Genomic DNA, 44,093 nt, shown 5'->3' with positions numbered 1-44,093 from the left:
CTCGGGACCCACCGCCCGTAGTCCTTGGCGTACAGTCCGTCAGGTGACCACAGAGACCGTACCCCTGTTGGATCCCGCCGACGTGGCCCGCTGGCGGGCGGGCGGCGGCGAGCTCGTCGAGCTGCTCGCCCTGGCCCGGGCCGCCTGCGGGCCGGTGGCCGGGATCCCGCTCGGCGGACCGCAGCCGACCGTGCTGGTCACCGAACCGCGGGCCGTGCAGCACGTGCTGGGCCAGTACCCCGACCGCTACGTGAAGCGCTCGCACCGCGCCCGGCTGCTGGTCGGCGACGGGGTGCTGTCCGCCACCGGCGACGCCTGGAAGCGGCAACGGCGCCTGCTGCAGTCCCAGTTCACCGGCCCCGGGATGCGCCGCTACGAGCAGCGGATCACGGCGGCCGCCCGACACACCGCCGAGCGCTGGGCCGGCTGCGCCGCCAGCGGCGAACCGCTCGACATCGGCGAGGAGTTGCGCCGCTTCGCGCTGGACACCATCTGGCGGGCGCTCACCGGTCACCCGCTGGACGCCGGCACCGAGGCCGAGCTGGCCGCGATCCCCGCCGTGGTCGCGGTGCTGCCCGGCCTGCCGGCCGAAGCGGCCGACGCCCGGCAGGCGGTCGCCGGCGAACTGGCCCGGATCGACGCGGCCGCCCACCGTGCCATCGAGGCCGCCCGGCGCACGCCGGCCGGGCCGGACGGGCCCGGCCTGCTGCACGTGCTGCTGGACGCCGCCGTCGAACGCCCCGAGTACACCGACACCCTGATCCGGGACGAGCTGGTCACCCTGCTGATGGCCGGCCACGAGACCACCGCCACCACACTGACCTGGCTCTACCTGCTGCTGGACGCCAACCCGAAGGCGCGCGGGCAGGCCCTGGCCGCCGGTCCGGCCGGCTCCGCGGAGCGGCGCGAGGCGCTGCTGGCCCTGGTGCAGGAGACCCTGCGGCTCTACCCGTCGGCCTGGATCCTGCCCCGGCACGCGGCCGAGGACGACGTCCTGGCCGGCCACCCGATCGCCGCCGGCACCGACCTGCTGGTCTCGCCGTACCTCACCCACCGCGACCCCGACCTCTGGCCCGACCCCGAGCGGTTCGACCCCACCCGCTTCACCACCCCCGGCGCCCGCCCCACCCACCCGGGCGCCTACTACCCCTTCGGCCTCGGCGCCCGCGCCTGCCTGGGCCTGCAGTTCGCCCTGCGCGAGAGCGTGACCCTGCTGGAGCACCTGCTCCCGCTGCACACCGTCGAGTTCGCCTCGGTCCCCACCGGCGCCACCTACGGCATCACGGTCCGCCCGGACGGGCCGACCCCGGCGGTCCTGGGGTGGGCGCACCCCGCATGACCCCGGTCGGTCCGTGGCCGGGCGACGCGCGCGCCGGAGTGGCCGGCCGACCCCGGTCCGCAGCGGCGCCGCCGGCCCCGGCAGCAGGACCGGCGCCTCGACCTCGCGGACGGCGCCCTGGTCGTCAGCACGTCCGCGGATCGGCGGGTGTGACGGAGCGCCCGTTCGCATAGGGTCGATCCATGACCGCTCTGCTGACCGCCGAAGACTTCCTGCGCGCCTTCCACGACCGCACGCCCGGGCTGCAGTCCGCGGCCACCGAGGCCGGGCCCGCCGCGGACGGGACGACCAGTTACCAGGCGCTCGCCGCCCGGGTGGCCGGGGCGCGCAGGGTGCTGGACCTGGGGTGCGCGGACGGCGCGCTGCTCGACCTGCTGGCGGGGCAGGGGGCCGAGGTGCTGGCCGGGATCGACCTGTCGGCCGGGGAGCTGGCGCTCGCCCGGCGGCGGCCGGCCCTCGCGGGGGCCGAGCTGCACCAGGGGCGGGCGCAGGAACTGCCGTTCGCGGACGACAGCTTCGACGCCGTCGTCTCGCACATGGCGCTGATGCTGATGACCGACGTCGAGCAGGTCGTCCGGGAGGCGGCCCGGGTGCTGCGCCCGGGCGGCACGCTCGCCGTCGCGGTGGGCGGCGGCCCGGTGGCGGGCGAGGCGATCGAGCTCTTCCTCACCCTGGCCCGGCCGTCCTTCGCGTCGGTGCCCGCCGAGCGCCGGATGCCCCGGCTGGGCGACCGCCGCAGCCGCTCGCGCGAGGGCCTGGACGAGCTCCTGGTCCCGGCCGGCTTCACCCCGGTGACCTGGGAGTCGATCGCCATCGACCTCGGCGGTGACCCGGACCACTGCTGGCAGACCCTCACCAGGGCCTTCTACGACGTGACCACGCTGGACCAGGCCCAGACCGCCGCGCTGCACGACGCGTTCCTCACCGAGGTCCACCCCCGCCGGAACGCCGACGGCCACGTCCCGTGCGGCATGCTGATCAACCTCGCGACGGCCCGGCTGGGCTGACCGCGGCTCCCGGTCGGGCGGCCCCGCAGCGGGTGGGGGTCGGCGGACGGGATAGCCTCGGTGGTCGAACAGTCGGGCAAGTACGTGGGGGAACAGCATGCAGCACCCGGAGTGCGGCGACCAGCGGCTGACGGCGGAGGGCGAGGTGGCCGTCGCCCGGCTCGCGCTGCACGAGGGGGACCTGGCGCACGCGGCGAACCACGTCGCGGACGCCATGGTGGCCGATCCGCAGTTGCCCGAGGTGCACGAGGTGCTCGCCGAGCTGTGGGGGCGGGCCGGGGGGCCGGCGGCGGCCCGGGAGCTGTTCCCGCTGACGGAGCAGCAGTACCTGGGCACCGTGGTCTGCCGGGCCCAGGTGGAGGCGGCGGCCGGCGACGTCGACCAGGCCGTGCTGCTGCTCGCCTCGGCCGTCCGGTTCGCGCCCGAGGCGCCCTGGTGCGCCGTGGCCTGGCTCGGCGCGCCCGAACTGCCCGGGCGGCTGGACCCCGAGACGCTCGCCCAGGCCGTCACCCGGGTCAACGGCGGCCTGCCGGACCGGGTGCCCGAGCCGCAGCGCGCCGTGCTGCGCCCGTTCGAGCAGCTGGTCCGGGCGGCCACCGCGCTGCACCCCGAGCACACCCTGCTGACCTGCATGGCCTCCGCACTGGTCCGCCGCCTGGGCGACCCGGAGGAGGCGGTCCGGCTGGCCGAGCACGCGCAGCGGGTGGCCCCCGGGCACATGCCCGCCGTGATGCTGGGCAACGCGCTGCGCGCCGCCGGGCGGCCGGAGCAGGCGCTGGCGGTCTGGGAGACGCAGCTGGCCGAGCAGTTCGACGGCTACCTCGCGGTGGACGTGGCCGAGCTGTACGCCGCGCTCGGCCGCCCGGAGGCCGGCCTGCCCTGGCTCGAGCGCACCCTGGCCGCCGAGCCGGACCACCCCAAGGCCGGCCCGGCCCTGCACGGTCTGCGCCACCGGATCGACGGCGGCACCCGGCACCTGCTCGCGCTGAACGACCACTTCCGGGCGCACCCCGACCACGAGTACGCGCCCGCCCTGCTGGCCGAGCTGAGCCGGCGCGAGCCCTGGCTGGGCGTGGTGCACCCGGCCGTCGAGGCGACCGTCAACCTGATCCACCAGTTCCAGAAGTCGCCGAAGACCCACCGGGACGACGAGATCGCCTGCACCTCCTCCCAGTTGGAGCCGCCCAGCTCGCGGCTGGCGTTGGCGCTCGCCTTCCCGCGCGCCACCATCGAGTACCAGTCGGTGCCCGACCCCGACCCGCGGCTGACCCTGCGTGAGGTCTCCACCTGGATCTGGGAGTTCGACGGCACCACTGCCGTGCCCGCCGTCGCGCCGCCGTCCGCGGCGGGCGCGGAGCTGATCCGGTCCACCACCGAGATCGCCTGGCCCACCCTCTCCGCCGCCTACGACCACGCCGTCCGGCTGGCCGGCCTGCCGCTGGCCGATCTGCTCGGTGCGCTGGCCCACCCGCCGGCCCCGCGCGAGGACGAACTGGGCCGGGCCCTGCTGGGCGGTCAGCCGGAGCTGTGGGTCCGCGCCGTCCAGGCCTTCGCCTGCCTGGGCATCGCCCACCTGCGCACCGAGCAGCCCTGGCTGGAGTCGCAGCGCCGCGAGGTGCTGGTCGACCTGCTGCTCGGCTCCGAGGACTGGGTCGCCGAGGCGGCGGGCTTCGCCCTGGTGGCCGTCGCCTGGACCCACCCCGAGACCCGCGAGGACGTCGCGGCCCGGCTGCTGGACCGCCTGCTGGACGTGGCCGAGTGCTCGATGGAGCGCGAGGTGACGATCCTCCAGTCCGTCTGCGCCCTGATGCTCTGCTGCCCCTGGCTGGACGAGCGCGGCCTCGGCCTGGCCCGTGACCTCGCCGCCCGCGACCGAGCCCAGCGCGAGCAGGTCACCCCGCAGGACGAGCAGACCCGCCGTCAGGTCACCGAGCGCGCCGCCCAGCTCGGCGGCGCCGGACCGCAGCCGCCCGCCGCACCGCCGGCCGGGCAGTCGGCCGACCGGCCGGGGCGGCTGGGGAAGCTGTTCCGCCGCCGCTGAGCGGCGCCGTCACGCCGTGACGGGGGTGCGCGGCGCACCGTGGAAGACCTGGCCGACGTGCCACTCCCGGTGCCGCCGCGCCACCGGCGCGACCCCCCGCTGCGGGCCGATCACCGGACGCCCGGCGAGTTCCAGCACCTGCCGGCGGCTGGCCGGGTTGCGCCCGACGAAGCGCTGCGACACCAGGATGCGGTGGCCCTCCCCCACCCCCAGCACGCCCTTGTCGAACAGCTTGTGGTGCAGCGAGCAGAGGCAGAGCCCGTTGTCCACCTCGTCCGGCCCGTCGTGCGACCACCACCGCACGTGGGCCGCCTCCAGCCCCACCGTGCCGGCCCCGAGCGCTCCGTCGTACCCGCAGAAGGCGCACTGGAACTCGTACGCGGTCAGCACGAGTTCGCGCATCCGCCGGTCCCGCCCGCGGCGGGCCGCGGCGGCCGGGGCGGAGCCGGACCGGCCGGGGAGCTCGGCGAGCTCCAGGTCGAGGCCGACCGCCTCGCACAGGTCCACGTGCAGCGAGGGCGGGAAGTGGGTGTCCAGCAGCACCCGGGCCAGCCGCCCCAGCAGCGAGCCGTCCCGCGCCAGTTCGGCCCGCAGCTCGCGGGCGAGCCGGCCGGTCGCCCCGCTCTCGCGCAGCACGGTGATCCCGCTGCCGGGGCTGCCCGGGCCCCGGTCGGTGCTGACCTCCCACACCCCGTCGCTGACCAGGTGGTGGAACGGGTAGGCCGGCGTGGTCCGGTGCCCGGGCCCGTACTCGGCGAGCAGCCGCTGCAGCTCCTGTTCCACCGCGCTGTACCGCAGTGCGCCGTCCGCGTCCTGCTGGTAGCTGCCGAGCGCGTACAGCATCAGCAGCGGCTTGTGCGGCGCCCGCACGCCGTTGCCGCTCCACCGCCGCAGCTTCGCCACCTGATCGAGCCAGTCCATGCGCGTCAGGGTAGTTGCCACCGCCGACGCCGGTCGGCGCCCGGGACTTCAGTCCTCCGCGCGCTGGGTGACCGGGTCCTCGGAGCGGTCGCCGAGGAACTCGTACCAGCGGCGGCTCAGGCAGACGTAGCGGACGTCGGCCTCGACCAGGCCCAGGAAGCCGGACACGGTGTCGGAGAGCCGGGCCCGCAGGCCCTCGTCCGCCAGGTCCCCGTCCTCGGTGAACGCGTGGTGGGCGTTGGCCAGGCTGAACATGTCGGGGTAGACCCGGGTGCCCAGGTGCTCCAGCGGGACGCGCAGCGCCCACAGCCCCCGGTTGCCGCCGACCAGGGAGGGCGACGCGGAGACCAGCAGCGCGTGCTTGGTCTTGAAGGGCTGCGGCTGGACCCGGGAGACCCAGTCGATCGCGTTCTTCAACACGCCCGGGACCGAGGCGTTGTACTCCGGGGAGGAGATGATGAAGGCGTCGCACTGCTCCAGCCGCGCCCGCAGCGCCAGGGCGCCGGCGGGCAGGCCGGCGCCCTGCTCGACGTCGCCGTCGTAGAGCGGCATGTCGAACTCGTGCATGCCGGCCAGGTCGGCGGTGGCCCCGGCGTCGGTCACCAGCCGGGCCACCAGGGCGGCGAGGCGCGCGTTGACCGAGCCGGTCCGCAGTGCGGCGCCGAAGACGAGCACCCGCAGCGGGTCGGGGCGGTCGGCGTTCGTGGTCATGAGGCAGTCCTTGGGGTAGCGGGACGGGTCGGCATCCACTCTGCTCGGGCGCGGGTGGCAGGAGCCCCCGACATGCCGGAGCGGGGCCGAGTTCCGAGCCTTCGTGCCGCGGCACCGATCAACGCCGCGACTTTGACGCATACCTGACCATTCGTGGGGCAGGTATGCCGCCGTGCCTGATCAACGCAGTGAGTTCATCGCCCGCTCTGCCGAGCTGACCGGCTTCTCCGCGGACGAGTTGCTCGCCACCGGCGTGGTGGACGAGTACCTCGCCGTGGTCGTCCGCGAGCTCGGGATCGACCGGTACTGCCGACTGCTGCTGGACGATCCGGACCCGGCCGCTGCCAGGGCGGTCACCCGGCTCTGGTACACGGGCAGTTGGGACAGCGGCGGCGACACCTACGTGGTCTCGCCGCGGGCCTACGCCGCCGGTCTGGTCTGGCGCGCGATCGGGGTGCCGGCGCCCGGGACCGCGGGCGCCGGGTACGGCAGTTGGGCCACGGCGCCGTGACCGGGCCGTACGACGTCGTCGTGGTGGGCGCGGGCGTCGCCGGGTCGCTGGTGGCCAAGCGGCTGGGTGAGCGCGGGCTGCGGGTCCTGGTGCTGGAGGCGGGCGACCGGCACCCCGGCCACCGGGCGGCGCTGGACCACTACTCCACCGCCCCCGCCAAGGTCCCCGGCTCGCCGTACCACCCGCAGCCCGCCGCCCCCTGGCCCGAGGTCACCGACCTGACGGGGCTGCCCGACGGCGGCTTCCGGGCCACCGGCCACCTGCGCCAGCGCGGTGAACTGCCCTACGGCAGCGGGTACCTGCGCGTGAACGGCGGGACCGGCAACGTGTGGACCGGCCTCGCACCGCGGATGCTCCCCGAGGACTTCCGCACCGAGCAGTTCGGCTACGGCCGCGACTGGCCGTTGGGCTACCCCGACCTGGAGCCGTACTACCGCGCCGCCGAACGGGAGTTGGGCGTCTGCGCGGACGTGGCCGAGCAGCGCGCGGGCGTGGGCCTGCCGTTCCCGGACGCCTACGACTTCCCCATGCGCGCCCTGCCGCCGAGCCACCTGGACCAGGTGCTGGCCCGGCAGTTGGACGGGCGCCGGGTGGTGGACCCGGTCGCGGACGAGGCGGTGGAGCTGCGGGTGGTCGGCACGCCGCACGCGCGCAACGGCACGCCCAACCCGGGCTACACCCCGCTCGGCGCGGACGGACGCCCGGACCCCGCCAGCCGCTGCCGGGGCAGCGCCAGCTGCATCCCGCACTGCCCGACCCGGGCCAAGTACACGCCGCTGCGGACCCAGGCCCAGTGGGCCGGCTCGGTCACGCTGCGGGAGCGCGCCGTGGTCTGCCGGGTGCTGGTCGACCCGGCGGGCCGGGCCCGCGGGGTCGAGTACCGCGACCACGCGGGCCGCCCGCACACCGTCGCGGCGCCGACCGTCGTGCTGACGGCGCACGCGATCGAGAACGCCCGGCTGCTGCTCCTGTCCGGTCTGGCCAACCGCAGCGACCAGTTGGGCCGCAACCTGATGGACCATCCGGTGCTGCTCACCTGGGGCCTGCTGCCCGAACGGGTCGGCCCGTACCGCGGGCCCGGCTCGACCTCCGGCTTCGAGGGCTTCCGTGCGGGACCGGGCCGGCGCGCCCGGGCCCCGTTCCGGATCGAGATCGGCAACTGGGGCTGGGTCTGGGCCACCGGCCCGGTGGACGGCGAGGTGGACCGACTGCTCCGCGCGGGCCTCACCGGGCCGGCGCTGCGCGCGGCCCTGGCGGACCGGATCGGACGTCAGTTCACCCTCCAGTTCGAGCTGGAGCAGGCGCCGGACCCCGCCAACCGGGTCACCCTGCACCCGACCGAACGGGACGGCCTCGGCCTGCCCCGCCCACTCGTCGACTACCGGCTCTCGGAGCACGTCAAGGACGGCATGGCCGCGGCGCGGGCCGTCTCCGACCAGCTCTTCGCGCTGCTCGGCGCCGAGGACCACACCGACTACGCGCCGGCCGCCGCCTGGCCGGGCCGGTTCGAGCACCGCGGCCGCAGCTACGGCTACCGGGGCGCGGGGCACGGCGCGGGCACCCACATCATGGGCGGCTCGCCCGTCGACTCGGTGGTCGACCAGTGGCAGCAGTGCTGGGACCACCCCGGCCTGTACGCCGTCGGGTGCGGCAGCATGCCCTCCGTCGCCACCGCCAACCCCACCCTGACCATGGCCGCCCTGGCGCTGCGCAGCGCCGACCGGATCGCGGCGGCCCCGGCCGCCGCCGGCCGCCCCGTCCACCTGTCCCACGGAGGAGCCCTGTGACCGAGCGAGACGAACGCACCACCCCGGGGCGCGCGGGGGCACCCGCCCCCGCCGGGCGCAGCGAGGTGGGCGCATGAGCCCGCTGCCCCTGCCACCGATCGCCGAGCCCTACCACCTGCCGTTCCACTACGGGGCGCTGCACATGGTCGGGGTGGACTGGCTGGTCGACCCCGAGCCGGCCAGGGCGCTGCTGGCCAAGCAGCACCCGGCCCTGGCCGTCGCCGAGTTCGGCGGCCGGGCGCTGGTCTCGCTCAACTTCCAGCTGTACTTCGCGCAGTACGCCACCGGCGGCGGGATCACGCAGGAGGTCGAGTTCACCGTCCTCGCCCACCCGGCCGACGCCGCCGGCCGGGTGCCCGAGGTCGACTACCCGCAGTACGCGCAGGGGTGGGACCAGACCCGGCTGCTCGGGATCGCCCGGCTCCACGTGGTCTGCGACAACCCGATCGCCATCGACGCCGGCCGCCGGCTGTTCGCCGAGCCCAAGTACCCGGGCTGGTTCGAGTGCAGCATGCCCTCCCCCAACGGCCCGCCCTGCGACGCCTGGTCGGTGCGCTGCCGGGACGCCCACGCCGGGCCCGACGGCGCCCTGGTGCGGGAGCCGCACGAGCTGTTCGCCTTCTCGGTCGACCTCGCCGACCTGCCGTCGGTGCCGGTGAACAACAGCCCGGTGACCGGCTACGGCACCACCGCCGAGGGCCGCGCGCTCGCGGGCCCGATGGCGATCCACCAGCCCGGGCGCTGGTGGGGGTTCGACGACCGCACGGCCGAGCGGGCCCGGTTGACCGTCCTGGATCCCACCGGCGGGCTCGGCCGGGACCTGGCGGACCTGATCGGCGAGGCACCCGCCGCCGGCGCCTGGAGCTACCAGTCGGCGCCGGTCGCCGCGCACAACCGCCCGTACTACCTGCACTGAGCGGCCGGGCGGTCGCCCGGTCCGGTCCGCCCCCGGTCCGGCGGCCGCTCAGCCCTGCGCGGCCTCGGCCGCGATCCGCTCGAACTGGGCGCCCATCGCCTCGGCGAGCGCCTGGGCGGCGGAGAGCGGGCGGACCATGACGGTGAACTCGTCGATCAGCCCGTCCTCGTCGAAGTGCAGGAAGTCGCAGCCCTGGATCTCCTTGCCGGCCACGGTGGCGGTGAAGACCAGGGCGTGGTCGCGGCCGCCGGGGTCGGCGATCTCGCGCTGGTAGCTGAAGTCCTCGAAGACCCGCATCACCCCGCGCAGGATCGCGGCGGTGATCGGCTTGCCCGGGTAGGGCTTGAAGGCGACGGGGCTGGTGAACACGACGTCGTCGGCGAGCAGGGCCTCGATGGCTCCGGCGTCGCGGTCCTCGACGGCCTTGCGGAAGGGGTGCACGGGCGGGACTCCGATCCTCGGATACTCAACAAGTTGACTAGCTACGTCCGCGAGTATGGGTGGCGCACGGCGGCGTGTCCAGGCCCGACCGCCCGCTCCCGCCCGCGCCGCCCGGCCCGGCCGCCCCGGTGGGCGCCGGTGCTAGCGTGACCGCATGGCACTTCGCAACGCGGTGATGGCCGCCCTGCTGGAGGGCGAGGCCTCCGGCTACGACCTGGCCAAGGCCTTCGACGCGTCGGTGGCCAACTTCTGGACCGCCACGCCCCAGCAGCTCTACCGCGAGCTGGACCGGATGGCGGCCGAGGGACTGATCGCCGCCCGCGTGGTCGAGCAGGACAAGCGGCCCAACAAGCGCCTCTTCTCGCTCACCGAGGCCGGCTTCGCCGCCGTCCACGCCTACACCGCGGAGCAGTCGAGCAAGCCCAGCGCGATCCGCGACGAACTCCTGGTCAAGGTGCAGACGGTGGACGCCGGCGACGCGGCCGCCGTGCGCGCCGGGATCGCCGAGCGGGTGCTGTGGGCCCGGGCCAAGCTGGCCCGCTACGAGCGGCTGCAGGCCCGACTGCTGGACGGCCGCACCGAGCAGCAGCACCTGGCCGGGGCCGAGCGGATCGGGCCCTACCTGACCCTGCTGCGCGGCATGGCCTTCGAGCGCGAGAACGTCCGCTGGGGCGAGCTGGCGCTGCTCGTCCTGGACCGCCGGGCGGACCGCGCGCAGGGCTGACGGCCCGCCAGGGGCCCGCGCGAGCACCGGACCGCCGTCCGGTCCGGCAGCTCGTGAACCACCAGGACCGGGGAAAATCCGGTGGCCGGCGGTCCCGACCTGCGGGTACGGTCCAACTCCCCTGATCCCGAGACCGAGAGCACCTGCCATGACCAGCCAGTCCCCGACCACCACCCTCTGGCGGCCCACCGGCCCCACCGAGCTGGCCCTGGTCCGCGAGCTGGACTGGCGCGGCTGGCCGCCCCGCCTGCCCGAGCAGCCGATCTTCTACCCGGTGCTCAACGAGGACTACGCGATCCGGATCGCCCGCGACTGGAACGTCAAGCACAGCGGCGTCGGCTACGTGACCCGCTTCGAGGTCGACTCCGCGTTCCTGCGCCGCTACCCGGTCCAGCAGGTGGGCGGGCGGACCATCCTGGAGCTGTGGGTGCCGGCCGAGGAGCTGGACGAGTTCAACGCCCACATCGTCGGCCCGATCGAGGTCGTGCACGAGTTCCGCTGACGGCGGGTCGAGCGGCCCGGGCGAAGCGCCGGCGTCGCACCCGTGAACCCTTGGCGCGGCATGACGAATTCTGCGCTCTTCGGGCCGCGACAGCGCAGCACTGCGCTAGCTTTCCGATGCCGACCGGAGCGGCAGCGAGCGGGCACGAGCGTCCGGGCCACCCCGCTGCGGCCGGCTCCGGCGGGTGCGGCGGACCGGTCGGCACCGTACCGCCGGCGCGGCGGAGGCGGGATGATGGGCCGTCACCATGACATGCCCTCACCAGACCCGGGATTGTGATGAGAAGACTCGGCCTCCGCGCCCTGGCAGTAGCAGCGTCGTTCTCCGCCTTCGTCACCACGGCCTTCCTGACCTGCGCGGTCGCGCCCGCCGCGGCGACCGCGGCGACCACGGTGCAGGCCGGGGCACCCGTCCCGCTCACCGGCCCGCAGTTGGCCGCGTCCTGGACCGGTCCGCTCAGCACCCGCGGCCGCTACATCGTCGACGCGACCGGCAACCGGTTCAAGCTCAAGGCCGGCAACTGGTCCGGCGCCCAGGGCACCTGGGAGGGCAGCGGGGACGCGAACGACCCGGCGAACAACCAGGCCGGGCAGGTCTCGCACAACATCCCGCTCGGCCTGGACCGCGCGCCGCTCACCGAGATCCTGACGGGCTTCCACCAGTTGGGCCTGAACGCGATCCGGCTGCCGTTCGCCGACGCGCTGGTCCACGACACCAGCACCGTGCCCGACGCCGCGGTGGCGGCCAATCCGCAACTGCGCGGCCTGACCCCGCTCCAGGTCTACGACGCCGTGGTGGCCGCGCTCACCGGCGACGGCTTCGCGGTCGTCCTCAACAACCACACCACCGGCTACCGCTTCTGCTGCGGCCTGGACGGCAACGAGCGCTGGAACAGCGGCCAGACCACCCAGCAGTGGGAGGACGACTGGCTGTTCATGGTGAACCGCTACAAGGGCGACAAGCGCGTGGTCGGCGCCGACCTGCGCAACGAGGTCCGCCGCGACACCTGGGACGACCCCAACTGGGGCTGGTACGACGGGCACGACGAGTACGCCGCCTTCGAGGAGGCCGGCAACCGGATCCTGCAGGCCGACCCCGACCTGCTGGTCGTCATGGAGGGGATCAACTGGTACGGCATCCCGTCCGCCCTGTTCAGCCACGGCCGCCCGATGCTCACCCCGGTGGCCACCCTCTCCAACACGCTGATCCAGTCGAACAAGCTGGTCTACTCGGCGCACTTCTACGCCTACACCGGGCCCGCCAACACCGGTGCCGGCAGCGGCGCGGGCGCCACCGGCGACCCGCGCTACGAGGACTTCACCCCCGACCAGCTCGCCCAGGTGGTCGACCAGGAGGCCCTGTTCGTCACCCGGTCCGGCCAGCACTTCACCGCGCCGGTCTGGGTCAGCGAGTTCGGCGCGGCCGGGCGCGGGTCCACCGACGCCAAGGAGCAGGCCTGGTTCGACGCCTTCACCGACATCCTGGTGAAGAACGACACCGACTTCGCGGTCTGGCCGCTGGTCGGCTGGTCGGACGCCAACGGCACCCCCCAGGACAGCTGGGCGATGCTCTCCTACGGCAGCACCGGCAGGCAGCAGGGCGTCGAGGACGGCGGCGACTGGCGGGCCCCCGACTGGAACAAGCTGGTCGGCGCGCCCACGTACACCGGCCAGGTCGCACCGGTCACCCGCTGGAACATGCTCGACCTGGACCACGCCGACTACGACGTCTCCGCGCGCATGCTCGCCCGGTCCGACTGGTCCAGCGGCAACCGGAAGGGCGACTGCCCCGACGGCCAGCGGCTGGCGGGCCTGGGGCGCGGCGACAGCCGGGGCCTGTGCACCGACAGCGGCGAGCCGACCACGGGCGGCACCGCGTGGACCACCGTCACCGACGAGCGCTACGTCACCGAGGGTGACTGGGCGTCGGGCTACAACAAGCTCCAGTGCCCGGACAACACCTTCGCCGTCGGCTACAGCGTCAACGGCAACGCGATGGCCGCCCTGCTCTGCGCACCGGCGGGCCGGTCCCTGCCCACCGCCGGCCACGACACCTGGTTCGACCACGGCGACAACCGCCCCGCCGGCGCCGGATCCACCGGCAGCGACTGGGCGCCCGGCTCCTACAAGGGCCAGTGCGCCGACGGCGAGTACGTCGCCGGCGTCGCCTACACCTGGAAGTGGCTCCAGTACGGCGTCCCCGACGCCCTCCTCTGCCGTCCGCTGTCCTGACCCGCAGCACCCCCGAGCCGCCCGGCCGCACCACTACCCACGTAGGCCGCTTTGATTGCGTATACGCCCTTTGCGCTCCCCTCATTGCTCCCCGGTGCAACCGGGGCGCAGGGTCGGAAGCAGCCCGCCGAGGCGTCACCGAGGCGGGACGACCCAGGAGCACCCCATGGTCATCGTCGAGGACCGCCCCACCGCAGTCGCCCTCCCCGCCCCTGCCGCGAGCCCCGCGGCCACCGCCGGGACGGCCCTGTGCACCATGTCCGCCACGGAGGCCGCCGTGCCGGCCCTGCGGCGGTTCGCCCGCACCGCCGGGCACCACTGGTCCGTCCCCGCGGACACCCTGGACGCCCTGTCACTGGTGGTGACCGAGTTGGTCACCAACGCCGTCCTGCACAGCGGCAGCCCCGACGTCACCGTGCTGCTCGTCCGGCACGGCCCCGCGCTCACCGTGGAGGTCAAGGACTGCGGTCAGTGGCGGGTCCGCGCGGCCCGGCGCCGGGTGCCCGAGGACGCGGGCGCCGCCTGCGGGCGCGGCCTGGACCTGGTGAAACGCCTCACCACGGCCTGGCTGGCCCACCTCTCCCCGGCCGGCACCTGCGTGGTGGCCACCCTCTCGCTGGCGGACTGACCCGCCGCGCTGATTCCCAGGGGCCCAGGTCGCACCTGGGCCCCTGGGAAGGGGGCGGAACTCCCCGCAGCCGGGACGGCGTTCGGGTGGGGCCGGCGCCGGCACCGCCACCTGCGGAGTCCGCCTGGCGATGAAGCCTGCGCGACCTGACGGGCCAGCGTCAAGATATTTACATAATTAATGTCCACCGCTACCGTGCCTCCCATGACCGAGCAGAGCCCCGTCCGCCGAGGGTGCCCAGGTGGCCGCGGTGGACCCCGCGGACCGGCGTCGGCCGGGCGGGCGGCGTGGACGCCGGACCGGCACGGCCCCGTACCGGCGCCGCCCCGCTGGATACCCTGACTCCGACCGGCCGTCAGGACCCACCCGACAGCTCTCCGGAATCGAGGACCCGTGACCGACCCGCACCCCCTGGTCTGGGCACCCGCCGACCACCAGCTCGCCGAAGGCGCCCGCTGGGTGGACGGGCGCCTGGTGCACACCGACATCCTCACCGGGCGCCTCTTCGAGCTGCCGGCCGGCTCCCGCGACCGGCGCGAACTGCTCAGCCTGGACGTCCCGCTGGGCGCCGTCGCCCCGGTCGCCGGTCGGCCCGGGCACTGGATCGCGGCCGCCGGCACCGGCATCGCCCTGCTCGCCCCCGACGGCGGCGTCGAGTGGCTGGCCCGCCCCGAGCAGGACGCCGCCACGCCGGCCCGGATGAACGACGGCGTCTGCGACCCGCGCGGCCGGTTCTGGGCCGGCAGCCTGGCCTACGACACCACCCCCGGCGCCGGCTCGCTCTACCGCACCGACCCCGACGGCTCCGTGCACCGGGTGCTCAGCGGGCTCACCATCGTCAACGGCCCGGCCTTCGGCCCGGACGCCCGCGAGCTCTTCGTGGCCGACAGCGCCGCCGGACGGATCCTGCGGGTCGGCCTGGACGAGGCCGGCGACCCGCGGGAGACCGAGGTGTTCGCCCAGGTCACCGAGGGCGAGCCGGACGGCATGACCGTCGACACCGAGGGCCACCTCTGGGTGGCGGTCTGGGGCGGTGGCGTGATCCACCGCTACGCCCCCGACGGCACCCTGGTGGCCCGCCTCCCCGTCCCCGTCCCCCAGCCGACCTCGGTCTGCCTCCACCCCGACCAGGGCCTGCTCTTCGTCACCTCGGCCGCGATCGGCCTGGCCGACCCCGGGCTCTCCGGCTCGCTGCTGGCGCTGCCGGTCGACGCCCGCGGGCTGCCGGCCACCGCCTACGCCGCGGGCTGACGCCCCGTCACCGTCCGATCCCCTCCAGCTCCCGGACGGTGATCGGGACGTCCCGCGGGTTGAACCGCTCGTACACGTAGAACCAGGATCCGTCCGCGCACCGGATCAGGTACTCCTTGAACGCGCACACCGCCAGGGTGTCCGGGTCCCACACCGCCAGGCCGCTGCCGAGCAGTTCGCGGTACTGCGGGGTGGCGCGCCCGCGCAGCCGGTGGCCGAGCGGGGTGTCCTCACCACCCAACCAGCCCGCGCCGGAGCGCGGGTACAGCACCCGGTTCGCGCTGACCCGGTGCCCCTGGGCGGTGCGCAGCTCGGAGGTGCGCAGGACCAGCGGGACCGACTCGGCCACCGCCAGGGCGCGCCGGGCGGATGCGGGTAACTCACCCACCGTCGCGGGTATCTGGGTGAGCACCCGGACGATGAGCGGCTCCTCCAGCAGGGCCTCCAGCAGGAGCGTGGTGGAGCCGTCGGAACCGAGCAGGAGCCTGGTCACGCTGGGCAGCGAGGACGGGCCGGGCATGGGAGGGCCTCCGGGGAATTCCGGGGAACAGGGGCGCGGGATGCTTCCGCGCCCCTTCATCCTATGAGTTCGCCGGCGAAACCTTCCTGCCCGTCAGCTCCCGCCTACGGCCACGGAGTCGGCGCCGGCGGCGGGACCACGTCGGGCCGGTCCGCGCAGGTGATCGTGTTCGGCAGCTCCCAGGGCGCCAGCCAGGCGCCCGTGGTGCCGCCGCCGGTGTTGCCGCCCAGGTCGGTCAGGCCGAACTCGGAGCCGGCCGCGGTGAAGTGGAACGACCCGCAGTTGTTCACCCCGACCGCGCCGACGTTGCGCGCCACCACGTTCTGGAAGGTCGCCCCGCCCGCCGCCCGGGCGCTGACCACGTCCGTGCCGGTGCCGTCCACCTGGATGTCCTTGAAGTGCACGTTGCTGATCGTGTACTGGTCCTTCACCGGCCAGTCGGAGACCATCATGATCGCGGCGTAGGTGTTGTCCAGGAAGTGGTCCCCGGTCACCTCCACGTCGGCGTCCAGGCTGTGCTGCTGGGCCATCAGCCAGATCGCGCCCAGGCCGATCTTCCAGTTGAGCTCGAACGTGCCGGCCCGGACCGTGGTGTTGTCGGTCACCTTCTCGGTGCCGGCGAACGGGACGGCGTCGAACCGGGTGCCCAGGTGGATCGCGCTGCCCTCGCGGATCGGGTCCGCGACCAGGTTGCCGTTCACGGTCAGGTCGGTGCCGCCGTACAGCGCGATGCCGTTGGCCAGCACCGGGGTCTGCACGGTGTTGTGGTCGATCAGGTCGCGCTGGTCGGCGGCGGGCTGGGACCAGAGCGCGATGCCGTCGTCGCCGGTGTTGCGGACGAAGTTCTGGCTGACCGTCGAATCGGTCACGCCGCCGTGGAAGTTGATCCCGTCCGCGACGGTGTCGGCGATCTGGTTGCCGGTGATCCGCAGGTGCGACATCGGGCCGTCCAGCCAGACGCCCACCTTGGTGTGGTGGATGTACAGGCCCTCGATGCTGGAGTCGCTGAACGCGCCGCCGACGCCGTTGACCTGGTCGGTGTCGATCCGCTCCCGCACGTCGCCCTCGATGGCGAAGCCGGACAGGTGCACGTCGTGGCTGCCGCCGTCCGCCGCCGACTTGCCGTAGAAGCCGACCCCGGTGTGCACCGAGCCGTCGGGAGCCGGCTGGTCCAGCGTCACCTGGTGGCCCTTGATGACGGTGTACCAGCTGCCCGCGCCCTGGACGGTCACGTGGTCGACGACGATGTGCCGGTTCACCTGGAAGGTGCCCGGCGGCACGTAGACCGGCCGCCCGGTCAGCCGGGCCACCGCGATCGCGGCGTCGAAGGCGTCGGAGCTCTCCCGGCGGCCGCTCGGGTCGGCGCCGAAGTCGACCACGTTCAGCGCCCGGTCCGGGGCCCGCTCGGGCCGCTGGACCCGCTGGCTGTCCAGCACGTCGACGGTGGTGGCCACCGCCCCGGCGCCGGTCGGCACCTGCAGCCGCACCACGTCGCCGGCCTGGTAGGTGTGGTCGAGCAGCAGCCGCTGCTCGTCGTAGAAGTGGCTGGGCCGGAACGGCGTCGGGAAGGTCGGCGCCGGGGTCGTCTGGTTCGGCACGCAGCCGCACTCGGTGGTCCACCAGTCCGGGTGCAGCGGGCCGGCGGCGGGGTCGTTGCTGAACGGGTACTCGTTGTACAGCCAGGCGTACTGCGAGGTCAGCGTCATGCTCTGGCGGTGGTGGCCGTTGACCGTGACGTCCAGCGGGGCGGTCCGACCGCCGCCGCCGGGCGCGTCCGGGATGCTGTAGCGCACCGTGATCGCGTTGGTCGCGGCCGGCAGCGTGAACTCGACGTACTGGCCGGGGGCGAGGGTGACGGCGCTGCGGCCGGTGGCCTCGGAGGCCAGGGTGTACGGGGTGGTGTCGGACGCGAGCACGGTGCCGTCGGTGACGGCGTCGCCGGCGCGCTGCTCGGCGAAGTCGACGGCCGCGCCGCGCCCGGCGACCAGGGCCGGGTCGAGGCCGGCCCGGGTGACCGCCGGACCGGCGGCCGGGTGGCGGTTCCCGTCGGCGTGCGCGACGCCGATCGGGGCGGCGGCGAGCAGGCCGGCGGCCAGCGCTGCCGCGCCGAGTCTGCGGCTGGAGGGGGTGACCATCAGTTCTCTCCTAAGGGGACGTCAGACCTGGAGCCAGAGGGCGGTGTCCGGCGGCACCTCACCGGCGGCGCCGAGCGGACCGCTGGCGAGCAGCACGGTGCCGGGGACCGGCAGTTCGACCGCACGGTCCGAGAGGTTGACCACGCACGCGAACGACTCGCCGCGCCGGAAGGCCAGCACCCCGGCGGGCGCCTCCAGCCAGCTCAGCTCGCCGCCGCGCAGCTCGGCCAGGTCGCGCCGGGCGTGCAGCGCGGAGCGGTAGAGCGCCAGCATCGAGTCGGGGTCGTCCTGCTGCGCCGCCACGGTGTGCGCGTGCCACTGCGCGGGCTGCGGCAGCCACGGCTCGGCGGTGGCGTCCGCCGGGCTGAACCCGAACGGCGCGGCGGCGCCGGACCACGGCAGCGGCACCCGGCAGCCGTCCCGGCCGGGGTCGGCGGGGTTGCGCCCCTTGCGCTCCCACATCGGGTCCTGGCGCAGCTCGTCGGGGATCTCCTCGACCTCCCACAGGCCGAGCTCCTCGCCCTGGTAGAGGTAGACCGAGCCGGGCAGCGCCTGGGTGAGCAGCGCGGCGGCGCGGGCCCGGCGGGCGCCGAGCGCCAGGTCGACCGGACGGCCGTGGTGGCGGGCGTAGATGGCGAAGGAGGTGTCCTCCCGGCCGTACCGGGTGACCACCCGGTCCACGTCGTGGTTGGACAGCACCCAGGTGGCCGGCGCGTGCACCGCGCGGTGCAGCCGCAGCGTGTCGTCGATCACCGCGCGCAGCGCCTTGGCGTCCCAGGCGCACTCCAGGTAGGGGAAGTTGAAGATGGTGTGCAGCTCGCCCGGGCGCAGGTAGCGGGCCAGCCGCTCGGCGTCGGGCAGCCAGACCTCGCCGATCAGCACCCGGCCGCCGGAGTAGGAGTCGGCCACCCGGCGCCAGGAGCGGTAGACCTGGTGCACCTCCTCGCGGTCGGTGTAGGCGCGCTCCTCGGGGTCGTCCACCGGCAGCGCCGGGTCCTTGATCAGCAGGGCGGCCGAGTCGACCCGGAAGCCGTCGGCGCCGCGGTCGAACCAGAACCGCAGCACCCGCTCGAACTCGTCCCGCACCTCGGGGTGGTCCCAGTTGAAGTCGGGCTGCTCGGGGGCGAACAGGTGCAGGTACCACTCCCCCGGGGTGCCGTCCGGGTCGGTCGTGCGGGACCAGGCCGGGCCGCCGAAGAAGCCCTGCCAGTTGGTCGGCGGCAGCTCCCCGTCGGCGCCGCGGCCGGGGCGGAACCAGAACCGCTCGCGCTCCGGCGAGCCGGGTCCGGCGGCCAGCGCGGCCCGGAACCACGGGTTCTGGTCCGAGGTGTGGTTCGGGACCACGTCGACGACGACCCGGATGCCGAGGGCGTGGGCCTGTCGGATCAGCTCCTCCGCCTCGGCGAGGGTGCCGAACAGCGGGTCGATCTGCCGGTAGTCGGCCACGTCGTAGCCCGCGTCGGCCTGCGGTGAGGCGTACCAGGGGTTGAACCAGATGGCGTCGATGCCGAGTTCGGCGAGGTAGGGCAGGCGTGCCAGGACCCCGGCCAGATCGCCCACGCCGTTGCCGTCGGCGTCGGCGAAACTGCGGGGGTAGATCTGGTAGATCGCGGCGTGGCGCCACCAGTCGAGCGCCTGCGCTCCGGGGACGGGCACGGTGGACCTGCTTTCTGTAGTTCCGTCGGAGGGGGCCGCCGCCCCGGCCCGCACCGGTCAGGGCGGCTGGGACGGGGCGGCGGGGCACGAGTCAGCTGACAGCGAGTCAACTCGTGAGGGGGTGACTCAGCCCTTCAGGCTGCCGGCGGTGAGACCCGCCATGATGTTGCGCTGGAAGACCAGGAACAGCGCGATGGTCGGGATCGAGGCCAGGAAGAGGCCGGCGATCAGCGAGTTCTGCGGCATCGAGGTGGCGGCGGTGTTCACGCCCACGTTGAGCGTCTCGTGCGAGGGCACCGTGATCAGCGGCCAGAGGAAGTCCTTCCAGACCGCGACCAGGCCGAAGATCGAGACGACGCCGAGGATCGGCCGGGAGATCGGCAGCACCACCGACCACAGGGTGCGCAGCGGGCCCGCGCCGTCGATCGCGGCCGCGTCCAGCAGTTCGTCCGGGATCGAGTCGAAGAACCGCTTGAGCAGGAAGACGTTGAAGGCGTTGGCCACCGTGGGCAGCCAGATCACCCACGGGGTGTCCTGCAGGTTCCAGTGCACCAGCGGCAGGTCGAGCACGGTGAGGTACTGCGGGATGACCAGCGCGGCGGCCGGGATCATCATCGAGGCCAGCATCATGCCGAGGATCACGTTGCCCAGCACGGGGCGCAGCTTGGACAGCGAGTAGGCCGCCGCCACGCAGAAGATGAGCTGGAACAGCAGCGCGCCGCCGGCGTACACCGCGGTGTTCAGCAGCAGTTGCGCCATGCCGAGCCGGGACCAGGCCTCGGTGAACGCCTGGAAGCTCGGGTGCGACGGGAACAGCGTGGGCGGGGTGCGCACCAGCTCCTGGGAGGACTTGAATCCTCCGGTGGCCATCCAGTAGAGCGGTCCGAGGAAGCTCACCGTGGCGCCGGCCAGGACCAGGGCGAGCACGGCCCGGTAGGTCCGCCGCCCGCGCGGGCGGGCCAGCTGCACCGGGGAGATCAGGGTGCGGGTGGTGGAAGCCATCTCAGTCCTCCCGACCGCGGCGCTCGAGCCACAGGTAGAGCGCGGAGAAGCAGCCGAGGACCAGGAGCATGATCACGCCCAGGGCTGCCGCGGTGTTGAACTTGTCGTAGTTGAAGGCGTAGTCGTACAGGAGGTAGACCACGGTGGTGGTGGAGCCCTGCGGGCCGCCGCCGGTGAGCACGAAGGACTCGGTGAACATCTGCATGGTGGCGACCACCTGCAGCATCAGCATCAGCGAGAGGATCAGCCGGGTCTGCGGCACGGTGACGTGCCAGATCCGCTGCAGCAGGTTGGCGCCGTCGAGTTCGGCCGCCTCGTAGAGCTCGCCCGGGATGCCCTGCAGCGCGGCCAGGTAGACCAGGGTGGCGCTGCCCATGTTGCCCCAGGTGGAGACCAGCACCAGCGAGGGCATCGCGGTGCCCTTGGCGGCCAGCCAGCTGGAGGTCGGCAGGTGCAGCGCGTGCAGCACCTGGTTGAACAGGCCGTAGCCCGGGTCCATGAAGTACTTGAAGAGCAGGATCCCCGCGACCGGCGGCAGCATCACCGGCAGGTAGACCAGGATCCGCAGGTAGCTCTGGGCGTGCCGCAGTTCGTTGATCACGATCGCGGAGACGAACGGGACGACGAACCCGATCACCAGGGCGATCCCGGTGAACTCCAGGGTGTTGCCCCAGGCCGACCAGAACTCCGGGTCCGCGGTGATCTGGCGGTAGTTGGCCAGGCCCACCCAGGTGGTCTGGCCGTGGTGCACCCGTTGGAACGACATGGTGATCTCGCGGACCATCGGGTACCAGGTGAACAGCACGAAGCAGAGCAGTGCTCCGGCCAGGAACCCGTGTGCGCGCAGGTTCCGCGACACGGCGCGGCGCCAGGCGGCGGCGGGACGCGCTCGGCGCGGCCGGGCGGCGCGGGTCCGCTCGCGCGTCAGCGTGACAGCCATGGGTGTGACTCCTCGGGGATCGTGGTGGTGCGGGCCGCCCGGCCGGGCCGGGTGCTGTGCACGGCCCGGCCGGGGGCGGTCACTGGTTGGCCAGGATCTTGTTGGCCTGGGACTCGGCGGTGGACAGCAGGCTGTCGACGTTGGCGTTCGGGTCGGTCAGCGCACCGGACATCGCGGAGTCGAGCACCTTGTAGAGCTGCTGGGCGGCCGGCGGCTCGTTCACCGAGGTGGTCGGGTTCTTCACGTAGGGGTCGTAGTTGGACAGCGGCAGGTTGCCGTTGGTCTTCAGCGAGGTGGTGATGGCCTGGATCTGCGGCGAGTCGGCGGACCAGAAGTAGGGCTGCGGGACCGAGATGGCCACCGGGTCCTTGCTGGAGCCGGCCAGCGTCTTGGACCGGGCGAAGTTGAACTGGCCCTGGTCCGGGGTCAGGTACTCGAAGTCGATCCAGGCGATCTCCGCCTTGATCTGGTTGGGGGTCTGCCCCTTCTTGAAGTAGTAGAGGTCGCCACCGCCGAGGCTGGAGGCCGGGCCGCTGGCACCGGGCATCGCGCCGACGCCGAAGGCGTCCTTGTTCGCGCCGAGCACCTCGATCAGGCGCTTGACCACGTCGGGAGCGCCGATGAACATGCCGACCTTGCCGGTGGCCAGCGGCGGGAAGGCGTCGGCCCACTGGGTGATCGGCGCGGCGGCGATGCTCTGGTCGGTGAACCGCATGTCGTGCAGCCGCTGCAGGACCTGCTTGCCCTGCGGGGAGTTGAAGGCGGCCTTGGTGCCGTCGTCGTTCACCATCTTGCCGCCGAGGCTGTACAGCTCCGAGGTGAAGTGCCAACCGCCGGTGTTGCCGCCGCTGTAGTCCTCGTAGCCGGTGACGCCGTTGCCGAGCGCGGCGATCTTCTTGGCGTCGGCCTGCAGCTCGTCCCAGGTGGTCGGCGGCTTGTCCGGGTCCAGGCCGGCCTGCTTGAACAGGTCGCGGTTGTAGACCAGGCCGGTGCTGTAGTAGTTGATCGGCAGCGCGTACACCTTGTTGTCGGCGCTGATGTTCTGCTTGACGCTGGTCAGCATGCTGGAGTAGCCGGGGACCGTCTGGTCGTTGACGTAGCCGCTGATGTCCACCGCGTCGGCGGAGTTGAGCGTCTGCTCGCGGTCGGTGAAGTACGCGTGGAACGCGCCGGTCTCGTCGTGCGCCTTGTACTCGGCGGTCTGCTGGGCCGGGACCTCGCACTGGCCGACGTAGGGCTTCGCGTTGATCGTGACGTTGGGGTACTTGACCTTGAAGAGTGCGATGTCGTCGGCGTAGTTGGCCTTGCCGGCCGCCTGGTCCGCGCCGGGGGCGCAGTCGATCGAGATCGTGACGGTGGCGTTCGGGTCGAGCGGCTTGCCGTCCGCGACCCCGTCGGCGGCGTTGCCGGACGGCTTGCCGCTCGACGAGCTGCTGCCGCAGGCCGCCGTGCCCAGGAGCATCCCCGCCGCGAGGGCGACTGCGGCGAATCTTCGCGAAGCGTTCTGGTTCATGCGTGGGACCCCATGTCGTGGTGCGAGGTGGATGGCGCGGGAGCGGGCCGGGACGGACGGCGGGTGACGCGGTGCTTGCCACAACCGCGACGTCCTTCGGTAACGCGGCCGACATCCGGCGTGTGGAGAACGTAGGCCGGGAAACGAGAGATTGCAAGAGCTCGACACAAAGCCGCAAAGACACGACTTCATTACGGCGGTCACGGGCGAGGAGCCGCGCGACCGGTCCCGCCGCTTGCTGGGGCCTGCTCTACTCTTGCGCCATGAAGAGCAGACTCGCCGAGGTGGCGCAGAAGGTCGGGGTCAGCGAGGCCACGGTGAGCCGGGTCCTCAACGGGCGCCCCGGGGTGGCCGAGAGCACCCGCAACGCGGTGCTCACCGCGCTCGACGTGCTCGGCTACGAGCGCCCCACCCAGCTGCGCGGCGAGCGGGCCCGGCTGATCGGCCTGGTGCTGCCCGAGCTGCAGAACCCGATCTTCCCGGCGCTGGCCGAGGTGGTCGGCGGGGCGCTGGCCCAGCGCGGCTTCACCCCGGTGCTCTGCACCCGCACGGCCGGCGGCCTGTCCGAGGCGGACTACGTCACGATGCTGCTCGAACAGCAGGTCTCCGGCGTGGTCTTCGCGGGCGGCCACTTCGCCGAGGCGGACGCCCCGCACGAGCACTACGAGCAGTTGCGCGAGCGCGGCGTGCCGGTGGTGGTGCTCAACGCGGCCGTCGACCACCTGGGCTTCCCGCAGGTCGCCACGGACGACGCGGTCGCGGTGGAGCAGGCCTTCAGCCACCTGGCCGCGCTCGGGCACGAGCGGATCGGCATGATCGTCGGCCCGGCCGACCACATCCCCTCGCGCCGCAAGCTGGCGGCCTTCGCCCAGCAGTACCGGCGACTGGGCCGCGAGGTGGCGCCCGAGTGGATCGCGCACGCCCTGTTCGCCCTGGAGGGCGGGCGGGCCGCGGCCAGCCGGATGATCCAGGCCGGCGTCACCGGGATCATCTGCGGCAGCGACCCGCTGGCGCTGGGCGCGATCCGGGCCGCCCGGCGGGCCGACCTGTCCGTCCCCGGCGACGTCTCGGTGGTCGGCTTCGACGACTCGGCCTTCATGAACTGCACCGAACCGCCGCTGACCACGGTCCGCCAGCCGATCGAGGCGCTCGGCCGGGCCGCGGTCGCCCTGCTGATGCGTCAGGTCGAGGGCGCCGAGGTCAGCCCCGAGGAGCTGCTCTTCGAGCCGGAGCTGGTGGTGCGCGGCTCCACCGGTCCCGCGCGCGGCAGCATCTGACACGCCGTCGCCCGGACCACCCCAGTGCCCTGTCGCACACCTGCGACAGGGCACTGGCATGTGCGCGCACCCCATTGACTCCCTCGACAAGGCTCTGTAACTTCCTCGCAAAGCTGTGGAAATCCGCGTCAGACTTCGGTCTGTCTGGCGATGGACGACCGTCAGCTGTCCGCGAGGGAGCCCGGGTCAGGGGCGGCTCGCCTCGGCATCCGTGGGATAGGAACCGAGGGACATGAGTACAGTGCAGTCAACGCCGGCACCGCGGCAGCCGCGCAGATCAGCGCCGCCCGGCCCGGCCCGAACCAACCCCACCACCCGAACGCCCCGGCTCCGGGAGCTCGTCGCCGCACTGCTCGCAGTGCTGGCGCTGTGCGTCTCGGTCCTGGGCACCACCGCCGGGCCGGCCACCGCGGCCGCCACCAACCTGGCGCTGGGCAAGACCGCCACCACCTCCAGCAGCAACGGCCAGTACGTCGCCGGCAACCTCAACGACGGCTCGCAGAGCAGCTACTGGGAGAGCGCCAACGGCACCTTCCCGCAGTGGGCGCAGATCGACCTCGGCGCGACCGCCTCGGTCAACCAGGTCGTGCTGAAGCTGCCGACCTCCTGGAGCGCGCGCTCGCAGACCCTGTCGGTGCAGGGCAGCACCGACGGCAGCAACTTCGCCACCATCACCGCCTCCAGCAGCTACACCTTCGACCCGGCCTCCGCCAACACCGTGTCGATCAACTTCGGTGCCACCAGCACCCGGTACCTGCGGGTCAACATCACCGCCAACAGCGGCTGGAGCGCCGCCCAGCTCTCCGAGTTCGAGGTCTACGGGGCCACCGCCTCCACCACCAACCTCGCGCTCGGCAAGACCATGAGCGACTCCGGCCACAACCAGAACTACGTGGCCGCCAACGCCAACGACGGTGACGCGAACACCTACTGGGAGTCCGCCAACAACGCCTTCCCGCAGTGGCTCAAGGTGGACCTCGGCGCCTCCGTCGCGGTGAACCAGGTGGTGCTCAAGCTGCCGCCGAGCACCTCGTGGAACGCGCGCACCCAGACCCTGGCCGTGCAGGGCAGCACCGACGGCACCAGCTTCACCGACCTGGTTCCCTCGGCCGGCTACACCTTCGACCCGGCCACCGGAAACACCGTCACCATCAACTTCGGCCAGGCGACCACCCGTTACCTGCGGCTGAACGTCACCGCCAACACCGCCTGGCCCGCTGCCCAGCTCTCCGAGTTCGAGGTCTACGGCCCGAGCAACGCGGTGCAGCCGCCGAACGCACCCACCAACCTGGCCTACACCCAGAGCGCGGGCGGCGCGGTCACCCTGACCTGGACCGCCTCCACCAGCACGGGCGTGGCCGGCTACGACATCTACGCCAACAACGCGCTGCTCACCTCGGTCCCGGCCAGCGCGACCAGCTACACCGACAACCCGGCCAGCACCGCCACGGTGACCTACTTCGTCCGGGCCAAGGACGCGGCCGGCAACCAGTCCGGCAACAGCAACAGCGTGACCCGCACCGGCTCGCAGGCCACCGCGCCGACCGCGCCGAGCAACCTCGCCTACACCCAGCCGGCCTCCGGGCAGGTCAAGCTGACCTGGTCGGCCTCCTCCGACGCGGTCGGCGTGACCGGCTACAACGTCTACCGCAACAACACCAAGCTGGCCTCGGTCAGCGGCAGCACGCTCAGCTACACCGACGCGGTGGCCGACACCCAGACGGTCTCCTACTACGTGACGGCGACCAACGCCGCCGGCCTGGAGTCCGCGCAGTCCAACACCGTCACCCGCACCGGCTCGGGCGGGTCCTCGACCAACCTGGCCCTGCACAAGCCGGTCGACGGCACCGCCAACACCTACACCTTCGCCCCCGCCAACGCGAACGACGGGGACACCACCACCTACTTCGAGGGCGCCTCCTACCCCTCGCAGGTGACCGTCCACCTGGGCGCCGACGCGGACCTCAGCTCGGTCAAGGTCAAGCTCAACCCGGCCTCGGCCTGGGGGGCGCGCACCCAGACCATCGCGGTGCTCGGCCGTGGGCAGAGCTCCTCGACCTTCAGCACCCTGGTCGCCGCCCAGTTGTACTCCTTCGACCCGAGCGCCAACCAGAACACCGTCACCATCCCGGTCAGCGGCCGGATGGCCGACATCGAGCTCTCCATCACCGCCAACAGCGGTGCGCCCGGCGGCCAGGTCGCCGAGTTCGAGGTCTACGGCACCCCGGCCCCCAACCCGGACCTGAGCGTCGCCTCCAGCTCCTGGAGCCCGGCCTCCCCGGTCGAGACCGACTCGATCACCGCCTCCGCCGTGGTGAAGAACGGTGGCACCGCCCCCTCAGTTGCCACCGACGTCAACTTCTACCTCGGCAGCACCAAGGTCGGCTCCACCACGGTCGGCGCGCTGGCCCCCGGTGCCACCCAGACGGTCTCCGCCGTGATCGGCACCCAGACCGCCGGCAGCTACCAGCTCACCACCAAGGTCGACGAGTCGAAGAAGAACTTCAACCTGACCGCCGACCAGAACTACACCAACAGCACCGCCCTGGTGGTCGCCCCGGTGCAGTCCGCCGACCTGGTCGGCACGCTGAACTGGACCCCGAGCACCCCGGCGGCCGGCAACTCGGTCACCTTCACCGCCACGGTGAAGAACCAGGGCACCATCGCCACCACCTCGGGCAGCCACGGGATCACGCTGACCCTGCTGGACGCCAACGGCGCCACGGTCACCACGCTGACCGGCTCGGTGAGCGGCGCGATCGCGGCCGGCGCCACCGCGGCCCCGGTCACCCTCGGCTCCTGGACGGCCGTCAACGGCAAGTACACCGCGCACCTGGTGCTCGCCGCCGACGCCAACGAGCTGCCGATCAAGCAGTCCCACCTGACCAGCGACACCCCGGTGTTCGTCGGCCAGGGCGCCAACATGCCCTACGACTCCTACAAGTCCACCGACGGCACCCTCGGCGGTTCGGCCGCCGTGGTCGGCCCCAACCGCACCATCGGCGACATCGCCGGCGAGGCCACCCAGCGCAAGGCCGTGACCCTGAACAACACGGGCGACTCGGTGAGCTGGACCTCGCGCGAGTCGAGCAACACCTTCGTGCTGCGCTACTCGATCCCGGACGCGGCGGGCGGCGGCGGCACCAGCGCCACCCTCGACCTGTACGCGAACGGCCAGTTGGTCCAGCCGCTCAACCTGTCCTCGCACTACGCCTGGCTGTACGGCTCGGAGACCAGCCCGGGCAAGAGCCCGAGCGCCGGCGGGCCCCGGCACATCTACGACGAGTCCAGCTTCCTGCTGAACCAGTCGTACCCGACCGGCACCGTCTTCACCCTGAAGAAGGACTCCGCCAACTCCTCGCAGTACGCGATCGACTTCATGAACCTGGAGCAGGCCACCCAGGTGGCCAACCCGGACCCGGCCCACCTGGTGGTCCCGGCCGGCTTCGCCCAGCAGGACGTGCAGAACGCCCTGGACAAGGTGCGGATGGACACCACCGGCACGCTGACCGGTGTCTACCTGCCCGCCGGTCAGTACGCGGTCACCGGCCGCCTGACCGTCTACGGCAAGCCGGTCAAGGTGGTCGGCGCCGGCGTCTGGTACAGCCAGTTCGTCGCGCCGCAGAGCCAGACCGACACCGACACCGGCTGGGACCTGCAGTCCGGCGCCTCCGGCTCGACCTTCACCGGGTTCGCCTGGTTCGGCAACTACAACACCCGCCAGGACGGCCCCGGCCACACCTGGGACCTGCGCAACCAGTCCAACATCACCATCGACAACGTGTGGATCGAGCACAACGTGGTCGGCGTCTGGGGCTCGTCGAACGTGCAGAACTCGACGTTCACCAACATGCGCATCCGCGACACCATGGCGGACGGGATCAACCTCACCAACGGCAGCCAGGGCAACCTGATCTCCAACGACGAGGCCCGCAGCACCGGTGACGACAGCTTCGCGCTGTTCGCGGCCCAGGACCAGAACCCGGGCAGCAAGCTGGAGAACAACACCATCCAGAACGTCACCTCGATGACCCCCTGGCGGGCGGCGGGCGTGGCGATCTACGGCGGTGGCGGCAACACCGTGCAGAACTTCACGGTCTCCGACACCCTCTGCTACTCGGGCCTGACCATCTCGTCGCTGAACTTCGGCTTCGCGTTCGAGGGCTTCGAGTCCACCCCGCAGACCACCATCCGCAACTTCACCCTGGCGCGGGACGGCGGCCACTTCTGGGGCAGCCAGGTGTTCGGCGCGATCTGGGCCTTCTCGGCCACCCAGCCGTTCCAGGGCATCCGGGTCAGCGACGCGAGCATCACCGACCCGACCTACAGCGGCATCATGTTCCAGACCGACTACTCGGGCGGCACCGCGCTCAACCCGGTGACGGACACCGTCTTCACCAACACCACCATCACCGGTGCGCACGCCCTCAACGACGCCTACGGCACCGGGAAGTCCGGCTACGGCATCTGGGCCAACCCGCTGCCCGAGTCGGGCCAGGGCCCGGCGGTCGGCTCGGCCACCTTCAACCACCTGGTGGAGAACAACAACGACGTGAACATCCAGAACACCACCTCCACCTTCACCGTCACCGTCAACCCGTAACCCGACCCCGCACGCAGTCCGGCGCGGCCCCCTTCCGGGGGTCGCGCCGGACCCGTTCGCGGGGTCGGTCGGGCGGTCAGCGCGCCCCGCCGTTCAGCCCGGGCCGGTCGAAGGTGGCCGGCACCGGGAGCGTGGCCCAGTGCGGCAGCGGCCAGGCGACCGCGAAGGCGCGCCCGATCACGTTCTTCACCGGGACGAACCCGCCGTCCGGATCGTCCGTGTGGTAGCGCGAGTCGGCCGAGTCGTTGCGGTGGTCGCCCATCACCCACAGCTTGCCCGCGGGCACCTTGACCGTCCCCACCGGGTGGTCCCCGCACGGCGTCGCCCCGGGGTAGAGGTAGGGCTCGTCCAGCGCCACCCCGTTGACCCGGACCGGCGCGCCGGCCTCGCAGTCCACGGTGTCGCCGCCGACCGCGATCACCCGCTTGATCAGGTCCTTCTCGTCCGCCGCCGGGGCCAGGCCGACGAAACTCAGCACCTTCTGCAGGTCGTTGGACTTCGGGGTCGGCTCGTCCCGCAGCCAGTCGCCCGGGTCCCGGAACACCACCACGTCCCCGCGCTCGGGCTGGGCCCCGAACCAGGGCGTGAACTTGTCCACCAGCACCCGGTCGCCCACCTGCAGCGTGTTCTCCATCGAGCCCGAGGGGATCGAGAACGCCTGCACGAAGAAGGTCTTGATGCCCAGCGCCAGCACCAGGGCCACCGCCACCAGCACCAGCACCTCCTGCCACCACGGCCGCTTCGTCCGCACCCGCCCGGCCCGGCCCCGGCGCCGCCCCGGCTGCCGCCCCGGGCCGCTGTGCCGGTCCTCGTCCGCCGCGATCCCCAGCCCAGCACTCATGGCGGGCTCCCCTCCGTGCCGTCCCCGTATCGGTCGCGTCGAGTATCCCGGGGCAGCCGTTCGTTGACGGTAAGGATCACCGCCGCCGGACCGGCCCGCAGGTCCGCCGGCGGGCCGGGCCGCTGATCGCCTACGGTGCGGCCGGTGCCGCCGGGGCGACGGCTGGGTGGCTGAACGCGCCGTTGGTGGCGGCGAGTTCGACGGCGGCTGCGGTCCAGGCGGCGCCGAACGCCCAAGTGGCGAGCCATTCGCAGAGGTAGACCGGGTGGACCGTCCAGTCGGCGCCGAGGTGGGTCAGCGAGGCGACCACGGCCAGCACCAGGAAGAGCGGGATGAGCAGACCCGCCGTCAGGTAGCCGCGGGCCACCCACGGGCGCCGGGCGTAGTGCGGGTCGCGGAACGAGACGATCGAGAACAGCGCCAGCACCAGGTAGACCAGCGCGGCCAGCACCAGGTGGACCACCCCGACGGCGGACCGGAAGGCGGTCGCGTGCACGGGCGCGGTCGGGCAGAGCGCCACGCCGACCGCGCACACCCCGGCGGCCGTGCTCCACCGGTCGTCCCGGCGGTCGAACCGGTAGCAGATCAGGAACACCCCGAGGGCGCACAGGCTGCCGACGAAGACGTTGCGGGTGCTCGTGTAGTAGGAACCGCTCATCGAGACCGGCCAGACGCCGCTGGTGCCCAGCCCCCGGAACTCGGCGAACAGCCAGTTCCCGAACGGGAGCACGACCGGGAGCAGGATGCCGATCAGGCCGACCCCCAGGCGCAGGAAGGTGACGGTCCGTTCGTCCTGCGGATCGGAGCCGGTGTCTGAGTCGCGGGTCGGGGTTCTGCCGGTACGCCAGGTGGGGATCACGGACGCCTCCTCGCACTTCACTGCCGCTGTTGTACCCGTTTCCCCCCAGGGGTCCAACCACCGGATCGGGCGGTTTCGCCGGCGCAACCCCAGCCGCCCCCGCCGCTCGATCCGCAGTCGAGCGGGCCTCAGGTCACCTTGGTGACAAATCGTGTCATGGCCATTGACCCCACTGCGAACCAGTGGGTAACTTCCCGGCCAGTAACTTCGCGGAAACATGTCCGGCCCGCCCCCACGGTCCGGTCTGTCCACTGTCCCTTGGCACAGCCCCCACCCCTGGTTTCAAGGAGACCCGCATGTCCCTGCGCGCGCGCACCCGCCGCCTGGCCGCCACCGTGGTGGCCGCCGTCACCCTGGCCGGCCCGCTCCTCGTGCTCCCGGCCCAGGCCCACGCCGACGCCCCGCTCGACTACGTCGCCCTCGGCGACAGCTACAGCGCCGGCTCCGGCGTGCTGCCGCTCGACCTGAGCGCCCCGCTGGAGTGCGCCCGGTCCAGCGTCAACTACCCGCACGACCTGGCCGCCTCGGCCGGCCTGAACCTCACCGACGCCACCTGCGGCGGGGCCCAGACCAAGGACTTCGCCGGCTCCCAGTACCCCGGCGTGGCCCCGCAGTTGGACGCCCTCGACGTCGGCACCGACCTGGTCACGATGACCATCGGCGGCAACGACAGCAACACCTTCATCAACGCGATCCTGGCCTGCGGCTCGGCCGGCGTGGTCACCCTCGGCTTCGGGCACCCGTGCCAGAGCATCTACGGCTCCAGCTTCGACGACACCATCGACTCCACGACCTACCCGGCGATCCGCTCGGCGCTGGCCGCCGTCCGGGCCAAGGCGCCCAACGCGCGGGTGGCGATCCTCGGCTACCCGTGGATCGTGCCGGCCCAGGCGGTGTCCGGCTGCTTCGCCAAGATGCCGATCGCCTCCGGCGACATCCCGTACCTGCGCGACCTGGAGTCCCACCTGAACGCCGCCGTGCAGCGCGCGGCCGCCGACACCGGTGCCACCTACGTCGACATGTCGACCGCATCCGACGGCCACGACGCCTGCCAGCCGGTCGGCACCCGCTGGATCGAGCCGGTGCTCTGGGGCAGCAACTACGTGCCGGTCCACCCGAACGCGATCGGCGAGGCCGCGATGGCCGACCGGACCGCGGCGGCGCTCGGCCTCGGCTGAACCGGGGTGCGGCGGCGCGGCGCGGTCAGCCGCGCTGCCGCACGTCCGCCAGCGCGCAGCCCAGCGCACTGGCCTCGAAGCCCAGCGCCACCAGCACCCCGAGCTGGAACGCCCCCGCCCAACTGCCGCCGCTCGACAGGTGCGCGAAGAACACCGCGCCGACGCAGGCCACACCGCTCGCCGTGCCCAGCCGCTGCGCGGTCTGCAGCACCCCGCCCGCCGTGCCCGCCCGGGCCACCGGCACACTGGCCAGCGCCAGGCTCTGGTTCGGCGCGATCACCAGCCCCGAGCCGATCCCGGCCACCAGCAGCGGCGCGGCGGTCGCGTACCCCGCGCCGTGACCGGGCACCAGGTGCACGGCCAGCGCCGCCAGCGCCGTCCCGGTGAGCACCGTGACCAGCCCCGCGATGATCACCGTGCGCCCGTGCTCGCTGACCAGCCGGCCGCCCAGCGCCGCCGACACCGCCGAGCCGGCCGCGAACGGCGTGATCGCCGCCCCCGCCTCCAACGCGCTGTACCCGAGCCCGCGCTGGAGGTAGAGCGTGAAGATGAAGAAGATCGTGGTGAACCCGGCGAAGTAGAGCATCCCGAGCAGCGTGCCGAACCGGTAGGAGTGGATCCGGAACAGCGTCAGGTCCACCAGCGGCAGCCGGCAGCGCCGCTCCCAGCGCACGAACCCGGCCAGCAGCAGCAGGCCGAGCGGGATCAGCCCCCACTTCACCGCCCCCTTCCACTGCTGCGCCTGCACCAGCGGCAGCAGGACCGCCAGCAGCCCGGCGGCCAGCAGCGCCACCCCGACGACGTCGATCCGCGGCCGGGTGCCGCGGCTCAACAGCCGCCCGCCGTGCGGGATCAGCCGCAGCGCCAGCACGAAGGCCACCACCCCGATCGGCAGGTTGACGAAGAACACCCACCGCCAGCCGTCCTGGCTCCCGGCCGCGTTGATCAGCAGCCCGCCGGCCAGCGGACCGACCGCGGTGGCCAGGCCCACCGTGGTGCCGAAGTAGCCGAACGCCCGGGCCCGGGCCGGACCGCGGAACATCTCCTGGATCAGTCCGGAGATCTGCGGTCCGAGCAGCCCGCTGGCCACGCCCTGCACCAGCCGGGCGGCCACCAGCGCGGTCGCGGTCGGCGCCAGTCCGCAGGCGGCCGAGGTGACGGTGAAGCCGACCAGACCGGTCAGGAAGGCGGTGCGCCGGCCCCACAGGTCGCCCAGCAGGCCGGCCGGGATCAGGGTCAGACCGAAGGTGAGCGCGTAGCCGGAGAGCACCCAGGACAGGTCGGCCTCGCTCGCGCCCAGGCCGTGTTGGATCGAGGGCAGCGCGACGTTGACGATGGAGACGTCCAGCAGGGTCATGAAGCCGACCAGCAGGCAGACCGCCAACGCCTGCCAGCGCCGCCGCTCGGCGTTCCGCCCGGCCACCGGGTGCGCGCCGGCGGGGCCGTCGGTGTCGGCCTCCGTGGTCTCGTCCATCGCGCCGCCGCCTCCTCGCTCGGTCCTCGCCGTGGGGATCCTCCCGCACCGGCGGGCAGGCACGGGCGGGACGCGGCGGCAGGTCGGACCATTTCCCCGGACGGCTCAGGCGGGACCGCTCCGGGCGGCACCGGGTCGAGCCGTACCGGGTCGGGCGGCGCCGGGGCACAGCGGCCCCGGACCGGGTCGGGCCGTGCCGGCTCAGGCGGTGTAGCCGCCGTCCACCGCGAGGCCGGTCCCGGTGACGTACCGTCCGCCGGGGCCGGCCAGGTAGGCCACGGCGGCAGCGATGTCCTCGGCCTCGCCGTACCGGCCCAGCGCGGTGAGGCCGCGCTGGTCATCGGCGCTCTCGCCGTCGGCCGGGTTCATGTCGGTGTCGATCGGGCCCGGGTCCACCACGGTCGCGGTGATCCCGCGCGGGCCCAGCTCCCGGGCCAGGCCCCTGGTCAGACCGACCAGGGCGGACTTGGCCATCGCCTGCAGCACGAAGCCGGCCCCGGGCACCCGGCCGTTGAAGCAGGAGCCGATGCTGATGATCCGTCCGCCCGCGGCCATCCGCCGCGCGGCGGCCTGGGCGGTCAGGAAGACCGAGCGGACGTCCACCGCGAGCACCCGGTCCACCTCCTCGGCCGGGACCTCGGCCAGCGGACCGTGGGTGAGGAAGCCCGCGTTGTTCACCAGCACGTCGATCCGGCCCAGCTCCCGGACCGTCTGCTCGACCACCCGCTCGGCGGCCGACGGCTCGGCCAGGTCCGCCTGGATCAGCACTGCCCGGCCGCCCGCCGCCTCGATCTCCCCGGCCACCGCGCGGGCCCGGTCCGCCTCGCGCCGGTAGGTCAGCGCGACCGCCGCACCCTCCGCGGCCAGCCGCCTGGCCACCGCCGCCCCGATGCCGCGGCTGCCGCCGGTCACCAGTGCCACCTTGCCGGTCAGCTCACCCATGGCCGTCCCCTCCCTGGTTCGTGTGTGTTCGACGCACCCGCAGGGTAGAAGGTGACACTGGTGTCAGATTCAACCCGTGACCACCTGGGGGCGAGGACGTGCGGATCGGTGAACTGGCCCGGCGCAGCGGGGTGAGCGAGCGCTCGCTGCGCTACTACGAGGCCCAGGGGCTGCTGCGGGCGGAGCGCACCCCGGGCGGGCACCGGGAGTACGACGAGTGGGCGGTGGACCGGGTGGTGCGGATCCAGACCCTCTACGCGGCGGGCCTGAACAGCACGAAGATCGCTCTGCTGCTGCCCTGCCTGCGGGACGCGGACGGCGCCCCGAGCGAGTGCGCCACCCCGCAGCTGCTCGACGAGCTCGGCCGCGAGCGCGACCGGATCGACCGGCTGATCGGCGATCTGCTCCGCTCCCGGGAGGTCCTGGAGGAGGTCATCGACTCGGCCACGCCGTCGGTGTCACCAGCCGGGGGCTCGATCGTTTGACAGGGCATGTGGTCCGACACGGGTGCGCCAGGCACTCCTGAAGAATCGTTTCTGCCCAGGGTTCCGGCCTTCCCCGGCCCGATCGCCGTGCGCACCGGGGGGTCCGCGTGAACGACGAGGAACCGTTCGACGGCCCGTTCCCCGGCTTCCCCGGCCCGCACGGGGACGACGGCGCGGTCCCGCCGCAGCGCTGTGCCGGCACCGTCTGCACGGCGTACGTGCTGCTGGAGGCGATCGTCTCGCCCCACCTCGCCGTCCCGGTCCCGGCCCGGCTGCGCTACCGGTCGCACGACCCGTACACCGTCTACCTGGACAACCACATCGACCTGCCGCGCCCGGTCACCTGGGCGCTCTCCCGCGACGTGCTGCTCGGCGGCCTGCACGACTGGACCGGTCTGGGCGACGTCTCCGTCTTCCCCGGTCTCGGCACCGACGCCGACAGCGTCTTCGTCTCGCTGCGCGGCCAGGACACCGCCGCCCTGCTGCGCGCCCGCGCCGACGTGGTGCACGCCTTCCTGCGCTGGACGGCCTGCGTGGTCCCCCCGGGCCTGGAGTCGGAGCACTTCGACGTCGAGACCCTCCTGCACCGCCTGCGCGAAGCCGACCCGCCGGGCCCCTGAGGTCTGACCGGGCTCCTCGCTGCGGGCTGCCCTACGGCACGTCCCCCTCCCAGTACCAGCGCCGGCCGTCCGGGGTGGTGCCCGGGCCGTAGCGGGTGTGGCCACCGGGGCCGAAGCGGCCGATCTCGGTGGCCAGGGCGGCGCCCTCGTCGAGGGTGCGCGGGCTCCAGTCGGTGACGTCGAGCAGCAGGCCGTCCAGCGGGCCGGCCACCAGGATCCGGTAGGCCCGGCCGGGGCGGGGTCCCGGATCGGGGTCCTCGTGGTCCGCTCCGTACACCCGGCCGCGCATGAACTGCTCCTCGTCCATGACTGCCACCCTCGCAGCCGGCACTGACAATCCGTACTCCCACCAGATTCCGTCCCGCACCGTGTCACCCCGGGCCGCCCCCGACCCGTCCAGAGGGACAGAACCGCGACCGAGCGGTTCCGCATGGCCGGCGTGCGAAGCGACAACCGAAGGTGCGTCAGAAGTGAAGGACTTTCGCTCGGACCTGAGCGAGGAGCTCGCGTCCCAGGATCCACCACCGCTGGGCGGGCTGGTCCCGGCCGCGATCCGCGGCGGCCGACGGACCCGGCGGATCCGCCGGGCCGGCGGCCTCACCGGCTCGATGGCCGCCCTGACCGCGGCCGGCCTGCTGCTCGGCGGGCCGCTGTCGACGGCGGACCGCTCGACGGTCCCGGCGGCCGCGGCCGCGGCGCTCTCCGCAGGCCCGTCAGCCGCAGGCCCGTCGCCCGCAGGCCCGTCGCCCGCGTCCTCCCCTGGTGCCCGGTCGGCCGGGGCACCGGCCCCGGGCACCGTGCCGACCTCGCCCGAGGCCCTGCTGGCGGCGCTGCTGCACGCGCTGCCGACAGGTGGGACGACCGGCACCTACGCCGGTGAGGCCTCGTCGGGACCGGACTGGACGGTCGCCCAGACCTACCGGACCACCGCGGCCGGCACCGGGATGATCCGGGTCTTCCTGCACACCGCCGATCCGGACCGGGCGTGCGGCCCGTCCGACGGCTGCTTCCGGGACCGGCGCGGGCAGGCGGTCCGGGTCGAGCACGTCCCGGGCAACTGCATCGAGGACACGGTCGTCCTGGTCACCCACCCCGACGGCACGGAGGTGCAGCTCGACCTGAGCACCTGCCTGGCCTGGGACGGCAGGGCCAACCTGCCGGGCGTGCGGGCCCTCACCGAGGACCAGGCCGTCGAGGTGGCCGGTGATCCGGCGATCAGCCGGCTGATGACGCCGGCCCAGGGCGCGGCTGCCGCCCGGCAGTTCCCGCAGCTGCCCCGGCTGACCAGCTGAGGCGGCCCGGGCGGCCCCGCTCCGGCGGGGCCGCCCGGATCCCGTCGGAACGGGGCCGCCGGCACCGGCCGCCCTCAGGAGGTGGGTCGTCGCACCGGCCGCCGCGCGCAGATCGTCCGCCTGACCGGCCGCCGTCCGGAGAAGGTCCGCCTCACCGCCCCCCGCTGCCGTCCCGCCCCGCGTGCAGGGCCCGGGCCACCTGGTTCCCGACCCGGCCGCGCAGGCGGCGCAGCGCCGGCGACTCCTCGACCGCGCGGTTGGCCCAGTAGTACAGCTGCGGCGGCAGGTACGGCAGCAGCGGTGAGTGCCGCTGGCCCAGCAGCGCGAAGAACTGCTCGGGCTTGAGGCTGAGGTAGCGGCCGACGTTCTGGTACCAGCGTTCGCTGTACCGGGCCGCGCTCTGGGTGGCGAGCAGGGCGTGGCGGCGCTCGCGCTCGTAGTCGGCGAGCGCCTCGGGCACCGGGGTGCCGGGGCGGTCCAGGGCCGCGGCCAGGGCGAGCGCGTCCTCCAGGGCCAGGCTGGTGCCGGCGCCGATCGAGTAGTGGGTGGTGTGGGCCGCGTCGCCCAGCAGCACCACCTTGCCGTCCGACCAGCGCCGGTTGGTGACGGTGCGGAAGGTCTGCCAGCGCAGGCCGCCGGGGCCGGCCAGCAGCGGCTGCCCGTCCAGCGGCTCCGCGAACAGCTCGCCGAGCCGGGCCAGCCCCTCCGGTTCGCCGAGACGGTCCAGCTCCAGCCCGTGCCAGGTGGCCTCGGTGCACTCGACGACGCAGGTGCTGGTCCCGTCGTCGAACGGGTAGCCGTAGCACCAGACGTAGCCGTGCCGGGTCCGCTCGAAGGCGAAGGTGAAGGCGTCGAAGACCTTGCGGGTGCCGAGCCAGGCGTACCGGTTGCTGCCGTGGGCCACGGTGGGCCCGAACCGGCCGTGGCGCAGCGCGCTGTTGACCCCGTCGGCCGCCACCACCAGGTCGGCCGGGCCGACCTGGCCGGGCTCGCGCACCTCGCGCCGGTACTCGATCCGGACCCCGAGCTCGCGGGCCCGGTCGGCCAGCAGCTCCAGCAGCCGGTGCCGGCCGATGCCGAAGCCCTGGTCGCTGGGCCGGACCACCCGCTCGCCGCCCACGTGGGCCACGCCGTGCCGCCAGCTCACCGAGGCCTCCCGGATCGCCCGCGCGCTCACCGGGTCGGCCTCCTGGCACCGGTCCAGCAGCGCGGCCCAATAGGTCACGCCCCAGCCGTAGGTGGCTCCGGCGGGGTCGCGCTCCAGGACCGTGACCTCGTGACCGGGGTCGCGCAGCTTCATCAGGATCGAGAAGTACAGCCCGGCGGGGCCACCGCCGACACAGGTGATCCGCATCGCTCCACTGCTTTCCTCCGGTGACAGAGCATCAGAAGCTAGCAGCGGAACGGCTCCGAGCAGCGCAGACTGACGGAGCATCACTCGACTGTGCTACCCCGGTCACACCTGTTCGACGTCACCCGCCCGGCCGTCGGTCCGCCTCGACGTCAACCGCCCGGGCGTCAGTCCTCCTCGACGTCGGTCCGCCCAGGCGTCAGTCCTCCTCGGCGAGGGCGAAGGCGAACGCCTGGGCCGCCGACAGTTCGGCGCGGTCCGCGTCCACCGCCCCGTGCAGGAAGCCGTACGCGTCCTGACCGGCGGGCAGGCGCAGCGGCACCTCCTCGGCGGCCACCGCGCGCAGCACCAGCGCGGCGAACTCCTCGGGCTGGTTGATGCCCGGGATGGTGGCCATGGCGCGCAGCCCGGCCCGCATGGGGGCCAGCGCCTCCTGGTACTCCGGGCGCCGGTCGGCGGTCTCCGCCATCGCGGTGCCGTAGCTGGTGGCGAACCCGCCCGGCTCCACCACGGTGACCCGGATCCCGAACGGCGCCACCTCGGCCGCCAGCACCGCGCTCATCCCCTCCAGCGCGAACTTGCCCGCCACGTAGGCACCGAGGCCGGGGAACCCGACCCGCCCCGCGAGCGAGGACACGTTCACCACGTGCCCGCTGCGCTGGGCCCGCATCAGCGGCAGCGCCAGACGCGCCAGGCGCCACGGGGCGATCGTCAACAACTCCAGCTGGCCCCGGAGTTCCTCGTCGGAGACCTCCTCCACCGCGCCGTAGACGCCGGCCCCGGCGTTGTTCACCAGCACGTCCAGTCCGCCGAACCGCTCGGCGCACAGCCCGACGGCCGCGGCGCAGTCCGCCGGATCCAGCGCCTCCATCCGCACCGGCACCAACTGCTCCGGGTACTGCTCGGCCAGCCGCTCCAGCTCCGCCAGTCGCCGCCCGGTCGCCACCACCCGCTCCCCGGCGGCCAGCACGGCCCGCACCAGCGCCAGACCCAGCCCGGACGAACCACCGGTCACCAGCCAACGACGCGTCATCACGCGTACCCCCCTTCTCCGCCAGCCTCCCTACCCGGTCGGTCCGGTCCTCAACCGGCTTGTTCCGGAGGGCCGTTCAGCTCCGGCCGCGCCGCTCCACGGCCTCCTGCCAGGCGGCCGTCACGGCGTCCCGGACCTGGGTCCGGGCCTGCGCCAACTCCCCCGCCACCCGGACCGGCGCACCGAGGTGCACGTGGTAGTCCGGCCGCCGGAGCGGGGCGGTCAGCACCCCCGCGAGCTGCTTGGCGCCGCTGCCGGAACTCAGCCGGCGCGCCCCGACCTGACCCAGCGGCAGCACCGGCGCACCGGTGGCCAGCGCCAGCCGCGCCGGACCGCTGCGGAACTCCCCCGGCGCCCGCTCGCCCGAGTCCCGCCGGCGCGGCAGGCCCCCCTCCGCGTAGATCAGCACCGTGCGCCCGTCCCGCAGCGCCGCCGCGGCCTCGTCCAGCGCGTCCGCCGCCCGCTCGGTCCCGCGCCGCACCGGGATGCACCCCTCCCGGTCGAGCGCCGTGCGCAGCACGGGTATCCGCCACAGCCCGGCGGTGGCCAGCACGGCCGGCCGCACCCCCAGCCGGTGCAGCGCGGCCAGCACGATCGCCGGATCCGCCAACGAGGTGTGGTTCGCCGCGATGATCGCCCCCGCCGCCGCCCCCGCCGGCGCGGCCGTACTCACCCGCAACCGCCCGCACACCGGCACCACCGCAGCCGCCATCCGACCGAGCACCGCGCTCCTCCTCCACTCCCGGCATCCCGACGCCCCATCCTCCCGCCCGCCGGCCCGGGGCTCCCGACCAGGGGTGCCCGACCGAGCAGGGGTGCCCGACCGAGCAGAGGTGCCCGACCGAGCAGGAGCACCCGACCGAGCAGGAGCACCCGACCTCCGCATCCCCGCCGCACCCTTCCGGGTGACCCGCCCCGCGCGTCCGCGGCGACACGCCCCGACCCGACGGGCGGACAAGCCCACCATCACACCATGATCCGCGACCGCCGCCCAGCCGTCCGCCTGCGCCGCCGTCTCGCCCTGCTGGTGGGCGGGGCCCTGTTGGCCGGGGGGTGGACCGGGCTGACGGCAGGTCAACTCCCGGCCCGGGCCGACGAGGTCACCATCGACCAGGACACCCTGCGGACCGGGTGGGACGCGAACGAAGCCGGGCTGGGGCCGGCCCAGGTGTCGAGCTCGGACTTCGGGCAGCTGTTCAGCACGCCGGTCGACGGGCAGGTGTACGCGCAGCCGGTGATCAGCAACGGGACCGTGATCGTCGCCACCGAGAACGACCACGTGTACGGGATCGCGGAGGCCACCGGCGCCGTCACCTGGTCCCGCAGCTTCGGCGCCCCGTGGCCCGCCTCCGCGATCGGCTGCGGCGACCTGACGCCCAATCTGGGCGTCACCGCCACCCCCGTGGTGGACCCGGCCACCCACACCGTCTACCTGACCTCCGAGGTCAACGACGGGCCCGACACCGACCACCCGCACTGGTACCTGCACGCGCTGGACACCGCCACCGGCGCCGAGCGGGCCGGCTGGCCGGTGACGATCCAGGGCGCGCCGGTGAACGACCCGACCCGGCCGTTCAACCCGTACTCCGCGCACCAGCGTCCGGGCCTGCTGCTGATGGGCGGTTCGGTCTACGCGGGCTTCGGCTCGCACTGCGACCTGAGCAGCTACGTCGGCTACGTCGCGGGCGTCGACACCAGCACCCGCGCGCTCACCCTGTGGGCCACCGAGGACTCCTCCTCCAGTGCCAAGTCCGGCGTCTGGCAGGCCGGCGGCGGCCTGGTCTCGGACGGCCCCGGCCGGATCCTGTTCGCCACCGGGAACGGCGTCTCCCCGCCGCCCGGTCCCGGCACCCACCCGCCGGGCACCCAGTCCGAGTCGGTGGTCCGGCTGGGCGTCAACAGCGACGGCTCGCTCTCCGCCCAGGACTTCTTCAGCCCGGCCAACGCGCCCACCCTGGACGCGAACGACACCGACCTCGGCTCCGGCGGCCCGACCGCGCTGCCCGGCCCGGCCTTCGGCACCGCCGCCCACCCGCACCTGCTCACCCAGGTCGGCAAGGACGGGCGGATCTTCCTGCTCGACCGGGACAACCTCGGCGGCCGCTCGCAGGGCCCGGGCGGCACCGACGCCGTGCTCGGGGTGACCGGCCCGTACGAGGGGGTCTGGGGGCACCCGGCCGCGTTCGGCGGCACCAGCCCGTTCGTCTACACCATCGGCAGCCGCGGCCCGCTGCGCGCGCTGGCCTACGGCACCACCGGCAGCGGCCAGCCCGCGCTCAGCGCGGCCGGGGCCAGCGCGGAGACCTTCGGGTACAGCTCGGGCTCGCCGGTGGTCACCTCCACCGGCACCGACCCGCGCTCGGCGATCGTCTGGGCCGAGTACTCGGACGGCTCCAGCGGCGCCAACGGCCAGCTGCGCGCCTACGACGCCGTGCCGGTCAACGGCTCGATGCACCTGCGCTACTCCGCCCCGATCGGCACCGCCTCGAAGTTCGCCGTCCCCGCCACCGACAACGGCCGGGTCTTCGTCGGCACCCGGGACGGCCACCTGCTCGCCTTCGGCCGGCCGGCGGCCTCCGCGCTGACCGGCCGGCCGGTCGACTTCGGCAACGTCGCGGTGGGCGGCACCGGCGGTGCCACCGCGACCGTCACCGCCACCCGCGCCGTGACCATCACCGCGATCGGCGCCGCCGCGCCGTTCGGCGCCGCGCCCGCCGGACTGCCGGTCACCCTGGCGCAGGGCCAGTCCTACAGCGTGCTGGTCAGTTTCGCGCCGACCGCGCCCGGCGGCGCGATCGGCAACCTGACCATCACCACGACCACCGGCACCACCGGGCTCGGCCTGTCCGGCTACGGCACCCGGGCGGGCCTGACGCCGACCCCGGCCGCGCTCGACTTCGGCACGCTGCCCACCGGCACCACGGCGAGCCTGGGCGTGACCTTCACCAACACCGGCACCGCGACCGAGACCGTCTCCGGCACGGCGGCGCCGGGTGCGCCGTTCACCGCGAGCGGCCTGCCGGCGGCCGGCGCGCAGGTCCCGCCGCGCGGCTCGGTCACCGTCCAGGTGCAGTACGCGCCGACCGTCGCCGGCGACGACGCCGGGTCGCTGTCGGTCAGCAGCACCAGCGGCACCGCCTCGGTCCCGCTCAGCGGCTCCGCCGTGGTCGGCGAGGCGGTGCTCACCGTCAGCCCGGCCACCACCGACTTCGGCCCGGTCCGGGTCGGCCAGTCCGCCACCGCGAGCTTCGACGTCAGCAACACCGGCAACATCGCGCTGACCATCACCAAGGCCGCCCCGCCGACCGCGCCGTTCACCGTCAGCAATCCGATGAGCGAGGGTCAGGTGCTCGGCCCGGGCCAGGTGATCCACCAGAGCGTCACCGTGACGCCCACCGCGGTCGGCCCGATCACCGGGACGTACCAGATCACCTCGGACGACGGGCGCGGCCCGCAGAACGCCACGCTCACCGCCGCGGGCACCGCGCCGGCCGGCGGAGTGGTGCTGCCCACCCCCGGGGCGGGCGGCTGGCAGCTCAACGGGTCGGCCCAGCTCTCCGGCGACGACCTGATCCTCACCCAGGCGACCGCGTGGCAGGCCGGCTCCGCCGTCTTCCCGACCCCGGTGCTGACCAACGGGCTGAACGCCGCCTTCACCGCGGTGATCGGCGGCGGCACCGGTGCGGACGGGCAGACCTTCGCGCTGCTGGACCCGGCGGTCAACCGGCCCACCGCGCTCGGCTCGGCGGGCGGCGGCCTCGGCTGGTCCGGGCTGCCGGGCGTCGCGGTCACCCTGGACACCTGGAAGAACGCCACCGACCCCGCGAGCAACTTCGCCTCGATCGCGATCCGCGCCAGCGGCGACACGCTGACCTACGCGCAGACCGCCACCGCGATCCCGGACCTGCGCACCGGGGCGCACCAGGTCACGGTGGCGGTCTCCGGACAGACCGTCACGGTCACGCTGGACGGCGCCAAGGTGCTGCAGGCCCCGGCGAGCGGCCTGCCGCCCGCCGCCCTGGTGGCCTTCACCGGCGGGACGGGCAGCCACACCGACATCCACACCGTGCGCGGCGCCGCGGTCTCGGCCACCGGGTACGCGCTGGCCCCGCCGGGCCCCGCCGCGTGGGCCTTCAACGGCTCGGCCGCGATGTCCGGCAGCGACCTCGTGCTCACCGCCGCGCAGTCCAACCAGCGCGGCAGCGCCTTCGACCGCACCGCGGTCTCGGCCACCCGGCTGCACGCCCGGTTCACGGCGCAGATCGGCGGCGGGAACGGCGCGGACGGGCTGGCCTTCGTGCTGCTGGACGCCGCCAAGGCCGGGCCGACCGCGCTCGGCGGCGCGGGCGGCGGGCTCGGTTGGCTGGGCCTGCCGGGCCTGGCGGTGACCCTGGACACCTGGCAGAACACCGGTGACCCGTCGAGCAACTTCGTCGCGGTGGCGACCGGCAGCAGCGGGGGCCGGCTGCTCTACGCGGCCACCTCGACCGCGGTGCCGAACCTGCGGCAGGGCACCCACACGGTGGACGTGACGGCCACCGCGGCGGGCCACCTGCTGGTCGCCGTGGACGGCAAGCAGGTGATCGACACCCCGGTGGCGCTGCCCGCCAACGTGCTGGCCGGGTTCTCGGCCGCGACCGGCTGGGCGAACGACAGCCACCTCGTCCGCAACGTGACGATCAGTTACTGACAGACCGGCCACCGACACCCCGTCAGCTCCGGAGGCAGCGCGATGCGCAGCAGAGCAGTCACCCTCCTCGCCCTCGCGGCGAGCCTCGCCCTCGCCGGCTGCGCCCGGCCACCGGGCCCGGGCGCCTCGGCGGACCGGGTCGTCCCGGCCGCGCAGCAGGCGCCCGCGGCGGTGCCCGGCGCCGCGCCCTCGCCCGCACCGCTGACCGTGCAGGTCACGGACACCGACTCGCTGGGCCGGGTGCTCGCCGACCTCGGCGGGCTGACCCTCTACTTCAACACCACGGAGCAGGGCGGCACCGTCATGTGCGTGGACCCCTGCACCACGACCCGCCACCCGCTGCTGCACGACCCCGCCGTCGCGCTGCGGCTGCCGGACGGGCTGGCCGGCGCGCTGAGCCTGGTCACCCGCCCCGACGGCCAGCACCAGGTGGCCTACAACGGCTACCCGCTCTACACCTTCACCGGTGACCGGCAGCCCGGCGAGGTGCACGGGATCGCGCGGCCGTGGCGCGCCGTCCAACCGAGGAACGGCGCGCCGAGGACGCGGTGAACCGGTGGGGACCCCGGAACCAGCGCCGGGGACCCCCCCCGGGCTTGGGGAAGATCGGGTAAGCCCAGAGACCAGTTCTGCAGCGCCGATCCGGTGTCGGACTGCATGGTGACCAACGAC

36 protein-coding genes are annotated in these 44,093 nt (G+C 73.8%); 19 read left to right on the top strand and 17 right to left on the bottom strand.

Annotated elements, in window-relative coordinates; all coding sequences use genetic code 11:
* Positions 1–43: 43 nt before the first annotated feature.
* The 3 genes from ACFW1A_RS07715 (at position 44) to ACFW1A_RS07705 (ending at position 4,387) form a co-directional block, all read left to right on the top strand.
* Complete coding sequence (locus ACFW1A_RS07715; protein WP_380405881.1) at positions 44–1,339, top strand: cytochrome P450; 1,296 nt, start codon at positions 44–46, stop codon at positions 1,337–1,339.
* Between the two features lie 182 nt (positions 1,340–1,521).
* On the top strand, positions 1,522–2,346 hold the full coding sequence (locus ACFW1A_RS07710) for a class I SAM-dependent methyltransferase (protein WP_380405878.1): 825 nt from the start codon (positions 1,522–1,524) through the stop codon (positions 2,344–2,346).
* Between the two features lie 97 nt (positions 2,347–2,443).
* Positions 2,444–4,387, top strand: coding sequence for a hypothetical protein (locus ACFW1A_RS07705; protein ID WP_380405875.1), 1,944 nt, complete (start codon positions 2,444–2,446; stop codon positions 4,385–4,387).
* Between the two features lie 9 nt (positions 4,388–4,396).
* Here ACFW1A_RS07705 and ACFW1A_RS07700 read toward each other — a convergent pair whose 3' ends face one another.
* The gene (locus ACFW1A_RS07700) at positions 4,397–5,308 is read right to left on the bottom strand and encodes a phosphorothioated DNA-binding restriction endonuclease (RefSeq protein ID WP_380405872.1); all 912 of its coding nucleotides are present in this window, start codon (positions 5,306–5,308) and stop codon (positions 4,397–4,399) included.
* A 48-nt stretch (positions 5,309–5,356) separates the two neighbouring features.
* A complete protein-coding gene (locus ACFW1A_RS07695; RefSeq protein ID WP_380405870.1) occupies positions 5,357–6,019 on the bottom strand; it encodes an NADPH-dependent FMN reductase in 663 nt (220 codons plus the stop codon).
* A 172-nt stretch (positions 6,020–6,191) separates the two neighbouring features.
* Between ACFW1A_RS07695 and ACFW1A_RS07690 the strand changes: the two genes are divergently transcribed.
* The 3 genes from ACFW1A_RS07690 to ACFW1A_RS07680 all read left to right on the top strand — a co-directional run bounded on the left by ACFW1A_RS07690 (position 6,192) and on the right by ACFW1A_RS07680 (position 9,233).
* The gene (locus ACFW1A_RS07690; RefSeq protein ID WP_380405867.1) at positions 6,192–6,530 is read left to right on the top strand and encodes a hypothetical protein; all 339 of its coding nucleotides are present in this window, start codon (positions 6,192–6,194) and stop codon (positions 6,528–6,530) included.
* Positions 6,527–8,317, top strand: coding sequence for a GMC family oxidoreductase (locus tag ACFW1A_RS07685; RefSeq protein WP_380405865.1), 1,791 nt, complete (start codon positions 6,527–6,529; stop codon positions 8,315–8,317). Before ACFW1A_RS07690 ends, ACFW1A_RS07685 begins: the two co-directional genes overlap by 4 nt.
* Before the next feature lie 73 nt (positions 8,318–8,390).
* Positions 8,391–9,233 carry a hypothetical protein gene (locus tag ACFW1A_RS07680; protein ID WP_380405862.1) on the top strand — a complete coding sequence of 281 codons (843 nt, stop codon included), beginning with the start codon at positions 8,391–8,393 and terminating at the stop codon, positions 9,231–9,233.
* A 48-nt stretch (positions 9,234–9,281) separates the two neighbouring features.
* Here the strand turns inward: ACFW1A_RS07680 and ACFW1A_RS07675 are convergent, their stop codons facing one another.
* A complete protein-coding gene (locus ACFW1A_RS07675) occupies positions 9,282–9,674 on the bottom strand; it encodes a nuclear transport factor 2 family protein (RefSeq protein ID WP_380405859.1) in 393 nt (130 codons plus the stop codon).
* Between the two features lie 154 nt (positions 9,675–9,828).
* On the opposite strand from ACFW1A_RS07675, the gene ACFW1A_RS07670 reads away from it, so the two are divergent.
* The 5 genes from ACFW1A_RS07670 (at position 9,829) to ACFW1A_RS07650 (ending at position 15,010) form a co-directional block, all read left to right on the top strand.
* Positions 9,829–10,398 (top strand): PadR family transcriptional regulator, encoded by a 570-nt coding sequence (locus tag ACFW1A_RS07670; protein ID WP_380405856.1) that lies wholly within the window; start codon positions 9,829–9,831, stop codon positions 10,396–10,398.
* Between the two features lie 148 nt (positions 10,399–10,546).
* Positions 10,547–10,900, top strand: a complete 354-nt coding sequence (locus ACFW1A_RS07665) for a hypothetical protein (RefSeq protein WP_380405853.1) — start codon at positions 10,547–10,549, stop codon at positions 10,898–10,900.
* Positions 10,901–11,178: 278 nt separating this feature from the next.
* On the top strand, positions 11,179–13,131 hold the full coding sequence (locus ACFW1A_RS07660; protein ID WP_380405851.1) for a glycoside hydrolase family 5 protein: 1,953 nt from the start codon (positions 11,179–11,181) through the stop codon (positions 13,129–13,131).
* Positions 13,132–13,297: 166 nt separating this feature from the next.
* Positions 13,298–13,759 (top strand): ATP-binding protein, encoded by a 462-nt coding sequence (locus ACFW1A_RS07655; protein WP_380405848.1) that lies wholly within the window; start codon positions 13,298–13,300, stop codon positions 13,757–13,759.
* A 393-nt stretch (positions 13,760–14,152) separates the two neighbouring features.
* Complete coding sequence (locus ACFW1A_RS07650; protein ID WP_380405845.1) at positions 14,153–15,010, top strand: SMP-30/gluconolactonase/LRE family protein; 858 nt, start codon at positions 14,153–14,155, stop codon at positions 15,008–15,010.
* 7 nt (positions 15,011–15,017) lie between these two features.
* Here ACFW1A_RS07650 and ACFW1A_RS07645 read toward each other — a convergent pair whose 3' ends face one another.
* The 6 genes from ACFW1A_RS07645 to ACFW1A_RS07620 form a co-directional block, all read right to left on the bottom strand.
* Positions 15,018–15,530, bottom strand: a complete 513-nt coding sequence (locus tag ACFW1A_RS07645) for a hypothetical protein (protein WP_380405842.1) — start codon at positions 15,528–15,530, stop codon at positions 15,018–15,020.
* A 104-nt stretch (positions 15,531–15,634) separates the two neighbouring features.
* A complete protein-coding gene (locus ACFW1A_RS07640) occupies positions 15,635–17,665 on the bottom strand; it encodes a glycosyl hydrolase family 28-related protein (RefSeq protein WP_380405840.1) in 2,031 nt (676 codons plus the stop codon).
* 21 nt (positions 17,666–17,686) lie between these two features.
* Positions 17,687–19,321, bottom strand: a complete 1,635-nt coding sequence (locus tag ACFW1A_RS07635; RefSeq protein ID WP_380405837.1) for a glycoside hydrolase family 13 protein — start codon at positions 19,319–19,321, stop codon at positions 17,687–17,689.
* 126 nt (positions 19,322–19,447) lie between these two features.
* Positions 19,448–20,323, bottom strand: coding sequence for a carbohydrate ABC transporter permease (locus ACFW1A_RS07630; RefSeq protein ID WP_380405834.1), 876 nt, complete (start codon positions 20,321–20,323; stop codon positions 19,448–19,450).
* Between the two features lies 1 nt (position 20,324).
* On the bottom strand, positions 20,325–21,263 hold the full coding sequence (locus ACFW1A_RS07625; RefSeq protein WP_380405831.1) for a carbohydrate ABC transporter permease: 939 nt from the start codon (positions 21,261–21,263) through the stop codon (positions 20,325–20,327).
* 79 nt (positions 21,264–21,342) lie between these two features.
* Positions 21,343–22,776, bottom strand: coding sequence for an ABC transporter substrate-binding protein (locus tag ACFW1A_RS07620; RefSeq protein WP_380405828.1), 1,434 nt, complete (start codon positions 22,774–22,776; stop codon positions 21,343–21,345).
* Positions 22,777–23,039: 263 nt separating this feature from the next.
* Between ACFW1A_RS07620 and ACFW1A_RS07615 the strand changes: the two genes are divergently transcribed.
* Together ACFW1A_RS07615 and ACFW1A_RS07610 are read left to right on the top strand one after the other, a co-directional pair.
* A complete protein-coding gene (locus tag ACFW1A_RS07615) occupies positions 23,040–24,053 on the top strand; it encodes a LacI family DNA-binding transcriptional regulator (RefSeq protein ID WP_380405825.1) in 1,014 nt (337 codons plus the stop codon).
* A 232-nt stretch (positions 24,054–24,285) separates the two neighbouring features.
* The gene (locus tag ACFW1A_RS07610; RefSeq protein ID WP_380405822.1) at positions 24,286–28,656 is read left to right on the top strand and encodes a discoidin domain-containing protein; all 4,371 of its coding nucleotides are present in this window, start codon (positions 24,286–24,288) and stop codon (positions 28,654–28,656) included.
* Between the two features lie 76 nt (positions 28,657–28,732).
* Here ACFW1A_RS07610 and lepB read toward each other — a convergent pair whose 3' ends face one another.
* Both lepB and ACFW1A_RS07600 read right to left on the bottom strand, forming a co-directional pair.
* Entirely contained in the window at positions 28,733–29,497 is a 765-nt protein-coding gene (gene lepB, locus ACFW1A_RS07605) for a signal peptidase I (RefSeq protein WP_380405819.1), read from the bottom strand.
* Between the two features lie 130 nt (positions 29,498–29,627).
* Positions 29,628–30,356 (bottom strand): hypothetical protein, encoded by a 729-nt coding sequence (locus ACFW1A_RS07600; RefSeq protein ID WP_380405816.1) that lies wholly within the window; start codon positions 30,354–30,356, stop codon positions 29,628–29,630.
* A 296-nt stretch (positions 30,357–30,652) separates the two neighbouring features.
* Between ACFW1A_RS07600 and ACFW1A_RS07595 the strand changes: the two genes are divergently transcribed.
* Positions 30,653–31,534 (top strand): SGNH/GDSL hydrolase family protein, encoded by an 882-nt coding sequence (locus tag ACFW1A_RS07595; protein WP_380405813.1) that lies wholly within the window; start codon positions 30,653–30,655, stop codon positions 31,532–31,534.
* A gap of 25 nt (positions 31,535–31,559) precedes the next feature.
* Here ACFW1A_RS07595 and ACFW1A_RS07590 read toward each other — a convergent pair whose 3' ends face one another.
* Both ACFW1A_RS07590 and ACFW1A_RS07585 read right to left on the bottom strand, forming a co-directional pair.
* Complete coding sequence (locus ACFW1A_RS07590) at positions 31,560–33,008, bottom strand: MFS transporter (RefSeq protein WP_380405810.1); 1,449 nt, start codon at positions 33,006–33,008, stop codon at positions 31,560–31,562.
* 201 nt (positions 33,009–33,209) lie between these two features.
* Complete coding sequence (locus tag ACFW1A_RS07585; protein WP_380405807.1) at positions 33,210–33,950, bottom strand: SDR family oxidoreductase; 741 nt, start codon at positions 33,948–33,950, stop codon at positions 33,210–33,212.
* A gap of 98 nt (positions 33,951–34,048) precedes the next feature.
* Here ACFW1A_RS07585 and ACFW1A_RS07580 point away from each other — a divergent pair, with 98 nt between their 5' ends.
* Positions 34,049–34,435 carry a MerR family transcriptional regulator gene (locus ACFW1A_RS07580; protein WP_380405804.1) on the top strand — a complete coding sequence of 129 codons (387 nt, stop codon included), beginning with the start codon at positions 34,049–34,051 and terminating at the stop codon, positions 34,433–34,435.
* A 107-nt stretch (positions 34,436–34,542) separates the two neighbouring features.
* Positions 34,543–35,055 (top strand): SsgA family sporulation/cell division regulator, encoded by a 513-nt coding sequence (locus ACFW1A_RS07575; protein WP_380405802.1) that lies wholly within the window; start codon positions 34,543–34,545, stop codon positions 35,053–35,055.
* Positions 35,056–35,086: 31 nt separating this feature from the next.
* On the opposite strand, the gene ACFW1A_RS07570 is transcribed toward ACFW1A_RS07575, so the two are convergent.
* Entirely contained in the window at positions 35,087–35,362 is a 276-nt protein-coding gene (locus ACFW1A_RS07570) for a hypothetical protein (RefSeq protein WP_380405799.1), read from the bottom strand.
* A gap of 163 nt (positions 35,363–35,525) precedes the next feature.
* Here ACFW1A_RS07570 and ACFW1A_RS07565 point away from each other — a divergent pair, with 163 nt between their 5' ends.
* On the top strand, positions 35,526–36,347 hold the full coding sequence (locus ACFW1A_RS07565) for a hypothetical protein (RefSeq protein WP_380405796.1): 822 nt from the start codon (positions 35,526–35,528) through the stop codon (positions 36,345–36,347).
* Positions 36,348–36,498: 151 nt separating this feature from the next.
* On the opposite strand, the gene ACFW1A_RS07560 is transcribed toward ACFW1A_RS07565, so the two are convergent.
* The 3 genes from ACFW1A_RS07560 to ACFW1A_RS07550 all read right to left on the bottom strand — a co-directional run bounded on the left by ACFW1A_RS07560 (position 36,499) and on the right by ACFW1A_RS07550 (position 39,455).
* The gene (locus tag ACFW1A_RS07560; RefSeq protein ID WP_380405793.1) at positions 36,499–37,701 is read right to left on the bottom strand and encodes an FAD-dependent monooxygenase; all 1,203 of its coding nucleotides are present in this window, start codon (positions 37,699–37,701) and stop codon (positions 36,499–36,501) included.
* Between the two features lie 196 nt (positions 37,702–37,897).
* Positions 37,898–38,731, bottom strand: coding sequence for an SDR family oxidoreductase (locus tag ACFW1A_RS07555; protein WP_380405790.1), 834 nt, complete (start codon positions 38,729–38,731; stop codon positions 37,898–37,900).
* Between the two features lie 76 nt (positions 38,732–38,807).
* Positions 38,808–39,455, bottom strand: a complete 648-nt coding sequence (locus ACFW1A_RS07550) for a lysophospholipid acyltransferase family protein (RefSeq protein WP_380405787.1) — start codon at positions 39,453–39,455, stop codon at positions 38,808–38,810.
* Positions 39,456–39,704: 249 nt separating this feature from the next.
* Between ACFW1A_RS07550 and ACFW1A_RS07545 the strand changes: the two genes are divergently transcribed.
* Together ACFW1A_RS07545 and ACFW1A_RS07540 are read left to right on the top strand one after the other, a co-directional pair.
* Positions 39,705–43,421, top strand: a complete 3,717-nt coding sequence (locus ACFW1A_RS07545) for a choice-of-anchor D domain-containing protein (RefSeq protein ID WP_380405784.1) — start codon at positions 39,705–39,707, stop codon at positions 43,419–43,421.
* A gap of 42 nt (positions 43,422–43,463) precedes the next feature.
* Positions 43,464–43,973, top strand: coding sequence for a hypothetical protein (locus ACFW1A_RS07540; RefSeq protein ID WP_380405781.1), 510 nt, complete (start codon positions 43,464–43,466; stop codon positions 43,971–43,973).
* Positions 43,974–44,093: the final 120 nt, after the last annotated feature.

Origin of the sequence: Kitasatospora sp. NPDC058965 (assembly GCF_042741245.1) — a bacterium.
In the GTDB taxonomy this organism is placed as follows: Bacteria; Actinomycetota; Actinomycetes; order Streptomycetales; family Streptomycetaceae; genus Kitasatospora.
The sequence above is the reverse complement of the archived record's forward strand: the minus strand, read 5'-3'. Positions and strand labels throughout refer to the sequence as shown.

Excerpts from the sequence above, each read along its gene's own strand:
- ACFW1A_RS07710 (WP_380405878.1), top strand. The coding sequence starts at position 1,522 with ATGACCGCTCTGCTGACCGCCGAAGACTTCCTGCGCGCCTTCCACGAC.
- ACFW1A_RS07705 (WP_380405875.1), top strand. The coding sequence starts at position 2,444 with ATGCAGCACCCGGAGTGCGGCGACCAGCGGCTGACGGCGGAGGGCGAG.
- ACFW1A_RS07700 (WP_380405872.1), bottom strand. The coding sequence starts at position 5,308 with ATGGACTGGCTCGATCAGGTGGCGAAGCTGCGGCGGTGGAGCGGCAAC.
- ACFW1A_RS07695 (WP_380405870.1), bottom strand. The coding sequence starts at position 6,019 with ATGACCACGAACGCCGACCGCCCCGACCCGCTGCGGGTGCTCGTCTTC.
- ACFW1A_RS07680 (WP_380405862.1), top strand. The coding sequence starts at position 8,391 with ATGAGCCCGCTGCCCCTGCCACCGATCGCCGAGCCCTACCACCTGCCG.
- ACFW1A_RS07670 (WP_380405856.1), top strand. The coding sequence starts at position 9,829 with ATGGCACTTCGCAACGCGGTGATGGCCGCCCTGCTGGAGGGCGAGGCC.
- ACFW1A_RS07665 (WP_380405853.1), top strand. The coding sequence starts at position 10,547 with ATGACCAGCCAGTCCCCGACCACCACCCTCTGGCGGCCCACCGGCCCC.
- ACFW1A_RS07660 (WP_380405851.1), top strand. The coding sequence starts at position 11,179 with ATGAGAAGACTCGGCCTCCGCGCCCTGGCAGTAGCAGCGTCGTTCTCC.
- ACFW1A_RS07655 (WP_380405848.1), top strand. The coding sequence starts at position 13,298 with ATGGTCATCGTCGAGGACCGCCCCACCGCAGTCGCCCTCCCCGCCCCT.
- ACFW1A_RS07645 (WP_380405842.1), bottom strand. The coding sequence starts at position 15,530 with ATGCCCGGCCCGTCCTCGCTGCCCAGCGTGACCAGGCTCCTGCTCGGT.
- ACFW1A_RS07640 (WP_380405840.1), bottom strand. The coding sequence starts at position 17,665 with ATGGTCACCCCCTCCAGCCGCAGACTCGGCGCGGCAGCGCTGGCCGCC.
- ACFW1A_RS07630 (WP_380405834.1), bottom strand. The coding sequence starts at position 20,323 with ATGGCTTCCACCACCCGCACCCTGATCTCCCCGGTGCAGCTGGCCCGC.
- ACFW1A_RS07625 (WP_380405831.1), bottom strand. The coding sequence starts at position 21,263 with ATGGCTGTCACGCTGACGCGCGAGCGGACCCGCGCCGCCCGGCCGCGC.
- ACFW1A_RS07620 (WP_380405828.1), bottom strand. The coding sequence starts at position 22,776 with ATGAACCAGAACGCTTCGCGAAGATTCGCCGCAGTCGCCCTCGCGGCG.
- ACFW1A_RS07615 (WP_380405825.1), top strand. The coding sequence starts at position 23,040 with ATGAAGAGCAGACTCGCCGAGGTGGCGCAGAAGGTCGGGGTCAGCGAG.
- ACFW1A_RS07610 (WP_380405822.1), top strand. The coding sequence starts at position 24,286 with ATGAGTACAGTGCAGTCAACGCCGGCACCGCGGCAGCCGCGCAGATCA.
- lepB (WP_380405819.1), bottom strand. The coding sequence starts at position 29,497 with ATGAGTGCTGGGCTGGGGATCGCGGCGGACGAGGACCGGCACAGCGGC.
- ACFW1A_RS07595 (WP_380405813.1), top strand. The coding sequence starts at position 30,653 with ATGTCCCTGCGCGCGCGCACCCGCCGCCTGGCCGCCACCGTGGTGGCC.
- ACFW1A_RS07590 (WP_380405810.1), bottom strand. The coding sequence starts at position 33,008 with ATGGACGAGACCACGGAGGCCGACACCGACGGCCCCGCCGGCGCGCAC.
- ACFW1A_RS07585 (WP_380405807.1), bottom strand. The coding sequence starts at position 33,950 with ATGGGTGAGCTGACCGGCAAGGTGGCACTGGTGACCGGCGGCAGCCGC.
- ACFW1A_RS07570 (WP_380405799.1), bottom strand. The coding sequence starts at position 35,362 with ATGGACGAGGAGCAGTTCATGCGCGGCCGGGTGTACGGAGCGGACCAC.
- ACFW1A_RS07560 (WP_380405793.1), bottom strand. The coding sequence starts at position 37,701 with ATGCGGATCACCTGTGTCGGCGGTGGCCCCGCCGGGCTGTACTTCTCG.
- ACFW1A_RS07555 (WP_380405790.1), bottom strand. The coding sequence starts at position 38,731 with ATGACGCGTCGTTGGCTGGTGACCGGTGGTTCGTCCGGGCTGGGTCTG.
- ACFW1A_RS07545 (WP_380405784.1), top strand. The coding sequence starts at position 39,705 with ATGATCCGCGACCGCCGCCCAGCCGTCCGCCTGCGCCGCCGTCTCGCC.
- ACFW1A_RS07540 (WP_380405781.1), top strand. The coding sequence starts at position 43,464 with ATGCGCAGCAGAGCAGTCACCCTCCTCGCCCTCGCGGCGAGCCTCGCC.